Here is a 57,671-nt window from a genome sequence, read left to right as displayed (position 1 = left end):
GATCTCGTCTTCATCATCGCCCTCAAAGACCGGGATTTTAGCCTGCAGAATCACCGGGCCACCGTCGAGTTCGTCGGTGACGAAGTGGACGGAAGTGCCGTGCTCCTCATCGCCGTTTTCCAGCACCTGACGATGGGTATTCAGGCCGGGATATTTTGGCAGCAGGGAAGGGTGGATATTGATAAGGCGGCCCTGATAGTGGGCGACAAATTCCGGGCTGAGGATGCGCATATAGCCCGCCAGCACCACCAGATCGGGCGCGTAAGCGTCGATCTCGTTCATCAACTGACGGTCAAAGGCTTCACGGCTGGGGAACTGGCTGGCGGTCAGCGCATGGCCGGCAATACCGGCCTCGCTGGCGCGTTGCAGGCCGAACGCGTCGGCCTTATTACTGAACACTGCACGTATGGCGCCATTGATTTTCTTCTGTTTGCAGGCGTCGATAATCGCCTGCAAATTACTTCCGCTGCCGGAAATAAGCACCACAATGTTTTTCATTATTCAATAACCACACGCTGCTCGGAATCGGATGCTTTGATAATACCGATTTTCCACGCCTTTTCACCTTTGGCGTTCAATAGCGTAATGGCTTTATCCGCCTCAGCCGCTGGCAGGGCCACCAGCATACCGACGCCGCAGTTAAAAGTGCGGTACATTTCGTGACGGCTGACGTTACCGGCATTCTGCATCCAGCTGAAGACGGCTGGCCACTGCCATGAAGACTCGTCGATCACCGCCTGGGTGTTGTCCGGCAGGACGCGCGGGATATTTTCCCAGAAGCCGCCGCCGGTCAGGTGAGCAATCGCGTGCACCTCGACGTTTTCGATCAGCTCCAGCACGGATTTGACGTAGATGCGGGTCGGTTCCAGCAGGTGGTCCGCCAGCGGTTTGCCTTCCAGGTCGGTGGTCAGCGGATCGCTGCCGCTAACTTCGAGGATTTTGCGTACCAGCGAGTAGCCGTTAGAGTGCGGACCGCTGGACGCCAGCGCCACCAGCACGTCGCCGTCGGTTACTTTCGACCCGTCGATAATTTCTGATTTTTCCACTACGCCGACGCAGAAACCGGCCACGTCGTAATCGTCGCCGTGGTACATACCCGGCATTTCCGCCGTTTCGCCGCCGACCAGCGCACAGCCGGACTGCAGACAGCCTTCAGCGATACCGGTGATCACGCTGGCCGCGGTGTCGACGTCCAGTTTGCCGGTGGCGTAGTAGTCGAGGAAGAACAGCGGCTCAGCGCCCTGAACCACCAGGTCATTCACGCACATGGCCACCAGATCGATGCCGATGGTGTCGTGACGCTTAAGATCCATCGCCAGACGCAGCTTGGTGCCGACGCCGTCGGTGCCGGAGACCAGAACCGGCTCGCGGTATTTCTGCGGGAGCGCGCACAGTGCGCCAAAACCGCCGAGTCCACCCATCACTTCCGGGCGACGGGTTTTTTTCACTACCCCTTTGATACGGTCGACCAGATCGTTACCCGCGTCGATATCAACGCCGGCGTCTTTATAGCTGAGAGAGGTTTTATCGGTCACTGCAAAGTCCCCACGCTTATGCGATAGAAAGAAAAATCGGCGCAATTCTAACAGTCCAGGCAAACGTTTGCGAGTCCCTTATTCGCGATGTTTCGCCCGCCTCGCGATTTTCCTGATTTGTTGCAGGCGATAACGCAAAGTTGACCGCCTTCACGAAAATGGCAGACGAGGGCCGGATGTCCTTGCACCCGGAAGCCAAAACGAACATCCTTTTTATGAAACCGGTTTCGGTGAGCGCGAGATTAAGGTTATTTACTTTTAAATCAAATGCTAAGAGGGAATGACAGATGTCTGGATTTAAAGACGGTTTTTTGTGGGGCGGGGCGGTAGCGGCACATCAGCTGGAAGGCGGCTGGCAGGAAGGCGGTAAAGGCATCAGCGTCGCGGACGTGATGACCGCAGGCGCGCACGGCGTGGTGCGTGAAATTACCGACGGCGTTCTGCCGGGGAAAAACTACCCGAACCACGAGGCGATTGATTTCTATCATCGCTATAAAGACGACATCAAACTGTTTGCGGATATGGGCTTTAAATGTTTCCGCACTTCCATCGCCTGGACGCGTATTTTCCCGAAAGGCGATGAGTCAGAGCCGAACGAAGCCGGACTGGCGTTTTATGACGACCTGTTTGACGAATGCCTGAAGTACGGTATCGAGCCGGTCATTACCCTGTCTCACTTTGAGATGCCTTACCATCTGGTCACCGAATACGGCGGCTGGCGCAACCGTAAGCTGATCGACTTTTTCGTGCGCTTCTCCGAAGTGGTCTTCACCCGCTATCAGCATAAGGTGAAGTACTGGATGACCTTTAACGAGATCAACAACCAGGCGAACTACCACGAAGATTTTGCCCCGTTCACTAACTCCGGCCTCAAGTACAAACCGGAAGAGGATCGCGAGCCGGTGATGTATCAGGCCGCACACTATGAGCTGGTGGCGAGCGCTCTGGCGGTGGCCGCCGCACGGCGCATCAACCCGGATCTGCAGATTGGCTGCATGATTGCCATGTGCCCTATCTATCCGCTGACCTGTGCGCCGGACGATATGATGATGGCGATGAACGCCATGCACCGTCGCTACTGGTTTACCGACGTGCACGTGCGCGGTAAATATCCGCAGCATCTGCTGAACTACTTCGACCGTCGCGGCTTTAAGCTCGATATCACCGATGCCGACCGGGCGGCGCTGAAGCAGGGCTGCGTCGACTATATCGGCTTTAGCTACTATATGTCCTTTGCCACCAAAGCGACGGCGGACAACCCGCAGCTGGATTACGACGAAAGCAAACATCTGGTCTCCAACCCTTACGTGCAGAAATCCGACTGGGGCTGGCAGATTGACCCGGCGGGTCTGCGTTATTCCCTGAACTGGTTCTATGACCACTATCAGCTGCCGCTGTTTATCGTCGAAAACGGCTTTGGCGCGATTGACGTGCCGGAAAGCGACGGCATGGTCAACGACCAGTACCGCATCGAGTATCTCGCGGCGCATATCCGCGAAATGAAAAAAGCGGTGGTGGAAGATGGCGTGGATCTGATGGGCTACACCCCGTGGGGCTGTATCGATCTGGTCTCCGCCGGGACCGGCGAGATGAAAAAACGCTACGGCTTTATCTACGTTGATAAAGATAACGAAGGGAAAGGCTCCCTGGCGCGCAGCCATAAGAAATCATTCTCGTGGTACCAGAAAGTCATCAGCAGCAACGGTGAAAACATTTAATATTCAGATTGTTAACAATAAGACCCTGTCCATCCGGCAGGGTTTTTTTTAGCGTGTCGTATACTCTCTGGCGCGCCCTTTGCGACTTTGGTTGATCCTGGTCAATGATACAGGGTATGGCGCTAACGAAAAAAAACGGTATAATCCGGCGATTTTTTTGGCTGCCCCTCAGAGGAGAAAGAGTATGAAGATAGTGGAAGTTAAACACCCACTGGTCAAACACAAGCTGGGTTTGATGCGTGAGCATGATGTCAGCACCAAGCGCTTTCGCGAACTCGCCTCTGAAGTTGGCAGCTTACTGACCTATGAAGCGACCGCCGATCTGGAAACCGAGAAAGTCACCATTGAAGGCTGGAACGGTCCGGTTCAGGTTGAGCAGATCAAAGGTAAAAAGATTACCGTTGTGCCGATTCTGCGTGCCGGTCTGGGCATGATGGAAGGCGTACTGGAGCACGTGCCGAGCGCGCGTATCAGCGTTGTCGGTATCTACCGTAACGAAGAGACGCTTGAGCCGGTACCGTACTTCCAGAAACTGGTTTCTAATATCGACGAGCGTATGGCGCTGGTCGTTGACCCGATGCTGGCAACCGGTGGCTCAATGATCGCCACCATCGACCTGCTGAAAAACGCGGGCTGCCACAGCATTAAAGTGCTGGTTCTGGTAGCGGCACCGGAAGGTATCGCTGCGCTGGAAAAAGCGCACCCGGATGTTGAGCTCTACACCGCATCCGTTGACCAGGGTCTGAATGAACAGGGGTACATTATCCCTGGCCTCGGCGACGCCGGGGACAAGATTTTTGGTACGAAGTAACAAATAATAAAAAAGTAGCCGACTTTGATAGTCGGCTTTTTTTTGGTCCGTTCCACCATAATACCATGCTGAGGAAAAACACAATGACGCGCCGTACAATCGGGGTAAGTGAAAGACCACCGCTATTGCAAACGATTCCGCTTAGTTTGCAGCACCTGTTTGCGATGTTTGGCGCAACCGTTCTGGTGCCCATTCTGTTCCATATCAACCCGGCCACCGTACTGCTGTTTAACGGCGTGGGCACGCTGCTGTATCTCTTTATCTGTAAGGGAAAAATCCCTGCCTATCTGGGGTCGAGCTTTGCCTTTATCTCGCCGGTCCTGCTGCTTCTGCCGCTGGGCTACGAGGTCGCGCTGGGCGGCTTTATTATGTGCGGCGCGCTGTTCTGCGTGGTGTCGTTGATTGTGAAAAAAGCCGGGACCGGCTGGCTGGACGTGATGTTCCCGCCGGCGGCGATGGGTGCCATCGTTGCCGTTATCGGTCTTGAACTGGCCGGCGTGGCGGCCAGCATGGCGGGTCTGCTGCCGGCAGACGGTCAATCCGCAGATACCAAAACCATCACCATCTCGCTGGTCACCCTCGGCGTTACCGTTTTTGGCTCGGTGCTGTTCCGCGGCTTTATGGCCATTATCCCGATCCTGATTGGTGTCCTGGCGGGCTATGCGCTCTCCTTCGCGATGGGCGTGGTCGATACCACCCCGATTGCTCAGGCGCACTGGTTTGCACTGCCGACCTTCTATACCCCGCGCTTTGAATGGTTTGCCATCTTCACTATTCTTCCGGCGGCGCTGGTGGTGATTGCCGAGCACGTGGGTCACCTGGTGGTAACGGCGAATATCGTGAAAAAAGACCTGATCCGCGACCCTGGCCTGCACCGCTCCATGTTTGCGAACGGCCTGTCGACCATGTTCTCCGGTTTCTTCGGCTCAACCCCGAACACCACCTACGGTGAGAACATCGGCGTTATGGCGATTACCCGCGTCTACAGCACCTGGGTTATCGGCGGCGCGGCAATCTTCGCTATCCTGCTCTCCTGCGTCGGCAAACTGGCGGCGGCGATCCAGATTATCCCGGTTCCGGTGATGGGCGGCGTTTCGCTGCTGCTGTACGGGGTGATCGGCGCGTCCGGTATTCGCGTGCTGATCGAATCGAAAGTGGATTACAGCAAAGCGCAGAACCTGATCCTGACCTCGGTGATCCTGATCATCGGCGTGAGCGGCGCGAAGGTGCATATCGGCGCGGCAGAGCTGAAAGGCATGGCGCTGGCGACCATCGTCGGCGTGGGCCTGAGCCTGATCTTTAAACTGATCAGCATCCTGCGTCCGGAAGAAGAGATCCTGGAAGCGGAAGAGAACGAAAAACAACTGCGCTGATCGTTGACCGAACGTGCATTGACCGGGCGGGCATTCCGCCCGGTAGACTCCTGTGATAAACTCCTCGCGTTATTCTGTAAGAATATGTTGAGGTCCATCTGAACGCACCGGCACAGCTCTCTTTGCCACTCTATCTTCCCGACGACGAAACTTTTGCCAGTTTCTGGCCGGGTGATAACCCTTCTTTGCTGGCAGCGTTACAAAACGTGCTTCGCCAGGAACACAGCGGATATATCTACTTCTGGTCGCGTGAAGGCGCTGGCCGCAGCCATTTGCTGCACGCCGCCTGCGCCGAGCTTTCCCAGCGTGGTGAAGCCGTGGGCTATGTTCCGCTGGATAAACGCACCTGGTTTGTGCCGGAAGTGCTCGACGGGATGGAGCAGCTCTCGCTGGTCTGTATCGACAATATCGAGTGCGTGGCCGGGGATGAACTGTGGGAGATGGCGATCTTCAACCTCTACAACCGCATTCTGGAAGCCGGTAAAACCCGGCTGCTGATCACCGGGGATCGTCCGCCGCGCCAGCTGAATCTGGGTCTGGCGGATCTGGCCTCGCGTCTCGACTGGGGGCAGATCTACCGTCTGCAGCCGTTATCCGATGACGACAAACTGCAGGCGCTGCAGCTGCGGGCCAGGCTGCGCGGTTTTGAGCTGCAGGAAGACGTGGGGCGTTTTCTGCTGAAACGGCTGGATCGGGAAATGCGTACGCTGTTTATGACCCTCGACGAACTGGATCACGCCTCGATTGCCGCCCAGCGTAAGCTGACCATCCCCTTTGTGAAAGAGACCCTTAAGCTGTAGCTGATCCTCTCCGCTGCCGGAGAGGGGAGCGAACTAGCGCAGGATTTCCAGCACCTGCTCCGGCGGGCGGCCAATTCTTGCCTGACCCTGGTGGATAACAATCGGTCGCTCGATAAGCTTTGGATTGTCGATCAGCGCCTGCACCAGCGCCATTTCTGACAGCGTCGCGTCTGCAAGATTCAGCGCTTTATACAGCTCTTCTTTCTGGCGCATCAGCTCGCGAGCGCTACTCATACCCAGCATCTTCAGCACCTTGCCGAGGGTCGCCGCGTCCGGCGGCGACTCCAGATACAGGACCACTTCCGGCTCGATGCCGTTCTCTTTTAGCAGATTCAGAGTTTCACGGCTCTTTGAGCAGCGGGGGTTATGCCAGATCTGTACGGCGTCGGTCATTTTTACTCCTGATCACATCTTTTCGTAAGGGCGGAAGCGCTGCTGTAGCCCGCGCAGCTGGTCGATACGCGCATCATAACGCGCCTGTTGCTGGCTGCCGAGTTTGACCTGCGAGCTGGCGCTGCTCAGCAGCGAAATCGCCTGGTCGAGGCGGCCTGCCAGCGCCAGGCCTTCGGCGCGGGCGGCGAGCTCCTGGTCGCGATGGCCGAGGGCGCTCTCCACCTGAGCCAGCAGATCCCAGCCGTTGCTGTCCTCTTTATTACTGAACGTATAGCGATTGAGCACGCTGGAGGCTTCCGCCAGCTGGCCGCCTTTAAACAGGGCGTTGGCGAAGTTCAGCTGCAGGACCGGGTTAATACGCACGTCTTTGCTGTTGCGCAGACGGGCGATGGCCTCGGTGGCTTTGTTCTGGCCGAGATCGATATCGGTAGCAAGGTCCAGATACCAGGGGTTATTCGGCTCGGCGCTTAGCAGGGGCTGCAGCGCTTTCTGGGCTTCTGGATACTTACCCGCTTCCATCGCCTGCAAGGCACGGCCATACCGGGCGGCCTGCTGTTCGCGCACGTTGCCTTTTGCCCAGTTATCCAGCTGGTCGCTGGTCAACTGATTACGACCGGAGTTATACATCCCCAGCGTGCGGGCCTTTGCCAGATAGAACTCCGTCGACGACTGAACAACCACGGGGCGCATCTGATTGGCGCGGTTGCGCGCATCGGAGAGTCGGCTTTCCGGCAGCGGGTGCGTCAGCAGCATTTCCGGCGGGCGAGAGGAGTAGCGTGACTGATCCAGCAGTTTTTCGAGGAAGGTCGGCATCGCCTGTGGATCAAAGCCTGCGCGTTGCAGTACCTGAATACCGATACGGTCCGCTTCCTGCTCATTCTGCTGGGTAAAGCTGATCATCCCCTGCTGCGTTCCTGCCAGGGTACCGGTCAGGGCGGCCATCCCGGCCTGCGGGTTGGCCATTGCCAGCAGAATGGAGCCCAGCGCACCGGCCCAGGTCAGAGGAGCATTGCGTTTCTGGTCTTCCATGGCACGCGCCAGATGGCGCTGGGTGACGTGGGAGATCTCGTGCGCCATCACTGACGCCAGCTGGCTTTCGTTGTCGGAATAGCGGAACAGCGCCGAGTGCAGCACCACATTGCCGCCGAAGAAGGCAAAGGCGTTGATCTCGTCGTTGTTGATTAAATAGAAGTGGAAGGGCGTCTTCACCGAGTCGGCTGAGTTTACCAGGCGCGTACCCAGCCCGTTAATATACTGAACCAGCAGCGGATCGTTAATCAGCGGTGCGCTGCCGCGCAGCTGACGAACGAAGTAATCGCCCATCTGCATTTCCTGACCGATGGAGAGCGTGCTCCCGGCCGTGGTGCCCATATCCGGTAGCGTATCTGCAGAATGCGCAAACGCCGGGGCCATCGGGCCGAGTGTCAGCGTGGCTATCAGGGTTGCCACCAGCGTTTTTTTAAACTGCCTGAACATAACCACTGTCCTGTGTTGTGCGTTGTGTCTGTTGGACCCGCATCCGGGGATAACGTTTCATCCCGGTCAAGCTGCGAGTGTAGCCGCAGGCGACAGCGTTGAAAATCCTCTTCACCCAACTTTTCATGTTTGTCTGCTTGTTGATAAAAAGCGAAGTCTTTTTTGTGACAAGTAGATACAATTCGATCTCTTAGCACAGCCTGGCGTTTAAAGAAGGAATTTATGCTTGAGATGTTAATGCAGTGGTATCGCCGCCGATTCAGCGATCCGGAGGCGATTGCGTTGCTGGTTATTCTGGTTGCCGGCTTTGGTATTCTGTTTTTCTTTAGCGGTCTTCTGGCTCCGCTGCTGGTGGCGCTGGTGCTGGCCTATCTGCTGGAGTGGCCGACGGTGAGGCTGGAAAGGGCAGGCTGCTCCCGTCGCTGGGCGACCTCGCTGGTGCTGGTGGTCTTTGTCGGTATTCTGCTGCTGCTGGCCTTTGTGGTCGCGCCCGTTGCCTGGCAGCAGGGCATTAACCTGATCCGCGATATGCCGGGAATGCTCAATAAGCTCTCGGACTTCGCCGCCACGCTGCCGCGACGCTATCCGGCGCTGATGGACGCCGGCATCATTGATGCGATGGCCGAAAATATGCGCAGCCGAATGCTGGGGATGGGCGACTCGGTGGTTAAATACTCCCTGGCGTCGCTGGTGGGGCTGCTGACGCTGGCGGTCTACCTGGTGCTGGTGCCGCTGATGCTCTTCTTCCTGCTGAAAGATAAAGATCAGATGCTGAACGCGGTACGCCGCGTGCTGCCGCGTAATCGCGGCCTGGCCGGTCAGGTCTGGAAAGAGATGAACCAGCAGATCAGTAACTATATCCGCGGCAAAGTGCTGGAGATGGTGGTGGTTGGCGTGGCGACCTGGATTGGCTTTATCCTCTTCGGGCTAAACTACTCGCTGCTGCTGGCGGTGCTGGTCGGGTGCTCGGTCCTGATCCCCTATATCGGTGCCTTTGTGGTGACGATCCCGGTGGTGGGCGTGGCCCTGTTCCAGTTCGGCCTGAGCACCGAGTTCTGGAGCCTGTTCGCGGTCTATCTGATTATTCAGGCGCTGGATGGCAACTTGCTGGTGCCGGTCCTCTTCTCTGAGGCGGTCAACCTGCATCCGCTGGTGATCATTCTGTCGGTGATTATTTTCGGCGGGCTGTGGGGGTTCTGGGGCGTCTTCTTTGCGATCCCGCTGGCGACGCTGGTTAAGGCGGTGGTTCATGCCTGGCCGGATGCGGTGGCGGTGGAAGAGGAATAAAAAAAAGCCGACGAAGATGTCGGCTTTTCTCTTAGAGAATCAGGCGTTTTCTTTTAGCCAGTTAAGTACCACATCGTGGTGATTGCTGGTTTTAAAATCGTCGAACACATGTTCGACCTTGCCGTCGACGTCGATCAGGAAGCTGGTACGGTGAATACCATCGTAGGTTTTACCCATAAAGGTTTTTTCACCCCAGATACCGAACTGCTCGCAGACCTGATGATCTTCATCAGACAGCAGCGTGAAGTTCAGCAGCTCTTTATCGGCAAAGCGAGACAGCTTTTCTGATTTGTCGGTGCTGATACCCAGCACGTCGACACCCTCTTTTTTCAGCTCATCCATGCTATCGCGCAGGCCGCAGGCCTGAACGGTACAGCCCGGCGTCATGGCTTTCGGGTAGAAATAGACCAGAACACGCTGTCCCTGGAAGTCGGTCAAATTTACTTGTTCGCCATCCTGGTCGGGCAAGCTAAATTTCGGTGCGATATCACCGGCTTTCAGTGGATTCATTACACAACTCCGTTCGGTTCATCATTTTGTGAATAGTTGACGATGTTTATACTGCCTTGTGCATTCAATTCTGTACATAGGGCTTTGAACGCTTGCTCAATATTTGACGTGTCCTGGGAGGCTGGACTGTGAGCGGTTATCTGAATAAACAGCCGGGCTGCGGTGCCGCTACCCGGCTGGGTACGGGAAACCAGCTCGGCGATATTCATCTGCCAGCTATCGAACAGTGCGGTAAAGCGCTCGATAAGATGCGGTGAATCGTCAACCTCGACCTGTACCCATACTGTAGCAGGCATCGCCGGACGCGGCTGCGCGGTGGTGCGTTTCATCACGATCAGCAAATCCAGCTCGGCACCTTTCAACGGTAAGGTTGATTCGATCATCGTGATGGCATTCCAGGAGCCGGACAGCAGCATGATAAAGGTGAACTCATCTCCCAGCATCGCCAGGCGGCTGTCTTCGATATTACAGCCGCAGCTGCTGACATGGCGGGTGATGGTATTCACGATACCCGTGCGGTCGACGCCCAGCGCGGTGATGACCAGATAGTGTTGCGATGAAGGTGTCAAACCTGTGCTTCCTTTGAAAAGGTGAGGTAATCATAAGGAAAGCATAAAAAAAACCGGCATACAACAGTCCTGGAGCCCTTGGGTTACTTGCTTTTAATACAGCACCAAACGTAACATTAGGATTCATGTCTGCACAGAGGATGGCCCATGTTCACGGGAAGTATTGTAGCGCTTGTCACGCCGATGGATGAGAAAGGTAATGTCTGCCGGCCAAGCCTGAAAAAACTGATTGATTACCATGTCGCCAATGGAACCTCGGCGATTGTTTCGGTAGGGACCACCGGTGAATCCGCCACGCTAAGCCATGATGAGCACGGCGACGTGGTGTTGATGACCGTAGAACTGGCCGACGGACGTATTCCTGTAATTGCTGGCACCGGCGCGAATGCAACCGCTGAAGCCATCAGTCTGACGCAGCGTTTCAATAACAGTGGTATCGTCGGCTGTCTGACCGTCACCCCGTACTACAACCGCCCGACTCAGGAAGGTCTGTTCCAGCACTTCAAAGCCATCGCCGAACATACTGACCTGCCGCAAATCCTGTATAATGTCCCCTCGCGCACCGGATGCGATATGCTGCCGGAAACCGTAGGCCGTCTCTCGAAAGTCAAAAATATTATCGCAATTAAAGAGGCGACCGGGAACTTAAGTCGTGTTCACCAGATCAAAGAGCTGGTTTCCGACGATTTCATCCTGCTCAGCGGTGATGATGCGACGTCGCTGGACTTTATGCAGCTCGGCGGCCACGGCGTCATCTCCGTGACCACTAACGTTGCCGCGCGCGATATGGCCGAAATGTGTAAACTGGCCGCGGCCGGACAGTTCAGCGAAGCACGGGTGATTAACAATCGTCTGATGCCGCTGCACAATAAATTATTTGTCGAACCCAATCCTATCCCGGTGAAATGGGCATGTAAGGAGTTGGGTCTTGTGGCGACCGATACGCTGCGCCTGCCGATGACGCCGATTACCGCACAGGGTCGTGACATCGTTGCGGCGGCGCTTAAGCATGCCGGATTGCTGTAAAGTTTAGGGAGATTTGATGGCTTACTCAGTACAGAAGTCGCACCTGGTGAAGGTTGCGGGTGTTTCGCTTGTTATGCTGCTCGCCGCCTGTAGTTCCGACTCGCGTTACAAGCGCCAGGTCAGCGGGGATGAATCCTATCTGGAGGCAGCACCGCTCGCAGAACTTCATGCGCCAGCAGGCATGATCCTGCCGGTTGAAAACGGCGACTATACGATCCCGGTGACCAACGGCAGCGGCGCTGTCGGCAAGGGCCTGGATATTCGTCCTCCGGCACAGCCGCTGGCGCTGGTGAACGGTGCGCGCACCCAGTTTACCGGTGATACCGCGACGCTGCTGGTTGAAAGTGGCCGTAGCGGCAATCTGTGGCCGCAGGTGGCCAGCATTGTGACAGCACAAAACTACAGCATTGCGAAACGTGATGATGCCAGCCAGACCCTGACAACGGACTGGGTCCTGTGGAACCGTCTGGATGAAGACCAGCAGTACCGTGGTCGTTATCAAATCTCAGTGAAGTCGCAGGGCTATCAGCAGGCCGTGGTGGTCAAACTGATCAACCTGGAGCAGGCTGACAAACCGGTTGCCGATCCCGCATCGCTGCAGCGCTACAGCTCTGAAATGCTGAACGTGATTTCCGCCGGTCTGGATAAAACCGTCACCGACGCGCAGAACGCCGCCGATAGCCGCAGCGCCGCGACCCTGGATGTCCAGAGCGCAGCGGACGACACCGGTCTGCCAATGCTGGTTGTACGCGGTCCGTTTAACCTGGTCTGGCAGCGTCTGCCTGCCGCGCTGGAAAAAGCCGGTATGAAAGTGACCGACAATACCCGTTCCACGGGCAGCATGGTCGTCACCTACAAACCGCAGTCTGACAGCACCTGGCAGGAACTGGGCGCGCGCGACCCGGGACTGGCAGCGGGTGAATATAAGCTTCAGGTCGGCGATCTCGATAACCGCAGCAGCCTGCAGTTTATCGATCCGAAAGGTCACACCCTGACGCAGTCGCAGAATGACGCCCTGGTTGCTATCTTCCAGGCTGCATTCAGCAAGTAAATAAGAAGGCCGGTTTAACCGGCCTTTTTTTATGATCATTGACGCACACGTTTGCGTCGATAGAATAGCGGTGTTTTCTAGTTCATCTCACTCACCGGATCGCGTGAACGACGGCGAGTATCACACCTGGAGTAATAAAAGATGCAAAAGCAAGCTGAGTTGTATCGTGGCAAAGCGAAAACCGTATACAGCACCGAAAACCCGGATCTGTTGGTACTCGAGTTCCGCAATGATACGTCAGCAGGGGATGGCGCGCGTATTGAGCAATTTGACCGTAAGGGCATGGTGAACAACAAGTTCAACCATTTCATTATGCAAAAACTCGAAGAAGCCGGTATCCCGACCCAGATGGAAGCGCTTCTTTCCGATACTGAATGCCTGGTGAAAAAGCTGGATATGGTACCGGTAGAGTGCGTGATGCGTAACCGTGCGGCCGGTTCACTGGTCAAGCGTCTGGGGATTGAAGAGGGCATCGAGTTAAACCCGCCGCTGTTTGATATGTTCCTGAAAAACGACGAAATGCACGATCCTATGGTCAATGAGTCCTACTGCGAAACCTTTGGCTGGGTGGATAAAGAGAGCCTTGCCCGCATGAAGGAGCTGACCTACAAAGCCAACGACGTGCTGAAAAAGCTGTTTGACGATGCGGGCCTGATCCTGGTCGACTTCAAGCTGGAGTTTGGTCTGTTCAAAGGCCAGGTCGTACTGGGCGATGAGTTCTCCCCGGACGGCAGCCGCCTGTGGGACAAAGAGACGCTGGATAAAATGGACAAAGACCGTTTCCGTCAGAGCCTCGGCGGCCTGATTGAAGCCTACGAAAACGTTGCCCATCGTCTCGGCGTGAAGCTGGACTAAACCGCACGCGCTTCCTCGCATTTCCGGCGTGGAGAATGGCCTTATTCTCCGCGCCGCTGTCTCTTTTTTCCTGTGGTAATCCTCCCCCGAACCGCCTACGATCAATCTTATTAAAATAGCAAAACGAGTGGTGTGATTATGCGCTGGCAAGGGCGACGTGAAAGCGACAATGTAGAAGACCGGCGCAATGACGCCAGCCCAATGACAATGGGTCGGGGGCGCATTCGTTTACCCAGAGGTAAGGGCGGAATTATTATTCTGCTGCTGGTGATCGTCGGTGGCTATTATGGCGTGGATCTCTCCAGCCTGCTTACCGGGCAGCCTCTCTCTCAGCCGATGAGCCAGCAGCGCTCCATCAGCCCGCAGGAAGATGAAGCCGCGAAATTTACCTCGGTGATCCTGGCGACCACCGAAGACACCTGGGCCGAAATTTTTACCCGCCAGGGTCGCACTTACCAGCCACCGCGACTGGTGATGTACCGCGGCGTGACCGACACCGGCTGCGGTACGGGCCAGTCGGTGATGGGGCCGTTCTACTGCCCGACGGACAGCACTGTCTATATCGACCTCTCTTTCTACGATGATATGAAGCACAAGCTGGGCGCTGACGGCGACTTTGCCCAGGGCTATGTGATTGCCCACGAAGTCGGACACCATGTTCAGAAGCTGATGGGCGTGGAGCCGAAGGTTCGCCAGCTGCAGCAGAGTGCCACGCCGAAAGAGGTGAACCACCTGTCGGTCCTGATGGAGCTGCAGGCGGACTGCTTTGCGGGCGTCTGGGGCCACAGTATGCAGCAGCAGGGCGTACTGGAGGGCGGCGATCTGGAAGAGGCGCTGAATGCGGCCGAGGCGATTGGCGACGATCGCCTGCAGCAGAAAAGCCAGGGCCGTATTGTCCCGGACAGCTTTACTCACGGCACGTCTTCGCAGCGCTATAGCTGGTTTAAACGCGGTTTTGACAGCGGGGATCCGGCCCAGTGCAATACCTTCGGTAAAACGCTGTAACCCGGAATGGAGCACTTACTGGCGCTGACGGCGCAGATGGCGCGTGAAGGGATACGTCGCCTGCTGGTGCTGAGCGGCGAACCTGACGCGTGCGGGCATCACGCATTACGGCTGCGCGCGCTGCTCGGCGGCGATGGCCTGTGGGTTGGGCCAGAGCCGGTAGAGGGAAATTCTGCTTCTCCCCGGGCGCTGGCCACGCTGCTCGGACGGGAATTCCACCACGCCTTTTTCGATGCCCGTCACGGCTTTGACGCCGCCGCGTTTGCCGCGCTTGGCGGGACGCTGAAAGCCGGAAGCTGGCTGGTGCTGCTGGTGCCGCCGCTTGATGAATGGGCGCAGCGTCCTGATGCCGACTCCCTGCGCTGGAGCGATCTCCCGCAGCCCATTGCGGTTCCCCACTTTGTTCACCATTTTCGTACCGTTATTGAACGCGACGAGGATGTACTTATCTGGCAACTGCCTTCGCCGCTGCATTTACCTGACTTTTCGCCTCGTCCTCTGTGGACGCCCGCCGATGGCCAACCGCTGGCGACGCAGGCACACGTCCTGCAACGGCTTCTGGCGATGCCGCCCGGCGTGGCGGCGGTGACCGCCGGGCGCGGACGGGGTAAATCGGCGCTGGCGGGGATGTTACTGGCGCAGCTCGACGGTACGGCGGTGGTCACCGCCCCAGCCAAATCCGCCACCGACGTAATGGCGAGCTTTGCCGGGGAGCGTTTTCACTTTATGGCTCCCGATGCGCTGCTGGCCTCTTCCCATTGTGCCGACTGGCTGATTGTCGATGAGGCGGCTGCCATTCCGGCCCCGCTGCTGTTGCAGCTTACCGCCCGTTTTCCCCGCGTCCTGCTGACCACCACCGTTCAGGGCTATGAAGGCACCGGGCGCGGCTTTCTGCTTAAGCTGTGCGCCCGTTTTGCCTCGCTGACGCGCTACTCCCTGGATACGCCCGTTCGCTGGGCGAGCGGCTGCCCGCTGGAGCGCCTTATCGATAAGGCGCTGCTGTTTGATGATGAGTCGCGTGCCGTTGAACCCTCCGGCGAGCTGAAAATAACCCGGCTGGAGCAGCAGCGCTGGCTGACCTCACCCGCTGAGCCTGCCGCGCTGTATCAGCTGTTAGCAGGCGCTCACTACCGAACCTCTCCGCTCGATCTCCGGCGTATGATGGATGCGCCCGGCCAGCATTTTTACCAGGCCCGCGCCGGAGAACACACCCTGGCCGCGCTTTGGCTGGTAGAAGAAGGTGGGCTATCTGCCGGGCTGAGTCAGGCCGTGTGGGCCGGTTTCCGCCGCCCGCGTGGCAATCTGGTGGCCCAGTCTCTGGCCGCGCACGGCGGTAGCCCGCTGGCGGCTACCCTGAAAGGGCTGCGCGTATCGCGTATCGCCGTCCACCCGTCGCGGCAGCGGGAAGGGATCGGTCAGAGGCTGATCGCCGGGGCGGTAGCGATGGCGCAGGAATACGACTATCTCTCCGTCAGTTTTGGCTATACGCCGGCACTATGGCGGTTCTGGCAGCGCTGTGGCTTTACCCTGGTGCGGATCGGCAGCCAGCGGGAGGCAAGCAGCGGCTGCTATACGGCGATGGCGCTGTTGCCGGTGAGCGATGCAGGACAACGTCTGGCCAGGGAGGAGCATCAGCGGCTGCGTCGGGATCTGACTGCGCTCCGGCTGTGGGTCGATGACCCGCTACCGCTGGCCGCAGAAGAGGGCGTGGCAGCGTGCCAGGACCAGCTGGAGTTGGCCGGGTTCGCCTTTGGTCATCGTCCGCTGGTCGTGTCAGCAGGCGCTCTCCTGCGCCTGCTTGAACGCTGCGATCTGCCGCTGTTGGCCCTGCGCGGCGCGCTGCAGCAGCGTACCGGTGAGGCATCGCTGGTGGCTGAGCTGGGATTATCGGGGCGCAAGGCATTGCTGGCGCGCCAGCGGCAGGAAGCGGCAGACGCACTCTATGCCACGGTCGGCGAAGAGGCCGCTGCGCTGCGGGAGCGCATTGAGCAACTGCAATTTTTTTAACGGACTCTATCAGTCAAATGGCATGGTCATTATGGGGTGACGGCGTAGACTTAATGTTACTTAAGGAGAACGCCATGACACATGACCATTTTGTTGTACAAAGCCCTGACAAACCCGCCCAACAGCTGCTGCTGTTATTTCATGGCGTCGGTGATAACCCGGTCTCCATGGGGCAAATCGGCAGCTGGTTTGCACCGCTGTTTCCCGATGCGTTAATCGTCAGCGTCGGCGGCGCGGAGGCCAGCGGCACCGGTCGCCAGTGGTTTTCCGTTGACGGCATTAGCGAAGAGAATCGCCAGCAGCGCGTGGATGCCATTATGCCGACCTTTATTGAGACGGTGCGCCACTGGCAGCAGCAGAGCGGCGTACGGCCACAGGCCACCGCCCTGATCGGTTTCTCGCAGGGGGCGATTATGGCCCTGGAAAGCATTAAAGCGTTGCCGGGTCTGGCCTCACGGGTGATTGCCTTTAATGGCCGCTATGCCACGCTGCCGACGGTTGCCAGTACCGCGACCACCGTGCATTTGATCCACGGCGGTGAAGACAGGGTCATCGATCTTTCGTTGGCGGTCGCAGCCCAGGAAGCCCTGCTGGCCGTTGGCGGTGATGTGACGCTGGATATCGTTGAGGATCTGCCGCACGCGATCGATGACCGCAGTATGCAGCTTGCGCTCGACCACCTGCGCTATACCGTGCCGAAGCACTATTTTGACGAGGCGCTGAGCGGGTCGACGCCGAAAGATGACGATATTATCGAAATGATGTAATAAAAAACCGGCAGCCTGGGCTGCCGGTCTTATTAACGCGGGCTACTTTTTCTGCGGCCAGTCGTCTTCATCATCCCACTTATCGTTATTGTCACGATGCGGGGGAAGCTCCGGTTTATTGGCGAGAAATTTTTTGTGATCGACGCGGGAAAGGTCTTTCATCACGTTAATCAGCACGCCCACCAAAAACACCAGCACCAGTACCCACCAGTATTTAGCCAGCATATCCATGCATACCTCCAGCCTGTCAGGCGACGAGTTGTTCCATAATACGTTGATACATCCGCGCCAGCAGCTGGAGATCGGCGGCGTTCACGCATTCATTAATCTTGTGGATGGTGGCGTTAACCGGCCCCAGCTCTACCACCTGCGCGCCCATCCGTGCGATAAATCGCCCGTCCGAGGTGCCGCCCGTGGTCAGCAACTGCGGTTTCACTTCATTATAGTGTGCAATCGCCTTCACCACCGCATCGACCAGCCTGCCGCGCTCGGTCAGGAACGGCTGGCCGGAGAGCCACCAGTCCAGGGTATAGCGCAGCTGGTGTTTATCCAGCAGCGCGACGACCTGCGCCTTGATCATCTCATCGGTCAGCTCGGTGCTGAAGCGGAAGTTAAACTGTACGAACAGTTCGCCGGGGATCACGTTGTTACTGCCGGTCCCGGCCTGGATATTGGCGATCTGCATGCTGGTCGGCGGGAAGAATGCGTTTCCGCGATCCCACTCAATCCCCACCAGTTCATCCAGCATCGGCGTGGCGCGGTGAACCGGGTTATCGGCCAGATGCGGATAGGCCACATGCCCCTGCACGCCGTGGATCGTCAGGTTACAGGTTAGCGACCCGCGACGACCGTTCTTCACCACGTCACCGACGATTTCGGTGCTGGAGGGTTCGCCCACCAGGCACCAGTCCAGGCGTTCCTGGCGCGCCATCAGCGCTTCCACGACTTTCACCGTGCCGTTTTTGGCGCTGGCTTCTTCATCGGAGGTGATCAGAAAGGCCAGGCGTCCTTTATGGTTCGGGTGCTGAGCGACAAATCGCTCCGCCGCCACCACCATCGCCGCCAGGGAACCTTTCATATCCGCAGCGCCGCGGCCAAACAGCATGCCGTCGCGGATGGTGGGTTCAAATGGCGGATTGATCCAGCGGTCGGCATCGCCCGCCGGGACCACGTCCGTATGCCCGGCGAAGGCCAGGGTTTCGCCCTGACCGCGCCAGGCCCAGAAATTCTGCGTGTCGCCGAAGTCCATTGCCTCAACGGTAAAGCCAATCGCCCGCAGGCGTTCAATCATCAGCGCCTGGCAGCCCGCGTCGTCAGGGCTGAGGGAAGGGCGGCGAATAAGCTGCTGTGCCAGTTCAATGACCGGGCAAGACATAGTTAGACCTCGTTAAAAAACTGCTGATAGCTGGATTCACTGAAACCCAGCAGCATAGGCTTAGCGGGCGCGCAGAGCAATGGGCGTTTGATAATTGCCGGCATTTCCAGCATCAGTGCGGCGGCGGCATCGGCGGTAGTAATACTGTCGCGCAGCGCTTCATCCAGCTTGCGCCAGGTGGTGCCACGGGTATTGAGCAGCGGTTCCCAGCCCAGTTCTTTGATAAAGGTATCCAGCAGCGGTCTGTCCAGACCGTCAACGCGGTAGTCGTGAAAGCGGTAATCGATCCCCTGGGTTTCCAGCCAGCGGCGCGCTTTTTTAATGGTGTCGCAGTTTTTAATCCCGTACAGGACGATCATTGTTTAATCCTTTTGTCTTGATTTGAATTAGAGGCTCAATAATTTCGAATAAATAAAAGAGCAGGATACGCGAAATATGATTTCATGGGTAATTATCATGCTGCGAATATAGCCCCATAAGCCTATTTATCGTTAGCGTGCTCAGTAAAGAACGCGGCCTGCCGACCCGGCCCACAGGCCGCGTGTTCCGGCGATTAATTGTTTCTGAATATTGCCGGGTATCACATTAAAAGGCCTTCGCCAGGTCCATATTAATGATGCACCTTATAAAAAAACCACGCGCTCAGCAATCAGAGTGATTGGTTAAAATATCTTCACTGGTGGAACGTAATTGAGTAGAATAGCCACAATAATAAGAGAGAGGTTGTTATGATTGAACGTGAACTGGGGAACTGGAAAGATTTTATCGAAGGTATGCTTCGGAAATAAGATCCAGGCTGATTGCAGAGACACAGTGGTTTAGTAATGCAGTGTGTGGCAATGAAAAAAGGCGACCATCATGGTCGCCTTTTTTGTGGCCGTTACCGGGCCTTCTCTTTCAGCGGGAAGCGCTGGCGGATCAGCACAAAGAACAGCGGGACAAAGTAGATCGCCAGAATGGTCGCGGAGATCATGCCGCCGATCACCCCGGTGCCCACCGCGTGCTGGCTGCTGGAGCCTGCGCCGCTGCTGGTGGCCATCGGCAGTACGCCGAAGACAAAGGCCAGGGAGGTCATCAGAATAGGGCGCATGCGCTGACGGCAGGCTTCAAGCGTCGCGGAAAGCAGTTCTTCGCCTTTCTGGTTTAGCTCATTGGCAAATTCGACGATAAGAATGGCGTTCTTGGCCGCGAGGCCGATGACCGTTAATAACCCGACCTGGAAATAGACATCGTTTTCCAGCCCGCGCATCCAGGTCGCCACCAGCGCGCCGATGACCCCCAGCGGCACGACCAGCATGACCGAGAACGGCACCGACCAGCTTTCATACAGCGCGGCGAGGCACAGGAACACCACCAGCAGCGACAGGGCGTAAAGCGCAGGAGCCTGGGCGCCGGAAAGGCGTTCCTGATAGGACATGGCCGTCCACTCCATGCCGTAGCCGGCGGGCAGCTGGCGCACCAGCTCTTCCATCACATCCATTGCCGTACCGGAACTGACGCCCGGCGCCGCTTCACCGACGATCTCCAGCGCCGAATAGCCGTTGTAGCGTTCCAGACGCGGGGAGTCGGTTTTCCAGCGAGAGCTGGCAAAGGCGGAGAAGGGCACCATGCTGCCGCTGTTATTGCGCACGTACCACAGATTAATATCTTCCGGCAGCATCCGGTATTTTGCCGCAGCCTGGACATACACCTTCTTCACGCGGCCGCGATCCATAAAGTCATTGACGTAGCTGGAGCCCCAGGCGGTTTGCAGCGTGTTATTGATATCGTCGATGGAAACGCCCAGCGCCTGGGCCTTGCGCTGGTCGATATCAATCTGCAGCTGAGGACTGTCGTCCAGACCGTTATGACGAACGCGGGTCAGAGACGGGTTTTTATCTGCCATCTCCAGCAGCTGGTCGCGGACGGCCATCAGGGCGGTATGCCCCGCGCCCGCATGATCCTGCAGCTCCATATCAAAACCGGCAGAGCTGCCCAGACCGCTGATCGCCGCCGGACTGCTGGCGAAGACCCGCGCCTCATTAATTTTACTGAACGCCTTTGTCGCTCGCTCAATAATCGCGAAGGAGCTACCGGTGGTGGTATCGCGCGATTTCCAGTCCTTCAGGCGCACAAAGAGTCGCGCTACGTTCTGCCCGTTGCCGCCGGGGCCTGAGCCGACGGTGGCGAATACCGAGGCCACGTTGGCGCTCTCTTTCTCAAGGAAGTAGTCTTCGACCTTCTGGACGACTTTCAGGGTCTGCTGCTGGGTTGAACCGCTGGGCAACTGCACCGAGGTGGTAAACATTCCCCGGTCTTCCTGCGGCAGGAAAGAGGTGGGCAGGCGCAGGAACAGCAGCACCATACCGCCGAGCAGCAGGCCGTAAAGCAGGATCCAGCGCAGACTCTTGTGCAGGATTTTCGCCACGCCGGATTCATAGCGTTGGGCGCTGCGGTCGAAGACCCGATTAAACCAGCCGAAGAAGCCTTTACGCTGATGATGCGCGCCAGCTGTGACCGGTTTAAGCATGGTGGCGCAAAGGGCAGGTGTGAGGATCATTGCCACCAGTACCGACAGCACCATGGCGGCGACGATAGTGATGGAGAACTGACGATAAATTGCGCCGGTGGTGCCGCCGAAGAAGGCCATTGGCACAAAGACGGCGGAGAGCACCATCGCAATACCGACCAGCGCGCCCTGGATCTGCCCCATCGATTTTCGCGTGGCCTCGCGCGGGGACAGACCTTCCTCGCTCATAATACGCTCGACGTTCTCCACCACCACGATGGCGTCATCCACCAGCAGGCCGATCGCCAGCACCATCGCAAACATGGTCAGCGTGTTGATACTAAAGCCAAAGGCGTAGAGCACGGCAAAGGTACCGAGCAGCACCACGGGAACGGCAATGGTCGGGATCAGCGTGGCGCGGAAATTCTGTAAAAACAGATACATCACCAGGAAGACCAGGGCTATCGCTTCCAGCAGCGTTTTTACCACGTCGGTAATCGACGCTTTTACAAACGAGGTGGTTTCGTTGGCGACTTTGTATTCCAGACCGTGAGGGAAGAAGTGCGCCAGCTCGTCGAGGCGCGCCAGCACCAGCTCCGAGGTTTCCATTTCGTTAGCGCCCGATGCCAGCTTAACGCCCAGTCCGGAAGCCGCGTTGCGGTTGTAGCGGCTGAGAATATCGTACTTCTCCGCGCCCATCTCAACCATGGCGACGTTGCCCAGCGTCACTTCGGAACCGTCCGGATTCACCCGCAGGGTGATATTGCGGAACTGTTCGGGGGTTTGTAACAGGGACTGCGCATTGATCGTGGCGTTCAGGGCCTGATTATCCGTCGACGGCGTACCGCCAAGCTGGCCGACGGCAATCTGCGCATTCTGGGATTTAATGGCGTTAGTGACGTCATTGGTGGTGAGCTGATAGCTGTTTAGCTTTGCCGGATCCAGCCAGATACGCATCGAGTACTGGGAGCCGTAGGCATCGATATCGCCCACGCCGTTGACGCGGCTGAGGGGGTCCTGAATATTACTGGCAACATAGTCGGCGATATCCTGCTTATCCATGCTGCCGTCGGTCGACACAAAGGCGATGGTCAGAATATTGGTGTCACCGGTTTTACGTACCGTCACCCCCTGATTCTGCACCGCCTGCGGCAGTTTACGCATAGCGGACTGCAGCTGGTTCTGCACCTGCTGCACGGCTTCATCCGGGTCGGTCCCGGCTTTAAAGTTCAGAGTGATGCTGGCCTGCCCGGTACTGCTACTCTGGGAGGACATATACATCAGGTTATCGAGCCCGGTCATATTCTGCTCAATCACCTGGGTCACCGTGTTCTCCAGGGTTTGTGCAGATGCCCCAGGGTAGTTCGCCGTCACGCGGACGTTCGGCGGGGCGAGATCGGGATATTGCTCAACGGGGAGCGACAAAATGGCCATGGTGCCGGTCAGGCAGAGAATAATGGCCAGCACCCAGGCAAAGATAGGGCGATCGATAAAGAAATTCGCCATCAGAATATAAACCTCATCGTGTTCATTTTATTATCTCATTCCAATAGCGCCCACTGTAGCCGCAGGACCTTAAGCAATCGTGGAGAAAATAAGGAGAAAGTGTAATTTATCATGCACTTTCTATGCCTGATGCGACGCTTGCTGACACAGGTTCCGTATGCTTAACGGATAAGCAGACCAATGCGTACCCTTTTTACGCATTTTTACGCGCCTGTCGTCTCGAATAAAACATGATTTCACTTACGCTGAAATAAATTGATCTACCACAGGTTCATGACAAATAGTCTGCTCTCCTGGGCAGATGAACATTGCCTCCCTTCCGCCAGTCAGCTAATAAATACCTTCATAAGAATAAGGTCTTTCCCGCCGCCCACAAGAGGATGCCATGAACCATTTTATTATGGCGAATAGCCAGAACTGCATTGGATGCCGTGCCTGCGAAGTTGCCTGCTCGATGGCCCACAATGATGAGCAACATGTCCTGACGCCGCCGCTGTTTCAGCCGCGGATTACGGTAGTGAAAAACAGTCGCCAGAGCAGTGCGGTGACCTGTCACCACTGTGAAAATGCCCCCTGCGCCCGTAGCTGCCCCAACGGGGCGATAAGCCAGGTCAACGACGCTATCCAGGTGGCGCAGGAAAAGTGCATCGGCTGTAAAGCCTGCGTGGTGGCCTGCCCATTTGGCACCATGCAGGTGGTGGTGTTGCCTCAGGAAAACGGTCAGGTAAAAGCCAGCGCACAGAAATGCGACCTCTGCAGCGATCGCCAGCATGGCCCGGCCTGCGTGCAAAACTGCCCGGCAGATGCGCTGACGCTGATTGACCCGCGGGCGCTGAACGGACTGACAAAAGAACGCCGTTTACGCGCCGCCCGTCAGGAAGCTCAGCCCTGGCACAGCAAGGTCCGGCAACCGGCGGCGATAGTCCGCAGCAAGGTGGCACAGATGGCTGCGACGCCCGCACGGGGCGAGCCGGATAAGCTGGCCATTGAGGCGCGTAAAACCGGCTTCGGTGAAATCTATCTGCCGTTCAGCGCCGCCCAGGCCCAGCGGGAGTCTTCCCGCTGCCTGAAATGCGGTGAGCACAGCATTTGCGAGTGGTCATGCCCGCTGCACAACCATATTCCCCAGTGGATTGAACTGGTTAAGGCCGGTGATATCGCCAGCGCAGTGGCCCTGTCGCATCAGACCAACTGCCTGCCGGAGATTACCGGCCGCGTTTGTCCTCAGGACCGGCTCTGCGAAGGGGCCTGTACGGTCCGCGACGAACACGGATCGGTAACCATCGGTAATATCGAACGCTATATCTCCGACCAGGCCCTGGCTCAGGGCTGGCGTCCTGAAGTCCCGGCCATCGTGGGCGCCCACAAGCGGGTGGCGATTATCGGAGCCGGACCGGCCGGTCTGGCCTGTGCCGATGTGCTGGTGCGCAACGGTGTACAGCCGGTGGTCTATGACCGCCATCCGGAGATCGGCGGGCTGCTGACCTTCGGTATCCCCTCCTTTAAGCTGGATAAATCCCTGCTGGCGCGGCGTCGGGAGATCTTCACCGCCATGGGCGTGCGCTTTGAGCTGAACTGTGAAATAGGCCGCGATATTGCGCTGGGAACGCTGCTGGAAGAGTACGACGCGGTCTTTGTTGGCGTGGGCACCTACCGCTCGATGAAAGCGAACCTGCCCAATGAAGATGCGCCCGGCGTCTATGATGCGCTGCCTTTCCTGATTGCCAATACCAAAGCGCTGATGGGCCTGGGACATCCGCAGGATGAGCCCTATATCGACACCAAAGATCTGAACGTGGTGGTGCTCGGCGGAGGCGATACGGCGATGGACTGCGTGCGCACCGCGCTGCGTCATGGCGCGAGTCGGGTGACCTGCGCCTATCGCCGCGACGAGGCCAATATGCCCGGCTCGAAAAAAGAGGTCAAAAACGCCCGGGAAGAGGGCGCGGAATTTGAGTTTAACGTTCAGCCGGTCAACCTGGAACTGGATAAAAAAGGCCGGGTTTGCGGGATTCGCCTGCTGCGCACTGAGCTTGGCGAAGCGGATGCCCAGGGCCGTCGCCGCCCGGTGCCGATTGCCGGGAGCGAGTTTGTCATGGCGGCGGATGCGGTGATTATGGCGTTTGGCTTCAATCCGCACAGTATGCCGTGGCTGGAGAGCGCCGGGGTGCAGCTTGACGGCTGGGGCCGGATCGCCGCCGACGTCGAGAGCCGCTACCGTTACCAGACCAGCAATCCGAAAATTTTTGCCGGTGGGGATGCCGTGCGCGGGGCCGATCTGGTGGTAACCGCGATGGCCGAAGGGCGTCATGCGGCGGAGGGAATGATGTCCTGGCTGGGCGTTGAGGTGGCTAAAGCCCATTAAGTCCCCTCGCGACAAAACGGGCTCTACGGCGTAGTATGGTGACGTCCGTAACGCTGTGGAGCCTGTATGTCGCCAAAAATCGAAGTGATAAAAGATAAGATTCTGTCGGAAAACTACTTCATCCTGCGCAATATTACCTACGATTTGACGCGAAAAGACGGCGAAGTGGTGCGCCACAAGCGCGAAGTCTACGACCGGGGCAACGGGGCGACGATCCTGCTCTATAACCGTGAAAAGCAAAGCGTGGTGCTGATCCGTCAGTTCCGCGTGGCGACCTGGGTTAATGGCAATGAAGAAGGCGTCCTGATCGAAACCTGCGCCGGGCTGCTGGACGATGACGAGCCGGAAGTCTGTATCCGCAAAGAGGCTATCGAAGAGACCGGCTATCAGGTCGCCGACGTGCGCAAAGTGTTTGAGCTGTATATGTCCCCGGGCGGCGTGACGGAGCTGGTGCATTTCTTTATTGCCGAATATCACGACAGCCTGCGTGCGACGGCGGGCGGCGGCGTCGAAGATGAAGATATCGACGTGCTGGAAATCCCGTTCCGGCAAGCGCTGGAGATGATAAAAAGCGGCGAAATCCGCGACGGAAAATCGGTGATTCTGCTTCAGTACCTGCAAAATTCAGGCCTGATGGCGTAAATTTTGCGATGGCCGGACTACCAGATATGGGACAGACCAATCCGAAAATTCTGATTGAGTCGCCCTCTTGCGCGGCCGAAGATACGCCCCACCGGTTCGTTTGTTTATTTCTGGGGCTACACCTTCATGGGTTTCCGCACTCTTCTCCTGCTGCTCGCTATCCTGCCTGCGTCACTGACGTGGGCCGCACCGGCGCAGCAGCGTTTCACCGACTGGCAGGTCACCTGCAATAACCAGAATTTCTGCGTGGCGCGCAACGTCGGCGCGCACGATGGTCTGGTGATGACGCTCAGTCGCAGCGCCGGGGCGCGGACCGACGCCGTCCTGCGCATCGATTACGGAGGCCTCGACCGCTCCGTTACCCACGCGCCACCGCTTGCGCCCGCGCTGCTGCTCGATGAACAACCGCTTGTCCCCGATCCCAAAAGCTGGCGCATCACGCCGCTTCACCTGCTGACCGATAACAGCACCACCATTGATGCATTCCTGAATGAGATAAGAGAAGGGCAGTCGATCACGCTCCGCGACGCCCGTCCGGCGATCTCCTTGCAGGGGTTAAAGGCGGCGTTACTGTTTATTGATACCCAGCAAAAGCGCGTCGGCAGCGAAACGGCGTGGATCCGCAAAGGCAGCCAGCCGCCGCTAAGCGTCCCACCGGCCCCGGCGCTGAAAGAGGTGGTTCAGTCCGGCCCCGCACCTGCTCCGCTGACGCGTGAAGAGCGTAACGACCTGCTGGATTATGGCACCTGGCGCATCAATACCAACCAGTGTTCGCTGGATCCGCAGCGTCGGGAAGTCTCCGTCGGGGGACTGAGCGATGACAAGGCCCTGCTGATGGTCAGCTGCGAGGCCGGCGCTTACAACACGATCAATCTGGCATGGATAGTGTCGCGACAGAAGCCGTTTGCCGCCCGATCCGTTCAGCTGCACCTGCCTTTCCAGCCACAGGACGCGTCCCGCGATCTGGAGCTGATTAACGCCACCTTCGACGAACAAACGCGCGAACTGGTGACCCTGGCGAAAGGGCGCGGTCTCGGCGACTGCGGGGTGCAGACGCGCTGGCGTTTTGACGGCCAGCGCTTCCGCCTGGTCCGCTATGCCGGGCAGTCCGTCTGCGACGGCTGGCAGGGGGCGGACGCCTGGCCCACCCAGTGGATCACCCGTTAAAGGAGACTTTTCGCTTTGGCAACCACGTTCTCAACCGTAAAGCCGAAGTACGGGAACAGTTTGTCAGCCGGTGCCGATTCGCCAAACCCGGTCATCCCGACAATGGCTCCCTTCAGGCCGACATATTTGTACCAGTAGTCGGCGATACCGGCCTCGATGGCAACGCGGGCGGTAACGTCCGACGGCAGGACCGATTCGCGCCAGGCCTCGTCCTGCGCATCGAAGACATCGGTGGAGGGGAGGGAAACCACCCGCACGTTATGCCCTTCCGCCAGCAGTTTTTCCGCTGCCAGCACGGCAATTTCGACTTCGGAACCGGTGGCAATCAGGATCAGATCCGGCTTGCCACCCGCATCTTTCAGCACATATCCGCCCCGTGCGATGCCGCTGACCTGATCCGGCGTGCGCGGCATTTGTGCCAGATTCTGCCTTGAGAGGATCAGCGCCGTCGGGCCGGTATGGCGTTCAATCGCTGCCCGCCAGGCCACGGCGGTTTCTACCTGATCGCAGGGCCGCCAGGTACTGAAGTTTGGCGTCAGACGCAGGCTGGCCAGCTGCTCAACGGCCTGGTGCGTCGGCCCATCCTCGCCCAGACCGATTGAGTCATGGGTATACACCATAATCTGCCGCGCCTTCATCAGAGCCGCCATACGGGCGGCGTTACGCGCATACTCGACGAACATCAGGAAGGTGGCGGTGTAGGGCACGAACCCGCCGTGATGGGCGATACCGTTAGCGATGGCGGTCATCCCGAATTCACGCACGCCGTAGTGGATATAGTTCCCGTCGGGATGCTCTTTCAGGCTCTTAGAATCCGACCAGATGGTCAGGTTACTCGGGGCCAGGTCGGCGGAGCCGCCCAGCAGTTCCGGCAGCAGGGGACCCATCGCGTTAAGGGTATTCTGCGAGGCTTTACGGGTGGCAATTTTCGCCGGCTCCGACTGCATTTTATCAATCCAGGCCTGGGTACTTTGTTGCCAGTTTTTCGGCATCTCGCCGCTCATGCGACGGGTAAACTCTGCCGCTTTCTCCGGGCTGGCTTTCTGCCAGGCGGCCAGCTTATCGTCCCACGCCTGCTGATCCTTCGCCCCGCGCTCGCGGGCATCCCAGGCCTGATAAATCTCTTTTGGGATGGTGAAGAGGGGATGCGTCCAGCCCAGCTGCTTGCGGGCCAGCGCCACTTCCTCTTCCCCCAGCGGTGAGCCGTGGGCTGACTCTTTCCCCGCTTTATTCGGCGAGCCGAAGCCAATCTCGGTGCGGCAAATAATCAGGGAGGGCTTGTCGGTGACGCTTTTCGCTTCCTCAATCGCCCGCTTCACCGCCTGCGGATCGTGGCCGTCGATTTCGGCAATGACGTGCCAGTGATAGGCCTCAAAGCGTTTCGCCGTATCGTCCGTAAACCAGCCGTCGGTTTCACCGTCGATGGAGATACCGTTATGGTCATAAAAGCCAATCAGTTTCCCCAGCCCCAGGGTTCCCGCCAGAGAGCAAACCTCATGGGAGATCCCCTCCATCAGACAGCCGTCGCCCATAAACACCCAGGTGTAGTGGTCAACGATATCGTGGCCCGGCTCGTTAAACTGAGCCGCCAGGGTGCGCTCGGCAATCGCCAGCCCGACGGCGTTCGCCAGGCCCTGGCCCAGCGGACCGGTGGTGGTTTCCACGCCCGGCGTATAGCCAATTTCCGGGTGCCCCGGCGTTTTAGAGTGCAGCTGACGGAAGTTTTTCAGCTCGGACATCGGGAGATCATAACCGCTGAGGTGCAGCAGGCTGTAGAGCAGCATCGACGCATGGCCGTTGGAGAGAATAAAGCGATCGCGGTCGTACCAGGTCGGGTCGGCCGGGTTGTGCTTAAAGAAATCATTCCACAGCACTTCGGCGATATCGGCCATGCCCATCGGCGCGCCAGGGTGGCCGGAATTGGCTTTCTGTACCGCATCCATACTCAGGGCGCGAATGGCGTTGGCAAGCTCTTTACGGGACATAGGGTTCCTCCTGATAAAGGCGTTTTAGATAAAACCTAAGTAAAAAGCGTAGCAGATGAGGCCGATGGGCCTGGTAACAGGGATGTTATAAATTGATAACAAATACCTCTATCGGATAGTCAGAGTTTGGCAGCGTTCAAAGTTTATCCCCTCATCAGCAGCCATACTAAGCGGCACCCTTCGGGTGACCAACAGGGTAGTAATGCGCGTCACCCATTCTTGCTACGTGAAAGGAAAATAAAATGGATGAGCAACTGAAACAGAGTGCCCTCGACTTCCACGAATTTCCGGTTCCGGGAAAAATTCAGGTCTCCCCCACTAAGCCGCTGGCTACCCAGCGCGACCTGGCCCTGGCCTACTCGCCGGGCGTTGCCGCACCCTGCCTGGAAATTGAAAAAGATCCGCTGGCCGCCTGGAAATATACCGCCCGTGGCAACCTGGTGGCGGTCGTCTCCAACGGGACTGCCGTACTCGGTCTGGGCAATATCGGCGCGCTGGCCGGGAAGCCGGTGATGGAAGGCAAGGGCGTGCTGTTTAAGAAATTTGCCGGTATCGACGTTTTCGATATTGAGGTGGATGAGCTGGATCCGGACAAGCTGATTGATATCGTGGCGGCGCTGGAGCCCACCTTCGGCGGTATCAACCTCGAAGATATTAAAGCCCCGGAGTGTTTCTACATCGAACAAAAGCTGCGCGAGCGGATGAAAATCCCGGTCTTCCACGACGACCAGCACGGCACGGCGATTATCAGTACCGCCGCCATTCTTAACGGCCTGCGGGTGGTGGAAAAGACGCTCTCCGACGTGCGGATGGTGGTCTCCGGCGCGGGCGCGGCGGCGATTGCCTGTATGAACCTGCTGGTGGCGCTGGGGATGCAGAAACACAATATCGTGGTCTGCGACTCGAAAGGGGTGATCTACAAAGATCGCGAGCCGAATATGGCGGAAACCAAGGCCGCCTATGCGGTGGTGGACGACGGTAAGCGCACCCTGGATGACGTGATTGACGGGGCGGATATTTTCCTCGGCTGCTCCGGGCCGAAAGTGCTGACCCCGGAGATGGTGAAGAAAATGGCCCGTGCGCCGCTGATTCTGGCGCTGGCGAACCCTGAGCCGGAAATTCTGCCGCCTCTGGCAAAAGAGGTGCGCGGGGACGCGATTATCTGTACCGGACGGTCAGATTATCCTAACCAGGTGAACAACGTCCTCTGCTTCCCGTTTATCTTCCGCGGCGCGCTGGATGTCGGTGCGACCGCCATCAATGAAGAGATGAAGCTGGCGGCGGTCCATGCGATTGCCGAACTGGCCCATGCCGAGCAGAGCGAAGTGGTGGCGTCGGCCTATGGCGATCAGGATCTGCATTTTGGTCCGGACTATTTGATCCCGAAACCCTTCGATCCGCGACTGATCGTGAAAATCGCCCCGGCGGTGGCCAAAGCGGCAATGGATTCCGGCGTCGCGACGCGGCCTATTGCCGATTTTGACGCCTATATCGATAAGCTCAGCGAGTTTGTCTACAAAACCAATCTGTTTATGAAGCCCATCTTCTCCCTCGCACGTAAGGCCCCGAAACGGGTGGTGCTGGCGGAAGGGGAAGAGGCCCGCGTGCTGCATGCGACGCAGGAGCTGATCACGCTGGGACTGGCGAAGCCGATCCTGATTGGTCGTCCGAGCGTCATTGATATGCGTATTGAAAAGCTGGGGCTGCAGATCCGACCCGGCATCGATTTTGAGATCGTCAATAACGAGTCCGATCCGCGCTTTAAAGAGTACTGGAACGAGTACTACAACATCATGAAGCGTCGGGGGATCACCCAGGAGCAGGCCCAGCGGGCGGTGATCAGTAATACCACGGTGATCGGCGCCATTATGGTCCAGCGCGGCGAAGCCGACGCGATGATCTGCGGCACCATCGGCGATTATCACGAGCACTTTAGCGTGGTACAGCAACTGTTTGGCTATCGTGAAGGCGTTCATACGGCAGGGGCGATGAATGCGCTGCTGCTGCCGAGCGGCAACACCTTTATCGCCGATACCTATGTTAATGACGATCCTTCCCCGGAACAGCTGGCGGAGATCGCCATTATGGCGGCGGAAACGGTGCGGCGCTTCGGCATCGAACCGAGGGTAGCGCTGCTGTCGCACTCTAACTTCGGATCTTCCGACTGCGCGGGCGCGCAGAAAATGCGTCAGACGCTGGCGCTGGTGCGTGAGCGCGATCCGGATCTCATGATCGACGGGGAGATGCATGGTGACGCGGCGCTGGTGGAGAGCATTCGTCACGAGCGGATGCCGGATAGCCCGCTGAAAGGCGCGGCCAATATCCTGGTGATGCCAAACGTGGAGGCGGCGCGCATCAGCTATAACCTGCTGCGCGTCTCCAGTTCAGAAGGGGTCACGGTCGGACCGGTTCTGATGGGCGTGGCGAAACCGATCCACGTTCTGACGCCTATCGCCTCCGTTCGCCGTATCGTCAATATGGTGGCGCTGGCGGTGGTGGAGGCGCAGACCGAGCTGCTGTAAGCCGTTGGCAGGGAGGGGCTTATAGCCACTCCCTGACCTGAATAAACTCGCTCAGGGCAGCCTCAGGGCTGCCTTCTTCCGGCTGGTAGTTATACTCCCAGGCCACTTTCGGCGGCATCGACATCAGGATTGATTCCGTGCGTCCACCGGTCTGCAGACCAAACAGGGTTCCGCGATCCCAGACCAGATTAAACTCCACGTAGCGTCCACGACGGTAGAGCTGGAAGTCCCGCTCGCGCTGGCCGAATGCGGTGTCTTTACGGCGTTCGACAATCGGCAGATACGCGGCGGTATAGCCGTCGCCCACCGCCTGCATAAAGGCGAAGCAGCGGTCGAAATCCGGGGTGTTCAGATCGTCGAAGAAAAGTCCGCCGATACCGCGCTGCTCCTGGCGATGCTTCAGGTAAAAGTAGTCATCACACCATTTTTTATAGCGCGGATAGACATCTTCCCCGAAGGGCTGACACAGGTCGTGGGCAGTCTGATGCCAGTGAATAGCATCCTCTTCAACGCCGTAGAAAGGCGTCAGGTCGAAGCCGCCGCCAAACCACCACACCGGGTCGGCACCCGGTTTCTCGGCGATAAAGAAGCGCACGTTGGCGTGGCTGGTCGGGATATACGGATTATGCGGATGCACCACCAGCGAGACGCCCATGGCCTCAAAACTGCGGCCCGCCAGTTCAGGACGATGAGCGGTTGCCGACGCGGGCAGCGCGTCGCCATAGACGTGGGAGAAATTCACGCCGGCCTGTTCGAAGATCCCGCCGTTGCGCAGTACCCGGCTACGCCCGCCGCCACCGGCTTCGCGCTGCCAGTTATCTTCAATAAAGTTCTGGCCATCCACCGCCGCAAGTTGCTGGCAGATTCGGTCCTGCAGCTGCAGCAGGAAGGCTTTAACCTGTTGGGCGTCGGGTTTCATGCTTAACCTTTCTTCGTATGGGCTTTGTGGTTATCAAACCAGTTAAAGTAGCTGATCACCCCGGAGGCGATGGCATTGGCGATTTTCTGGCGAAACGCGGTGGTGCCCAGCAGCTTCTCTTCCGCCGGGTTGGTGATAAACGAGGTCTCGACCAGCACCGAGGGGATCGACGGGGATTTCAGTACCACAAAGGCCGCCTGTTCCGTGCCCCGGCTGTGCAGGCGATGCACCGGCTTTATCTTCTTCAGAATATGCGAGCCGAGGGTCAGGCTGTTCTTAATGGTGTCGGTCTGGACCAGGTCGAACAGCACTTGCTGCAGTAAATGGTCTTTATCCTGCGCTTTTTTCCCGGCTTTCTCATCGGCGGCGTTTTCACGCTCCGAGAGGTATTTTGCCATGGCGCTACTGGCGCCACGGTTGGAGAGGGCAAAAACGGAGGCTCCCGCCGCGCTCGGGTTGGTAAAGCCATCGGCATGGATGGACATAAACAGATCCGCGCCGTGCTTATGGGCAATTTCAACCCGGTCGTACAGGGGAATAAAGGTATCGTCGCCGCGCGTCAGGCGGGCGTCAATGCCGTTATTGCGCAGGATCGTGCGGACGCTTTTGGCGATCGCCAGCACCACGTGTTTCTCTTTCGAGCCGTTCGGGCCAATCGCGCCGGTATCGATGCCGCCGTGACCCGGATCGAGCACCACGATGCGCTTGCCTCCGGCTTTTTTGGCAGGCGTGCTGTGGCCGTTACCGGTTTTTAAGGCCGGTTCACGGGCGAGTGCGCTGGCGGCGCCCGACAGCGTCAGAGCGGCAAGCCCGGCTTTCAGAACCTGGCGGCGCGATGCGAGTGTTTTTAGGGGTTTGAATGTGCTCATACAGCCTGGTTGTAAAAATGAGGTCCCGATGTTATATCGTATCGCCTTTTCCGTTGCGATACGTGTTGCAGATAATTGTTTTACTTTTCATTTCAATACGTGACTGTGCATTATTATGCCATTTTTTAACGCGTTTTTCGCGGGATATTGGCTAAGCCGCTACTTCGCGCCATAATCACTGTTTTAAGAGCCGAAAAGGTGGGTAATACCATGGAGATACGCGTTTTTCGCCAGGAAGATTTCGAGGAAGTGATCACCCTGTGGGAGCGCTGCGATCTGTTGCGTCCATGGAACGATCCGGAAATGGACATTGAGCGCAAAGTGAACCACGACGTCAGCCTGTTTCTGGTGGCGGAGGTCAACGCAGAAGTGGTTGGCACGGTGATGGGGGGCTATGACGGCCATCGTGGCTCGGCGTACTACCTCGGGGTTCACCCGGAATATCGCGGGCGCGGGATTGCTAACGCCCTGCTAAATCGGCTGGAAAAGAAGCTGATCGCCCGTGGCTGTCCGAAAATCCAGATTATGGTGCGAGAGGACAACGAGGTGGTGCTGGGTATGTACGAACGCCTTGGCTATGAAACGTCCGATGTGCAGAGTCTGGGTAAGCGTCTGATCGAAGATGAAGAGTACTGAGTTTCTGCCGTCCGACTACGATGCTCACGGGCGTCTGCGTTTGCCGGTGCTGTTTTGGGGCGTCCTGTTGCTACAGGCGCGTACCTGGGTGCTGTTTGCCATTGCCAGCGCGTCCCGCGATAGCGGTAATGCACTGCTGACCCTTTTCTATCCCGACCACGATAACTTCTGGTTTGGCCTGCTGCCCGGCGTGCCTGCGGTGCTGGCTTTTCTGCTGAGCGGTCGCCGTCACGGCTATCCGCGTCTGTGGGCCGCATTTTATCCGCTGCTGCTGGTGGCGCAGCTGGCCCAGCTATTGTGGCTGCCGCTGATGTGGCTCAACGGAGAGCCGCTCTCGGGCATGGGGCTGACGCTGCTGGGGCTGGATCTTTTTGCGCTCTGGTGGCTTGGCAGCAACCCGCGTTTACGCGCCGCGTTTCGGGTCAGTGCAGATTAAGGGCACTTTTTCCCGGAACGGGACTCCAACAGGCGTTGAATAAATTAAAAGGAAGTCTGAATGAAATCGCTGCGTTTACTTGTCTGCGCGCTGCCGCTGGCCTTAGGCGGCTGCTCCACGCTCTCCGCCGTTAACTGGTCTGCGGCCAATCCCTGGAACTGGTTCGGTTCGTCGACGGAAGTTAGCGAGCAGGGCGTCGGGGCGCTGACGTCAACGACGGCGCTGGAAGAGAGCGCCCTCAACGATGCGCTGGACGGCGACTACCGTCTGCGCAGCGGGATGAAAACCGCCGACGGTAAAATCGTGCGCTATTTTGAAGCGCTGAAAGACGACAAGGTCGCGCTGGTGATTAACGGTGAGAGCGGAACCGTAAGCCGTATCGATGTACTGGAGGAGGGGATTGCCACCGCCAGCGACGTTAAAATCGGGACGCCGTTCAGCGATGTTTTTGGTAAGGCGTTTGGCCACTGCGTCAGCGCGACCGGGGACGATATCGGTTCGGTGCTCTGTAAAGCGCCCTATAGCCAGCATATCAGCTATCTGTTCAGCGGCGACTGGCGCGGACCGCAGGGCCTGATGCCGCCGGATGACACCCTGAAAAACTGGACCATCAGCAAAATTATCTGGCAGCGATAATTTGCTTTCAAACAAATCGCTTCGCTGAAAAAACGGGTAGAATAGCGCCCATCAATGCCACGGTTGCGTGGCATCTTTTTTTCAGGAGAAGTGAAGTCATGTCTCAGGTTCAGAGCGGCATTTTGCCCGAGCATTGCCGTGCGGCGATTTGGATTGAAGCAACCCTGACGGGCGATATCGACGCCCTGCGTGCAGGCTGCCGCGTATTTATCGACAGCCTCGGCGGGCTGCAGGCGCGGTTTCCCGACGCGCAGGCCGGTGCGGTGGTGGCCTTTGGCAATACGCTCTGGAAACAGCTGAGCGCGGGCGAAGGTGCCGACGAACTGAAGGACTTCCCGGCCTACGGCAAAGGCCTGGCGGCGGCGACCCAGCATGACGTGCTGATCCACATCCTCTCCCTGCGTCACGACGTGAATTTCTCAATCGCTCAAGCCGCGCTGGTGGCGTTTGGCGATGCCCTGACGGTCCAGGAAGAGACCCACGGTTTCCGCTGGGTGGAAGATCGCGATCTGAGCGGCTTTGTTGACGGCACCGAAAACCCGGCGGGCGACGAAAAACGCCGTGACGTGGCGGTCATTAAGGACGGCATCGATGCGGGCGGCAGCTATGTGCTGGTCCAGCGCTGGGAGCACAACCTGAAGCAGCTTAACCGCATGAAGGTCGAAGAGCAGGAAATGATGATCGGCCGTACCAAAGAGGCCAACGACGAGATTGACGGCGACGCCCGTCCGGTCACCTCGCATCTGACCCGTGTCGACCTGAAAGAAGAGGGTAAAGGCCTGAAGATTGTCCGCCAGAGCCTGCCTTACGGCACTGCCAGCGGAACAAACGGCCTCTACTTCTGCGCCTACTGCGCCCGTCTGTACAACATCGAGCAGCAGCTGCTGAGCATGTTCGGCGATACGGACGGTAAACGCGATGCGATGCTGCGCTTCACCCGTCCGGTAACCGGCGGCTATTACTTCGCGCCGTCCGTCGAGCGACTGCTGGCGCTGTAAGCCTCTTCTGCTTTTGCCCTCTTGTCCTGAGAGGGCATCTACCCCCATCGGCTTATTCTCTTTTTAACTTGCAAATCACCAAACGGTATATAAAACCGTTACTGCTTTCGCGTCCGTTATAAATATCATGCTCAGAGAGTCATCATATTAATTAAGGGTGCGCAATGGCCGTTAAATCACTGAAAAAAGGTTACCTGGTACTGGCAGCGTCTGTCCTGCTGGTCGCGCAGGCGCAGGCAACCGAGCTGCTGAACAGCTCTTACGACGTCTCCCGCGAGCTGTTTGCCGCCCTTAATACGCCTTTTGAGCAGCAGTGGGCGCAAGAGAACGGCGGCGATAAACTGACGATTAAACAGTCACATGCCGGTTCATCCAAGCAGGCGCTGGCGATTCTGCAGGGCTTAAAAGCCGACGTTGTAACTTATAACCAGATTACCGACGTGCAGATCCTGCACGATAAAGGCAAGCTTCTCCCGGCGGACTGGCAGAGCCGTTTGCCGAATAACAGCTCGCCGTTCTACTCCACCATGGGCTTCCTGGTGCGCAAAGGGAACCCGAAGAATATCCACGACTGGAACGATCTGGTGCGCTCCGACGTGAAGCTGATTTTCCCGAATCCAAAAACCTCCGGCAACGCCCGTTACACCTATCTGGCAGCCTGGGGTGCGGCTGACAAAGCGGACGGCGGCGATAAAGCCAAAACCGAAAAGTTTATGACCCAGTTCCTGAAGAACGTTGAAGTGTTCGATACCGGCGGCCGTGGGGCGACCACCACCTTCGCCGAGCGCGGCCTGGGCGATGTGCTGATAAGTTTCGAGTCGGAAGTGAATAACATCCGCAAGCAGTATGAAGCCCAGGGCTTTGAAGTGGTGATCCCGAAAACCAATATTCTGGCGGAATTCCCGGTTGCCTGGGTCGATAAAAATATTGCGGCGAACGGTACGGAAAAAGCGGCGAAGGCCTATCTTAACTACCTCTATAGCCCGCAGGCGCAGACCATCATTACCGATTACTACTACCGTGTGAATAACCCGGAAGTGATGAACAAGCTGCAGGATAAATTCCCGCAGACCGAACTGTTCCGCGTGGAAGACCGCTTCGGCAGCTGGCCGGAAGTGATGAAAACCCACTTTAACAGCGGCGGCGAGCTGGACAAGCTGCTGGCGGCGGGGCGTAAGTAATGTTTTCTGGATCGACTAAACGTGTGCTGCCCGGCTTTACCCTGAGCCTGGGCACCAGTTTACTGTTTGTTTGCCTGGTCCTGCTGCTGCCGCTGAGCGCGCTGGTGATGCAGCTCTCAGAGATGAGCTGGTCCCAGTACTGGGAGGTTGTCACCAACCCTCAGGTGGTGGCGGCCTATAAAGTGACGCTGCTCTCCGCGTTTGTGGCCTCTATTTTTAACGGCGTCTTCGGCCTGCTGATGGCGTGGATCCTTACCCGCTATCGTTTCCCGGGCCGGACGCTGCTTGATGCGCTGATGGACCTGCCGTTTGCCCTGCCGACCGCGGTCGCGGGCCTGACCCTGGCGTCCCTGTTTTCCGTCAACGGCTTTTACGGCCAGTGGCTGGCGCATTTCGACATTAAAGTGACCTATACCTGGCTGGGGATCGCGGTAGCGATGGCCTTTACCAGTATTCCGTTTGTGGTGCGTACCGTACAGCCGGTGCTGGAAGAGCTGGGACCGGAATATGAAGAAGCGGCGGAAACGCTTGGCGCGACGCGTATCCAGAGCTTTTGCAAAGTGGTGCTGCCTGAACTTTCTCCGGCGCTGATGGCCGGTGTGGCGCTCTCCTTTACCCGCAGCCTCGGCGAGTTCGGCGCGGTGATTTTTATCGCCGGGAATATCGCGTGGAAAACGGAGGTTACCTCTCTGATGATCTTTGTGCGCCTGCAGGAGTTTGATTATCCGGCGGCGAGCGCCATCGCCTCGGTGATCCTGGCGGCCTCGCTGCTGCTGCTGTTTTCCATTAACACGTTACAAAGTCGCTTTGGTCGGCGTGTGGTAGGTCACTAATGGCGGAAGTTACTCAATTGAAGCGTTATGACGCGCCCCGTATCAACTGGGGAAAATGGTTTCTGATTGGCACCGGGATGCTGGTATCGGCGTTTATCCTGGTTGCCCCTATGGTCTATATCTTCGTTCAGGCCTTCAGCAAAGGGCTGGCGCCGGTGCTGCAGAACCTCAGCGACCCGGATATGCTCCACGCCATCTGGCTGACGGTGCTGATTGCCCTGATCAGCGTCCCGATAAACCTGGTCTTCGGTACGCTGTTGGCCTGGCTGGTGACGCGCTTTAACTTCCCGGGCCGTCAGCTGCTGCTGACCCTGCTGGATATCCCGTTTGCCGTCTCACCGGTTGTCGCGGGTCTGGTTTACCTGCTGTTCTACGGCTCCAACGGCCCGCTGGGCGGCTGGCTGGACGAACACAATCTGCAGATCATGTTTGCCTGGCCCGGCATGGTGCTGGTCACCATCTTTGTGACCTGTCCGTTTGTGGTGCGCGAGCTGGTGCCGGTGATGCTAAGCCAGGGCAGCCATGAAGACGAGGCGGCGATTCTGCTCGGCGCATCCGGCTGGCAGATGTTCCGCCGCGTCACGCTGCCGAATATCCGCTGGGCGCTGCTGTATGGCGTGGTGCTGACCAACGCCCGAGCGATTGGTGAGTTTGGCGCGGTGTCGGTGGTGTCCGGCTCTATCCGCGGCGAAACCCTGTCGCTACCGCTGCAGATTGAACTGCTGGAGCAGGATTACAACACGGTCGGCTCCTTTACCGCCGCCGCGCTGTTAACGCTGATGGCAATTTTGACCCTGTTTTTAAAGAGTATGGTGCAGTGGCGTCTGGAAAATCAGGAAAAACGCGCGCATCAGGAGGGAAATCATGAGCATTGAGATTGCCAGCATTAAGAAGTCTTTTGGTCGCACCCAGGTGCTGAATGATATCTCGCTGGATATCCCTTCCGGGCAGATGGTCGCGCTGCTGGGGCCGTCCGGCTCCGGAAAAACCACGCTGCTGCGTATTATCGCCGGCCTGGAGAACCAGACCAGCGGCAATATCCGCTTCCACGGCACCGACGTCAGTCGTCTGCACGCCCGCGAGCGTAAAGTGGGCTTTGTGTTCCAGCACTATGCCCTGTTCCGCCATATGACCGTATTCGACAATATCGCCTTTGGCCTGACGGTGCTGCCGCGTCGTGAACGTCCCAATTCGGCGACGATCAAAGCGAAAGTAACCCAGCTGCTGGAGATGGTGCAGCTGGCCCATCTGGCCGATCGCTTCCCGGCGCAGCTTTCCGGGGGCCAGAAACAGCGCGTGGCGCTGGCGCGCGCCCTGGCGGTTGAGCCGCAGATCCTGCTGCTGGATGAGCCTTTCGGCGCGCTGGATGCGCAGGTGCGTAAAGAGCTGCGCCGCTGGCTGCGTCAGCTGCATGAAGAGCTGAAGTTTACCAGCGTCTTTGTGACCCATGACCAGGAAGAGGCGATGGAAGTGGCCGACCGGGTGGTGGTGATGAGCCAGGGCAATATCGAGCAGGTTGACGCTCCGGAACGCGTCTGGCGCGAACCGGCCACCCGCTTTGTGCTGGAGTTTATGGGCGAGGTCAATCGCCTGAAAGGTACCGTGCGCGGCGGGCAGTTCCACGTTGGCGCACACCGCTGGCCGCTGGGCTATACGCCGTCATATCAGGGACCGGTGGATCTGTTCCTGCGTCCGTGGGAAGTGGATATCAGCCGCCGCACCAGTCTTGATGCGCCGCTGCCGGTGCAGGTGCTGGAGGCCAGTCCGAAGGGGCACTATACCCATCTGGTGGTGCAGCCGCTTGGCTGGTATGAGGAGCCCATCAACGTGGTATTCCGCGATGATAACGTTCCCCAGCGCGGCGATCGGCTGTTTGTTGGCCTGCAGAATGCCCGGCTGTATAACGGCACCGTGCGGATTGAATCCCCTGAGGAGCTTGCCCTCGCCGAGTCGGCCTGATAGGTTTATCTGACGAGGTTTACGCCGGGTGGCCCTGAGCTGGCCCGGCCGACAAAATAATAAAGTCTGTAGGCCCGGTAAGCGACACGCGACCGGGCTTTTTTATTGGATTAAAACGTGCACACACTCGAACACACCATTGGTCATACCCCGCTGGTCAAACTTCAGCGTCTGTCGCCGGACAACGGCAGTGAAATCTGGGTCAAGCTGGAAGGCAATAACCCGGCCGGGTCGGTCAAAGACCGGGCCGCGCTGTCGATGATCCTGCAGGCGGAAAAACGCGGTGAAATTACACCGGGCGACACGCTGATCGAAGCCACCAGCGGCAATACCGGTATCGCGCTGGCGATGATTGCGGCGATGAAAGGTTACCGCATGAAGCTGCTGATGCCGGACAATATGAGCCAGGAGCGCCGGGCGGCCATGCGCGCCTACGGAGCCGAACTGGTGCTGGTCAGCAAAGAGCAGGGCGGTATGGAGGGCGCACGCGATCTGGCCCTCGCCATGGCCGCACGCGGTGAAGGCCGGGTGCTGGATCAGTTTAATAACCCCGACAACCCGCTGGCGCACTACACCACCACCGGGCCTGAAATCTGGCAGCAGACGCAGGGTAAAATCACCCATTTTGTCTCCAGCATGGGCACTACCGGCACCATTACCGGCGTCTCCCGCTTTCTGCGTGAGCAGAGCCGCCCGGTGACTATCGTCGGTCTGCAGCCGGAAGAGGGGAGCAATATTCCCGGTATTCGCCGCTGGTCGCCGGACTATCTGCCGGGCATCTTCGACGCGTCGCTGGTTGATAAGGTGCTGGATATCCATCAGCGCGAGGCGGAAAATACCATGCGCGATCTGGCGGTGCGGGAAGGCATTTTCTGCGGCGTCAGTTCCGGCGGCGCGGTGGCCGGTGCGCTACGCGTGGCGCGGGATAACCCCGGTGCGGTGGTGGTAGCGATTATTTGCGATCGCGGTGACCGCTACCTCTCAACCGGCGTGTTTGGTGAAGAGAGTTACAGTCAGGGAGCGGGGATTTAACCCGGTAAGGAGTGCACGATGGAGATGATCCTGTTCAGGGATAAAACCCGGGCGCAGCAGACCGATATTGTTGCCGTCCAGTCGCAGGTGGTTTACGGCAGCGTCGGCAACAGCATTGCCGTGCCGGCAATCCGCCAGCATCAGCTTAACGTCAGCGCCGTGCCGACGGTGCTGTTCAGCAATACGCCGCATTACGATACCTTCTACGGCGGCGTGATCCCGGATGAGTGGTTTAGCGGCTACCTGCGGGCGCTTTCGGAACGTGACGCGCTGCGCGAGCTAAAAGCGGTTACCGCGGGCTATATGGGCAGCGCCAGTCAGATTGCCCTGCTGGCGCAGTGGCTAACGTCTCTGCGGGAAAGCCACCCGGACCTGCTGATCCTGGTCGACCCGGTGATTGGCGATACGGATAGCGGTGTGTACGTGAAGCCGGAGATCCCGGAGGCTTACCGCCAGCATCTGTTGCCTTTAGCGCAGGGGATCACACCCAACGTCTTTGAGCTGGAAGTGATCAGCGGTCGACCCTGTCGCGATCTGCAAAGCGCAATTGACGCGGCCCGTGGGTTGCTGTCCGCGACCCTGAAATGGGTTGCCATTACCAGCGCGCCGGTCGCGGGCGATGATGACAGTATTCACGTGGTGCTGGTCACGACGGACGGCGTAGAGATTAGCGCGCATCCGCGCATTGAAACGGATTTAAAGGGCACGGGCGATCTGTTCTGCGCCGAGCTGGTCAGCGCCCTGGTGCAGTCCATTCCGCTGGATCAAGCGGTACGTCGTGCGGGAGACCGGGTGGCGGAAGTGATGCAGCATACGCTGGCGAAAGGCTACGATGAGCTGATTTTGCCGCCACGTTAATGTTTGATGGCCAGCATTCAGTGAGTTAAAAAGAGCCTGTAAATGAGGGAGGAGTGGCGCAAGGTCATTTACAGGCTCATAGGCTTAAAAATTCGTGCCCATGTCGTGAAATTCGTTATGAAGCGCTGCCAGCACCACCTGAAGAGCTGCCAAAACCAGCGCCACTCCAGCCGCCACTGCCATTCCAACTGGGTCCAATCATGACAGGAACCGGTACACTTACCGGACCGTGGTCAATTAACCCCTGCCCGATAGTTTGAACGACGCCGCCGACGGCACCTATTGCTGCACCCGGTCCGCCTCCGGTGATAGCACCAAGGCCTGCGCCCCATGCAGCATTATTGCCCATATCACTGATAAGCTGAGAATTTGCATCTCCAGCACCAAAGGCCAGTACTAAATCTTGTTGGCTAAGTTCTCTCATTTATTACTCCATATTAAAAAAATAACAATATTTATAGCCACTGCTCCCAAAAAAGCGATAAAACAGAATAAATAGAACCCATCAAAAAAGGTGTAACTGTGCGTTATGTACACTTTTGTCATGGGATAGGCAAAGCAGATAAACAACGATAAAGGTATCGATAACAGGAGCTTGATACCTTTCCTGTACTTAACATGGCTGCTGCGCAACAAAATTACAAAAGCGATAATTGTAAAGAATACAGGTCCAAAGCTAAATTCAAGTAGGCTCATAATATTACCAGTCCTTATTAAATGTGGATGATTCGTTCGACTGTTCTAAGGGTTGTTTCGCGATGTGCGATAATAACCCTGGTGATATTCATATTTTTTATGGCGACATTTACATATCGCTCACTCTCATTATCTAGGGAGCTGGTTGCTTCATCCATAAAAAGAATTCCTGGTTTTCGGTATAGTGCGCGGGCAATGAAAATACGCTGCTTTTGCCCACCAGAGAGTCCTTCCCCTAATTCTCCGATCAATGTTTCATACCCCATAGGCATTTTTACGATGGTATCGTGGATATAGCTGGCGGTGGCACACTCAATCATCCATTCTTCATCCGTCGTTTCTGCAAATCCGCAAATGTTTTCACGAATGGAACCTGAAAATAATCTGTCATCCTGCATAACGCAGGCGATCATTTTATGATAATTATTTACTCCCAGCTGTTGAATATCAGTACCATTCACTTTGACCTGACCACTGTCAGTCTCAAAAAGACCGCTTAATACTTTCAGAAGAGTCGTTTTCCCTGCACCTGATGCACCTGTGATTGCTACATTTTCACCGGGTTCAATGGAAAATGTCAGATTGCTAAACACTGGCGCTGACTGACTGTCATAGCTGTAGGCAAGGTTTTGCGCAACCAGCGCTACAGGAGGCACCGATTCTGCAACTAAAAGTTCCGGTTTTTTAACCTCACACTCATGCAACGCGATGTCCGAGATACGTTCGTTATGTAGGCTCATCATCCTGAGTTGCAGAAGGAAATTGACGAGTGAGGCGACACGCTCTGAAAACTGCCCACGGAAGGCGCTGAATGCAACAAACATCCCGATTGTCATCTGGTTGTCCATCACCAGGCTTGCGCCTAACCATAAAATTACGATCTGATCTGTGGTGGCTACAAAGGTGTTAAGCCCGCCAAATAGCAGGTCCATTTTTGTAATTCTGATGCCTGAATTGATGGCATCAATTTTCAGGTTGAGCCAATGCGTACTACGTCGCTCTGCCATTGCTTGCATTTTAACAGTGGCAATCCCGTAGAGCGTTTCCATAAAGTAGGAGCTTGCTCTGGCCCCTCTGACCAGCGTCTCTTCAGAAAGTTGTCGATAGTAACCGTAGGTAAAAAGGCGGATCAGGGCATATATCGCGGTAAAGCCGACAACAATCCAGGTCAGATATCCCCCGTAGAGTACTAACATCACCAGTACACCTACCACCATGATGCCATCCATGATCGCTCCTACCAGGCTGGTGGTGAATGTGGCACGTAATGTATCCAGAGAACCGAAGCGGGATTGAATATCGCCAAGTTTGCGTCGTTCAAAATACCCCAACGGCAATCTCAGCAAATGGTTAAACAAGCCAGCCTGCCACTGGACATTAATCAGCGTTCCCATCACTAACGATGACCAGGCTCGAAGCATACTGACCGCAGCGCGTAGCAATATAAAAAGCATCAGGCCAATGCAAATGAGGGTGAGCAGTCCCTGTTCACCTGACGGTATGGCATGGTCCATCACCAGTTGCGTACCTACCGGCATGATGAGAGTGATTGTTTCAATGACGATTGATAAACAAAAAATCTTCGCCAGCGTACTTTTGATGCCATAGACGCTGTTAATCAACGTTCTGAGGCTTATCCGGTTTTTGACAATTTCGGGGGCGAATTCACAGCCAGGCCATGTTTCCAGTGCTACGCCGGTGAAGTATTGTGAGAACTCGGCCAGTCCGACGGTTCTGCGCCCCCTTGCCGGGTCATGCAGGACAAATCGGTTGTGCTTGACGCTAACCAGCACGACAAAATGATTGAAATCCCAGTGAAGGATGCACGGCATTTTTAGCGCACTCACTTCGTTAATATCGAGTGAAAGGGCGCGGCTTTGCATACCAAGCTTGCTGGCAATGTCGTTGATCCCCGCAAGTGTGGATCCACGCGCAGATAAGTTGAACTGACGCCTCAGTGAAATAAGGTCAATGCTTTTACCGTAGAATCCGCAGATCATTGCCAGACATGCCAGCCCGCACTCTGAAGACTCAGTCTGATGAACAACGGGCACTCGTCGACGCAGGCGCAAATCAAGCTGATTGATAATGGATTTGAACCTTCCGCTATTCATGTACAGGTCCTGTAGCGCTGTGTTTCATGTCGTAGAACGGTGCAAGCATCCACTGGTAAATCTTCCTTGTTTCGAGAAACAATGTGGTTTGTGCCTTCATTCCGTTTTCGAGAGGCAATGTTTTCTCATCCCAGGCAATAACCTGTTTTTCAGGTCTGACGATTACCCGGTACCAGGGAACAGAACTAGTCTGGGTATTTTTGGGGGCTCCCGGATAAGTCAACATCTCCTGCGGCGAAGCTGGTGTTCTGGATATGCTAGATACGGTGGCTGCAAACTGACCGAATTTTTCTGCGGGAAAAGCTTCGTAACGCACGTTGACCCGATCGTTGACCGAAATATAAGGAACCGCGTCATTCGGGACCCAAATGACCAGAAAATAATTTTCAATGTTCTTGGGGATAATTTGCAAAAGACTATCACCAGCATTCACCATTTGTCCGGTGGTGACACTCATTGAATCTATTTTTCCGTCGGATAATGCCCGTATAATAACTTCGCCCTCGATATCTGCATTGGTTTTTTCTTTTTGCAAATCGTAGCGTTGCAGTTCCATTTGATAGATTCTGTTGTCAAACTCAGCGGCCTGCGTATGAATTTGATTTTCAATGTTTGTGATTTGCAGAGCATTCTGCTCATTTTGCCCGCTCAGATTGAGAAAGTTATTTTGTTGCTGGTAGTACAATGCGACCTGGTTTGTCAACTGATCTTTATTGATAAGTCCTTTAGTTTGATAGTTTTTATAATTCTCCATGTTATTTTTCATTATTTTTATGCCCTCCTCAGCACGACCTATGATCGCTGACGAGCGCACGAAGGCATTTTTATACTGCAGACGTTGCTTCTCCAGTGTGGACAACGTTGTCTTCTTGCTCTCTTCTAATTTGGTAATGATGCTATCAATACGGACCAGCTGGCTTTCTATATCCTGTCGATGGCTGTCGCTGACAACGCCACTGCTTGTACTTTTACTGACATCAATCAGATAGATAGCATCGCCTTTTTTTATCGCCTGACCTTCGACAACAAACTGTTTCACCACATAGCCCTGAACGTTTGAGTAAACGTTGACAGCGCGTGGCCACGTGGTGATTTCTCCGCTAACGTTGACGCGTCGCGTATAGGTTCCCCCAATGGTGAAAACGAGAAAGGCTATGATGAAAAATGAACACCCAAGAACCGTGACCCATAGAGGGACCCCTGGAAGCAGGATAGCGCGCCCCCGCCATTTCATTTTTTTATGTTCAATTGCATCCTGACGAAACACTTTCACTATCCTTTTCGTTAATCTTCGCACTCACGCAACATCATGATCTTCTTTCTTCGACTCACCCAACGAACGTCGCCCGGCCCCCAGGGGCGAAGCTCTTTGAGATACTCAACGGCTTTTTGGCAAAACCCTGGCTTACAACAGAAATCGAGGAGCCATATCCTTCCACCTTCATTCCATTCGGAGTGGTGCAGCCTAAACTCAGGGTCGTTAAGCAACCTCTTCTCAGTATCAGGTGCAAGGCAGGCCCAGGTTACATAGGCCAAAGGCTGTCCTTTTGTGTCGAAGAGAAACTTTATTTGTTGATGCTGGATTGCGAATTCAGTCCAGTACTGGATGCTAAGAACGGGATAGAGACTGTAATTACGATGAAGGAGCATACAACTCACGGCAAATCCTATTTGTTCATGCACTGTCCACTCATTTCGGCCCTGTATCGTTTCCCTTATATGCAACTGCATGATGTACGTCCCTTCACGTTGTATATCTGATGGGCCTCTGACGGCTCAGAGTCAGGGTTGCAAATTCCAGCGTTTTATCTTCCATCTCTGCAAAGGCTTCCCGCAGAGTCAGAGGCTCATCGCCATACGTCGCCAGCAGATCATCGATCTCTTTGAACATTGCGGCTTTATCTATTGGTCTTCTGGATTTCGTTCTTTGACGTGCAAGATTCTCTATGCTTTTGATTGCCAGAGTGAAATCACCACCTTGTTCCTGAACATGCTGTATATGACTGTAAATTGCCTCACGGAAAAGTGGGAGAAGCACCTGAAAATGCGCATCCTGTTCGAGATCGTCAAAGCCAGGAAGTATTTTCCCCTGGCTACGGTGGATCAGATAAACCACCAAACTCTCAAGCCGCGACGGGCCATGACATGGGGAGTACCACTCCGTGCTGCGGCTCTTGAGCAGCCGGACAAAGCTGCCAACCAGCAGTTTTAATCTTTCTGACAGCTTTCCCCCGGGATGGATATCTGAAGGGATCCCAAACATTTCCAGATAACAACGATAGAAGGCTTCTTCAAAGGTTTGAGTGAACGCTTCCTCCACCGCCTGGCGGGCGGGGGAAGTGAATTGAGGATCGAACAGGTACTTTCCCATGTACAAACAGAGATCGCTTAAGCCCTGCCTTAACATCGGTGGATCTTTCATCATTTCTGTGAATCTGATTTTGTATTCAAAATCGTAGCGATGATCCACGGGGAAAAGACTGCTCAGTCCGTTGAAATCGAGCAGTCGTCCATCCATGGCAACATTTGATGGGGATGAAGTGAGTCTCAAGAAGCGCGCATTGCAAAACCCGGACTGCCATGCCTGACGGTGCGCAAGTTCACATAATCCTTCAATGCAGTAAAGCTGAGGATCGCGAGATGCCTCTTTGCTGAATCCTGCAACGGGTACAGGCAAACTCGCAGGAAGCAGTTGAATCATCGATCTGACACGCTGGGCATCGTGTATCAGTCGTTCGGCATATTCAGGTATAGGACGGAAGTACGGCGCCCGTTCAAAGTGTGCAGGGCGCACCACTGGTTCACGGACCATCAAAGCGCGTCGTAATGGTGCTCGCGGGCGTTCTGTAGGATTCTTTAAATAGTGCCCGGTTAGCAAAACGGCCCGTGCCCTGACGGCACCGTAAGGCAATATCCGGGATAGGGTCTCACCCCAGATCGCTTCGTAAATTGCGACATTTGCACCGAGCGCACCATTAGAGTGGACACGGTCTGTCCCCACGCCCACGAGCAGGTTAGCGCCAATTCCCTTAACCTGATGCGTGCCGTCAAAACCGCAACGAGCTCCCCCACCATTGCGCTGAATACCATTTCCGCCATAGCGTTCGGCGTAAAATGTTTTTTCAGACGAAAGACTGCCTGGATCAATCAGGTAGCTGCACTCATTTTGTATAGCAGCACCGTTATAAACATCATGTGCACACCATATTAATGCGCTTTCAACGCGATGAGCGGGAAAAGAGACAAGATTATCTTTTAAGTCGAAAAGCGATGGGGAGGGCATCATTTTTTATTTTCCGCGTGTTTTTTTACACTTACGGGTAGAGAAGGGGAGGAAAAAATAGTAAACGGCGGAAATTAAGTCCATTTAAGCAACTCCAATATAATATAATTATCCATGCACCCGTGACGATATCCTCAGAGGTCGTCATGTTTCAACCACCTTTTTTGGTGGGTATCAAAATGCCGACAGTAAATACTCCTGTATAATAACCGGCATGATCAGCACCATGAGAGCCAGTGGATAGTCTGACTGTCGTTGTGAAGTATTATCGTTGCATTCGGATTGTGGCTGCACTTTCATTTTCTTTCAGCATCCTTCGCTATTTCTTTCCGGTAATGATTCTCATTATGGTTTGTAAAAATGCCTGATTATCCCTGCAGTGTCAAGTGTCTTTCAAATTTTACCTGCACTTTCATTATTAGTTTTTTTAAAAAAATAGATAAATATAAAGGCATTAAATTGCTAGTTCACCCACTTTAAAGATATAACAAATCTTTTCCTGATTTTATTTTATGGCGAAGTTGAGGTTTTTTGTTTTTTTTCTCGTATCATGCTGTTATTGCTGTGTTTTAGGTTAAATGTTTTTATTTATCCTGGCCGTTTTTGATGCTTGTGAGGTGAGCGGAAATGGTACTTATGACGTTTTTCAGCCTCTTATCCCTTAAGGCGGTAAATTTCTATGTTTCATATGACTGAGAGTAGAGGTGCTGCCTTTTTGCTGCGATGCGAGATAGGATATGGCGCAGATTTTAATTCGGATGGATCTAAGGTAAGTAATGGGCAGCTGCAGAACCAGTAATGTTGTAAATTCGCTGCAGGAAATGGGAATAATCTCATGCCATAGCAAGTGGCTGTGAAGGGGGATCAACAAAATTTTGGTGGATGTTATTTTATCATGGTGTAGTTGTGTGGAGATCAACCATGATGCGAATGCGTTGATGACAATGCATAGGTGTGCTTTACGCGCACAAATATACATAAATAGGTTGTGGGATTGAGAGTGTGAGCGTACGATGTCGAACCAATACATACTTATCCGCACCAAATTGAAATGGTACTTCAAGTTCTTATTCATTTCATAGGAGCTATTGTAAATGGAGTTCGGACCACATGGATAAATCAATTTCCGCTATATCGTTTACCCCTCCCGCCTTAAAGAAACGGGGTATTAGTATTTCCTTATTCGACAATAATGAATCATCGCTCGATATCATTACCAATTTGAAATCATTTCCTGATGGCATTGAAGATTATTCCAGCCAGCGCGGAACCGTTCTCCCTTGTGGCTGCGGAGATGAATATTGTTTAGGTTGCGGCCACGATTTTTAAAAACATCGACATCATTTACCAGCGAGAATAATGTTCTCATGCGCATTCTATTTATTGGCCCCCCTTTATATGGCCTGCTGTATCCCATTCTCTCTTTCGCCCAGGGTTTTCGTGCAAATGGAGATGAAGTACTGATCGCGAGCGGGGGGAAGTTCGCTCTGAAAGCGGCTGAAGCAGGCCTCGTGGCCTTCGATGCCGCTCCAGGGCTAAATTCTGAAGCCGAGTATTGCCGTCAGGAAGAGCGTCGCAAGAAGGGCATTATCTGTACGAATAGCGGTAATTTTTCATTTTTTAGCGATGAAATGACTGACCGTCTGGTTGAGCTTACTGCCGAATGGAAACCAGACTTGATTGTATATCCTCCGCTGGGTCTGGTCGGGCCGTTACTTGGGGCGAAGTTTGCTATCCCGGTAGTGATGCAGACTGTGGGATTCGCGCATACACCCTGGCATATTAAAGGAGTAACACGCTCTCTCGAAAACGCATATGCCCGTCATGGTGTTGTAGCACCGCCGCGTGATGCTGCGTGGATCGATATCACACCGCCGAGCATGAGTATTCTCGAGAATGAGGGAGAACCAATTATACCTATGCAATACGTTCCCTATAACGGCGGTGCAGTTTGGGAGACCTGGTGGGAAAGATCGCCGAAGCGAAAACGCTTACTGGTGAGCCTGGGGACGGTAAAACCGATGACAGACGGCCTTGATCTAATATCCTGGGTCATGGATTCCGCACAGGAGGTGGACGCCGAAATCATCTTACAACTTGCGCCGAATGTGCGTGCAGACTTAGGGCGTTTGCCCGAAAATGTTCGTCTGGTGGACTGGATCCCTATGGGGGTATTTCTCAATGGTGCAGATGGGTTTATTCATCATGGTGGAGCAGGCAACACTCTGACGTCTCTTCACTGCGGCATACCACAGATTGTTTTTGGGCTGGGAGCCGACCGCCCTGTGAATGCCAGAGTTGTTGCTGACCGAGGGTGTGGAATCATTCCTGGCGATGCTGGCTTAACGAGCGACCTTGTAAGCGCCTTTCTGAATAACAATGAGTTTCGACAGGCTTCGGCACAGGTTGCAGCTGAAATGGCGCAACAGCCTTCCCCCGCCGAGGTTGCACAGTATCTTAGCAATAAATTGAAACATGGAAGCGCCATCGTGTGATCATCTCTTCCGGCCGATCATGGAAAATTATATCTTTTACTTATTTCATATTTCGGGATATCGATGAGTCAGAAAATAATCCCCTCTCAGCAGAACATCAACACCGTCAGGCAGTCGCGGGCCATGCTGGTATCACCTACAGCGATTGATAGCATCGCCTTCTGGAATACCATTGACACACTCACTGTCCCCCTTGTTACAGTGAGCTCAGCGAAGGATCATCGTCGTGAAGTCACCTTTCTCTGGCGCTCGAAAAAACCATTGTTGGGAGTGTATGTTCGTCTAAACCGCCTGACCGATAAAAAAGATGTAGATAAAGGCATGATGACTAACGTGGCAGGGAGCGACATCTGGTGGTTAACGCTAGAAATAGATGCCTTCTACCGTGGTTCATATACGATAGTAGAAATCCCACTGGCGACCTTGCCCGAAGATGTCTCGCAGCTTGGAAGCCGTTTTACACCCATTATTGGCAAGTCAGACCCGTTCAACAAGACGCCAGATATTAACGTCAGAGGATACAGTGAATCGATCCTGGCGCTGGATTTAGCACCTGAGCAACCAGAGTGGGAAGCTATTGAGACGACGACTATGCGTGGCATTCTCGTTGCTTCTGAGCAGTGGGTAACAGGCCATCATCGTCGTGTCCGTCTGTATCTTCCCGATGCCTTTAAGTCCGAACCATTGGGATTGCTGGTTTTACCTGATGCAGAAACCTGGTTCGATCATATTGGCATCATTAGCGCCATTGAAGCCGCCATGCTTACCGGACGTATTGGCCCTATGGCAATTCTTGGAATTGATAACCTGGGCGAAGCTGACCGCAACGCTATTCTGGGGGGACACACTGCGCTTATCTTCGACATCGCAAGAAATCTGATCCCCAGGCTGCAAATGGAGCACCCTGACAGAAAATGGGCTGGTCGAGCGAAAACTGTACTGGTGGGACAAAGTCTTGGCGGCGTAACGGCGCTGATGGCCGCCTTACATGCTCCAGAGACCTTTGGTCATATCATTAGCCATTCGCCCTCACTGTGGTGGAAACCTGATAGCGGCAGCCGTCCGTCGCATTTTACCGAGCAGGACTCATCCTGGGTGAGTGATTACGTTGTTGCCTCCCCTCCAAAAGAGGTTGCAATACAACTTTGTGTCGGCTCTCTGGAGGGGGCAACAGTGCCTCATATCAAGGCACTTCATAAGCAGCTGATGGCGGAAGGTGTTAAAAGCGAACTTGCGATATATACCGGTGGCCATGACTATGCCTGGTGGCGTGGCGCTCTTATTGAGGGATTAACAAGGCTGCCAGGCTGACGGTAAAAAAGAGGCCGCAATATAATGCATTGCGGCCTCTTTCAAAATCTTAACTGACAGGCGTTACGCCCGAAAAGATTACTTCTTGATGCGGATAACCGGGGTTTCACCCACGGTAACGCTACCGGACAGTTTGATCAGCTCTTTGATCTCGTCCATGTTGGAGATAACAACCGGCGTCAGCGTGGATTTTGCTTTCTCTTCCAGCAGGGCCAGGTCAAATTCGATTACCGGGTCGCCCACTTTCACGCGCTGGCCTTCTTCAGCAATACGCTTGAAGCCTTCGCCTTTCAGTTCAACCGTGTCGATACCGAAGTGGACAAACAGCTCGATGCCGCTGTCGGATTCGATAGAAAACGCGTGGTTGGTTTCGAAGATTTTGCCAATAGTACCATCAACCGGCGCAACCATTTTGTTACCGGTCGGCTTGATGGCGATACCGTCACCAACGATTTTTTCCGCGAATACGACATCCGGCACGTCTTCGATATTGACGATCTCGCCAGAAAGCGGAGCAATAATCTCAATAGTTCCGGTGTCTTTCTTGTCATCAGAAACCAGAGATTTCAGTTTATCGAACAAACCCATGATCTTCTCCTAAGCAGTAATTTGGGCCGCATCTGGTGGATTAGCAGATTGTTTTTTCTTCAATGAACTTGTTAACCAGCGTCATTAACTCGTCCGTTGTCGGTTGAGCAAGAGCCTGCTCTGCTAAAACCTTCGCATCTTCGAAGTTCGTGTTACGGATAATCTTCTTAATGCGCGGAATAGAAATGGCGCTCATAGAGAACTCGTCCAGACCCATTCCCAGCAACAGAAGTGTAGCACGTTCATCGCCTGCAAGCTCACCACACATACCGGTCCATTTACCTTCGGCATGAGATGCATCAATAACTTGCTTGATCAGGTTCAGTACGGATGGCGACATCGGCTGGTAAAGATGGGAAATCATATCATTACCACGGTCAACCGCCAGGGTGTACTGTGTTAAATCATTGGTGCCGATACTAAAGAAATCAACTTCCTTCGCCAGATGACGTGCGATAACCGCAGCGGCCGGTGTTTCCACCATCACGCCGATCTCGATCGTTTCGTCAAAGGCTTTACCTTCGTCACGCAGTTCCTGTTTGTAATTCTCGATCTCGGCTTTCAGTGCACGCACTTCTTCAACGGAGATGATCATCGGGAACATAATGCGCAGTTTACCGAAAGCAGAGGCGCGCAGGATAGCGCGAACCTGGTCACGCAGGATCTCTTTACGATCCATTGCGATACGGATGGCACGCCAGCCGAGGAACGGGTTCTCTTCTTTCGGGAAATTCATGTACGGCAGCTCTTTGTCGCCGCCGATGTCCATGGTACGTACAATCACCGCCTGAGAGCCACAGGCCTCAGCAACGGCTTTGTAGGCGGCAAACTGCTCTTCTTCAGTCGGCAGAGAGTCGCGGTCCATAAACAGGAATTCGGTACGGTACAGGCCAACGCCTTCGGCACCGTTACGCTCGGCACCCGCGACATCGCGCACGGTACCAATGTTGGCGCAAACTTCAACCTGGTGGCCATCAAGGGTGATTGCCGGCAGGTCTTTCAGCTTAGCCAGTTCGGTTTTCTCTTCCGCAACCTGAGCCTGCACGCTGCGCAGGGTTTCGATCTCTTCGTTGGTCGGGTTGACGTAAACCAGGTTGTTGACCGCATCGAGGATCAGATAGTCGCCGCTTTTCACCTGAGAGGTGATGCTACCGGTGCCCACGATGGCCGGCAGTTCCAGGGAACGCGCCATGATGGAGGTATGCGAAGTACGGCCACCGATATCGGTAATAAAGCCCAGAACCTTTTTCAGATTCAGCTGCGCGGTTTCTGACGGCGTCAGGTCGGCTGCAACCAGAATAACTTCGTCCTGAATGGAGCTAAGGTCGATAATGGCCAGGCCGAGGATGTTGCGTAACAGACGCTTACCGATGTCGCGTACGTCAGCCGCACGCTCTTTCAGGTATTCATCGTCAAGCTCTTCCAGCGCGGTCGCCTGACCTTCGATAACTTCATGCGCTGCCGCGTCGGCAGTCATGCTCTTATCTTTAATCAGGGCTATGATTTCCTGCTCCAGCTCCTCATCTTCGAGCAGCATGATGTGCCCTTCGAAGATGGCTTCTTTTTCTTCACCGAACGTTTCGCCAGCTTTCGTTTTGATCGCTTCCAGCTGCTCAGACGCCTTGGCGCGGCCGCTCAGAAAACGCTCAATTTCCTGCTCAACTTTATCGGCAGAAATTTTCTTCCGGTCGATGACAATCTCATCTTCTTTCAGCAGCAGTGCTTTGCCGAAAGCGATTCCCGGGGATGCTAAAATGCCTGAAATCATAACCCTACCTTACTTGTGACTGATATTTAAACGAACCCGGAAAGTCTTACTCGAGCTCAGCCATCAGTTTAACCAGATGCTCAACTGCTTTTTGCTCATCTTCGCCTTCGGCGGAGAGGGTCACAACGGTGCCCTGAGTCAGACCCAGAGTCTGCAGTTTGAACAGGCTTTTCGCGCTGGCGCTTTTGCCGTTGGAGGTCACAGTGATCTCAGAAGTGAAGCCTTTAGCTTCTTTAACAAACTGAGCGGCAGGGCGGGTGTGCAGACCGTTCGGAGCGGTAATAGTAACTTCTTGCTGGAACATTGTATTTCCCCAACTTATAGGTTTAGTGTTGTGGAACTAAAGTCTAGCCTGGTGGCTTCACTTTAGCCTGTATTGTCAGTACTGGCGTTAATCGATGCGGGAGAGTCTCACCGCTGACGTTTTGCGCGTCGTTTAGCATTATGCCGCGAAAGCGATATCTGAACCACATTCTAAAATCGATTCAGCCTCAGAGATCCCACTTTTCCGATTAATTTCGCGCATCGAAATAAATATAGCTGGTTAAATACCAGAGCAGAGAGGGCTAAGCAATGCCAGGGGAGGTAAAAATTTGAAGTGCGCCACAAAAAAGCACCCTCTCAGGTGCTTTTTTACGCGATATTTACATTAAGACACTACTGTTGCAGTTCTTTCTCAGTGAAGAGATCGGCAAACAGTGCGGTGCTTAAATAACGCTCGCCCGAGGACGGTAGGATAACGACAATATTCTTGTTGGTAAAGGCTTCATCTTCCTGAAGCTTCAGGGCTGCCGCCACTGCCGCACCAGAGGAGATCCCCGCCAGAATACCTTCTTCTTCCATCAGACGACGGGCGGTAGAGATCGCCTCTTCGTTGGTGATGGCGACGACTTTATCCACCAGTTTCAGATCGAGGTTGCCCGGAATAAAGCCGGCGCCAATACCCTGAATTTTATGCGGGCCTGGCTTGAGCTCTTCACCGGCCAGCGCCTGGGCGATAACCGGAGAGTCGGTAGGTTCAACCGCGACGGTGATCAGGTCGGTTTTGCCTTTTGTGCCTTTAATAAAGCGGGAGACGCCGGTCAGCGTACCGCCGGTGCCGACGCCGGAGATAAAGACGTCAACCTGACCATCGGTGTCTTCCCAGATTTCCGGGCCGGTGGTTTTTTCGTGTATTTCCGGGTTGGCCGGGTTGCTGAACTGCTGCAGCAGCAGGAACTTAGACGGGTCGCTGGCGACAATCTCTTCCGCTTTCTGAATCGCGCCTTTCATGCCTTTCGCGCCTTCGGTCAGCACCAGGTTCGCGCCCAGCGCTTTCAGCAGCTTACGGCGTTCCACGCTCATCGTTTCCGGCATGGTCAGCGTCAGCTTGTAGCCACGCGCAGCCGCGACGTAGGCCAGAGCAATACCGGTGTTACCGCTGGTCGGTTCAACCAGTTCAATGCCGGCTTTCAGCACGCCGCGTTTTTCGGCATCCCAAATCATATTGGCACCGATACGGCATTTGACGCTGAAGCTGGGGTTACGCGACTCGACCTTCGCCAGGATGCGTCCATTACCGATTCGGTTCAGTCGAACCAGCGGCGTATGACCTATTGTCAGAGAGTTATCTTCAAAAATCTTACTCATAGCCCGTCCTTAACTGTATGAAATTTGGGAACGAACACAGCATACCCGCTTACGAAATATGCGGAAGTAAGGAATTCGCATATCTATATGCTGTGGGGAAATAATGGTTACCAGTATGGAATAAGCGGTGGAATAAACCACCGCTATTAGCCTAATGGACCAGCCTTCGTCAGTGGTTTACTTCCAGAGCGCATGCCGTGGGCGATAGCAGTCGACCCACATTGCCGTTGCGCCGCACACCGCCACCGGCATTATCACCAGATTCAGCAGGGGAACCAGGGTGAAGAGGCTGATCAATGCGCCAAACTGCAGGGTGGTGCCTTTTTGCGTTGCCAGCGCTTCGCGCATCGCTTTAAACGGCACTTTATGGTTATCAAACGGGTAGTCACAGTACTGAATGGAGAGCATCCAGGCGCTGAACAGGAACCACAGTACTGGCGCAGCGGTCTGGCCGATCCCGGGAATAAAATAGAGCATCAGCAGGAGCAGGGCGCGGGGCAGATACCACGCCAGCTTTTGCCATTCGCGCTTCATGATCCGCGGCAGGTCTTTCATGACGTCGGCAATCCCGGTATCCGGCGGCGTTGCGCCGGTCAGCCTGGCCTCAAGCTGTTCGGCCAGCAGCCCGTTGAACGGGGCGGCTATCCAGTTGGCAAGCGTCGAGAAGAGGTAGCCGAACACCAGCAGGATCGACAGGACCGCAATCGGCCAGAGCAGGTAGCTTAGCCACTGTAGCCAGTCGGGCACGTGGCTCATCAGGGCGGGGATCCAGCTACCCAGTTGGGTAAAGAGCCACCAGAAAGCGCCGCCGATCAGCACAATGTTGATCAGCAGGGGCAGAATCACAAAGCGACGGATACCCGGCAGGGCGATCAATTTAAAGCCCTGAGAGAGATACCAGAGGCCGCTTCGGGATGAGCTTACGGAAGGGGAAACCATGGTCGGGTGATGCTCCTTTATATACAACCGCAAAAAATGCCTGCCTATAATATCCGTCTGGCGGAGGATGACCAGCTCGGAAATGTTCGAAAAAAGAGCTAAAAACGCATTTTCTTTCATCTTTATAGGTGGAATCTCGTGCCTGCACTTGCACTTGACGTAATCGGCAAATACTCTTAGTGAGTAAATGTTTGCCGTGGTGGCAAGGTGTTAGAACAACAGAGAATATAATGATGCAGGATTTGCGTCTGATATTAATCATTGTTGGCGCGATCGCCATAATCGCTTTACTGGTTCACGGTTTCTGGACCAGCCGAAAAGAGCGCTCTTCACTGTTTCGCGATCGTCCCATCAAACGCATGAAGTCACGACGTGACGACGATGAGCCGGATATAGATGGCTTAGACGACGACGCCGTTGAAGGCGTGGGTGAAGTCCGTGTTCACCGGGTTAATCATGCGCCGGAAACGGCTACGAGCGTGCAGGATGCGCCGCGTCAGCCTGCGCACCAGTACCAGCCGCCATACGAGTCGCCGCAGCCGCGCCAGGCGCCGCCCGTGCATCAGCCCGAGCCGCAGCAGTATCAGCCACAGCCGGTGGCAGAGCCGGAACAGCCTCCTGCACCGCAGCAGCCTGTTCACGTACAGCCCGTCGCCGCTCCACAGCCTGTCGAGTCACCTCAGCCGGTAGTGGAACCTGCGCCGCAGCCTCATCCGGAACCGGTTGTCGAGCCCGAGCCTGTTGTGGAAGAGAAGCCGCAGCTTAAAGAAACGGTGATTGTCATGAACGTCGCCGCCCATCATGGTACAGAACTGAACGGCGAGATCCTGCTGAACAGCATTCTGCAGGCGGGCTTTAAGTTCGGCGATATGAATATTTTCCACCGTCATCTCAGCCCGGACGGCAGCGGCTCCGTGCTGTTCAGCCTCGCTAACATGGTGAAACCGGGAACGTTCGATCCGGAAGCGATGGTCGGCTTGACGACGCCGGGTATTACTATCTTTATGCAGGTCCCGTCCTACGGCGACGAGCTGCAAAACTTTAAGCTGATGCTTCAGTCCGCCCAGTATATCGCCGATGAAGTCGGTGGGGTGGTGCTTGACGATCAGCGTCGGATGATGACGCCGCAGAAACTGCGCGAGTATCAGGACCGCATCCGCGAAGTGAAAGAAGCCAACGCCTGATTGTTTGTGCTTCGCTAACCTTCCCTGAACCCCCGCCTGTCGGGGGTTTTTTATCATTGATGGTGTGATATGGA

Annotated in this window: 54 protein-coding genes (2 of these 54 running past the window's edge); 31 read left to right on the top strand and 23 right to left on the bottom strand. The window is 55.6% G+C overall.

Features of this window, described 5'->3' with window-relative positions:
• A protein-coding gene (gene purN, locus EDF81_RS07885; protein ID WP_123347516.1) for a phosphoribosylglycinamide formyltransferase crosses the window boundary here: on the bottom strand, positions 1-498 show its 5' portion. 144 nt of this gene lie to the left of the window's left edge; 498 of the gene's 642 nt are visible here — the first part of the coding sequence; the start codon lies at positions 496-498; its stop codon lies beyond the left edge, outside the window.
• Positions 498-1,535: a phosphoribosylformylglycinamidine cyclo-ligase gene (gene purM, locus EDF81_RS07880; RefSeq protein ID WP_123347515.1), complete on the bottom strand. Its 1,038-nt coding sequence runs from the start codon at positions 1,533-1,535 to the stop codon at positions 498-500. Before purM ends, purN begins: the two co-directional genes overlap by 1 nt.
• 287 nt (positions 1,536-1,822) lie before the next feature.
• On the opposite strand from purM, the gene EDF81_RS07875 reads away from it, so the two are divergent.
• The 4 genes from EDF81_RS07875 to EDF81_RS07860 all read left to right on the top strand — a co-directional run bounded on the left by EDF81_RS07875 (position 1,823) and on the right by EDF81_RS07860 (position 6,237).
• Positions 1,823-3,253, top strand: coding sequence for a 6-phospho-beta-glucosidase (locus EDF81_RS07875; protein ID WP_123347514.1), 1,431 nt, complete (start codon positions 1,823-1,825; stop codon positions 3,251-3,253).
• A 184-nt stretch (positions 3,254-3,437) separates the two neighbouring features.
• Positions 3,438-4,064, top strand: a complete 627-nt coding sequence (gene upp / locus EDF81_RS07870) for a uracil phosphoribosyltransferase (RefSeq protein ID WP_123347513.1) — start codon at positions 3,438-3,440, stop codon at positions 4,062-4,064.
• An 83-nt stretch (positions 4,065-4,147) separates the two neighbouring features.
• The gene (gene uraA, locus EDF81_RS07865) at positions 4,148-5,437 is read left to right on the top strand and encodes a uracil permease (RefSeq protein WP_123347512.1); all 1,290 of its coding nucleotides are present in this window, start codon (positions 4,148-4,150) and stop codon (positions 5,435-5,437) included.
• Between the two features lie 98 nt (positions 5,438-5,535).
• The gene (locus EDF81_RS07860; RefSeq protein ID WP_123347511.1) at positions 5,536-6,237 is read left to right on the top strand and encodes a DnaA inactivator Hda; all 702 of its coding nucleotides are present in this window, start codon (positions 5,536-5,538) and stop codon (positions 6,235-6,237) included.
• Between the two features lie 33 nt (positions 6,238-6,270).
• Here EDF81_RS07860 and arsC read toward each other — a convergent pair whose 3' ends face one another.
• On the bottom strand, positions 6,271-6,630 hold the full coding sequence (arsC, locus tag EDF81_RS07855) for an arsenate reductase (glutaredoxin) (RefSeq protein ID WP_123347510.1): 360 nt from the start codon (positions 6,628-6,630) through the stop codon (positions 6,271-6,273).
• A gap of 12 nt (positions 6,631-6,642) precedes the next feature.
• Positions 6,643-8,106: a beta-barrel assembly-enhancing protease gene (bepA, locus tag EDF81_RS07850; RefSeq protein ID WP_123347509.1), complete on the bottom strand. Its 1,464-nt coding sequence runs from the start codon at positions 8,104-8,106 to the stop codon at positions 6,643-6,645.
• A gap of 222 nt (positions 8,107-8,328) precedes the next feature.
• On the opposite strand from bepA, the gene EDF81_RS07845 reads away from it, so the two are divergent.
• A complete protein-coding gene (locus tag EDF81_RS07845) occupies positions 8,329-9,393 on the top strand; it encodes an AI-2E family transporter (RefSeq protein ID WP_123347508.1) in 1,065 nt (354 codons plus the stop codon).
• A 39-nt stretch (positions 9,394-9,432) separates the two neighbouring features.
• Here the strand turns inward: EDF81_RS07845 and bcp are convergent, their stop codons facing one another.
• Together bcp and EDF81_RS07835 are read right to left on the bottom strand one after the other, a co-directional pair.
• Positions 9,433-9,903: a thioredoxin-dependent thiol peroxidase gene (gene bcp / locus EDF81_RS07840; RefSeq protein WP_123347507.1), complete on the bottom strand. Its 471-nt coding sequence runs from the start codon at positions 9,901-9,903 to the stop codon at positions 9,433-9,435.
• Positions 9,903-10,472 (bottom strand): glycine cleavage system transcriptional repressor, encoded by a 570-nt coding sequence (locus tag EDF81_RS07835; protein WP_123347506.1) that lies wholly within the window; start codon positions 10,470-10,472, stop codon positions 9,903-9,905. The genes bcp and EDF81_RS07835 overlap by 1 nt, the downstream gene beginning before the upstream one ends.
• Positions 10,473-10,619: 147 nt before the next feature.
• On the opposite strand from EDF81_RS07835, the gene dapA reads away from it, so the two are divergent.
• From dapA to ypfH, 6 genes are all read left to right on the top strand, one after another.
• Positions 10,620-11,498: a 4-hydroxy-tetrahydrodipicolinate synthase gene (gene dapA / locus EDF81_RS07830; RefSeq protein ID WP_123347505.1), complete on the top strand. Its 879-nt coding sequence runs from the start codon at positions 10,620-10,622 to the stop codon at positions 11,496-11,498.
• 16 nt (positions 11,499-11,514) lie between these two features.
• Entirely contained in the window at positions 11,515-12,549 is a 1,035-nt protein-coding gene (gene bamC / locus EDF81_RS07825; protein WP_123347504.1) for an outer membrane protein assembly factor BamC, read from the top strand.
• 141 nt (positions 12,550-12,690) lie between these two features.
• Positions 12,691-13,404, top strand: coding sequence for a phosphoribosylaminoimidazolesuccinocarboxamide synthase (gene purC / locus EDF81_RS07820; RefSeq protein ID WP_123347503.1), 714 nt, complete (start codon positions 12,691-12,693; stop codon positions 13,402-13,404).
• A 138-nt stretch (positions 13,405-13,542) separates the two neighbouring features.
• Complete coding sequence (locus EDF81_RS07815; protein ID WP_123347502.1) at positions 13,543-14,409, top strand: neutral zinc metallopeptidase; 867 nt, start codon at positions 13,543-13,545, stop codon at positions 14,407-14,409.
• 6 nt (positions 14,410-14,415) lie between these two features.
• The gene (locus EDF81_RS07810) at positions 14,416-16,416 is read left to right on the top strand and encodes a tRNA(Met) cytidine acetyltransferase TmcA (protein WP_260232675.1); all 2,001 of its coding nucleotides are present in this window, start codon (positions 14,416-14,418) and stop codon (positions 16,414-16,416) included.
• A gap of 74 nt (positions 16,417-16,490) precedes the next feature.
• Positions 16,491-17,183 carry an esterase gene (gene ypfH / locus EDF81_RS07805; RefSeq protein WP_123347501.1) on the top strand — a complete coding sequence of 231 codons (693 nt, stop codon included), beginning with the start codon at positions 16,491-16,493 and terminating at the stop codon, positions 17,181-17,183.
• A gap of 42 nt (positions 17,184-17,225) precedes the next feature.
• Here ypfH and EDF81_RS07800 read toward each other — a convergent pair whose 3' ends face one another.
• The 3 genes from EDF81_RS07800 to EDF81_RS07790 are packed head-to-tail and all read right to left on the bottom strand — an operon-like array spanning position 17,226 to position 18,917.
• Positions 17,226-17,414, bottom strand: coding sequence for a YpfN family protein (locus tag EDF81_RS07800; protein WP_123347500.1), 189 nt, complete (start codon positions 17,412-17,414; stop codon positions 17,226-17,228).
• Between the two features lie 16 nt (positions 17,415-17,430).
• Entirely contained in the window at positions 17,431-18,558 is a 1,128-nt protein-coding gene (dapE, locus tag EDF81_RS07795) for a succinyl-diaminopimelate desuccinylase (RefSeq protein ID WP_123347499.1), read from the bottom strand.
• Positions 18,559-18,560: 2 nt separating this feature from the next.
• Positions 18,561-18,917, bottom strand: a complete 357-nt coding sequence (locus EDF81_RS07790; protein ID WP_123347498.1) for an ArsC family reductase — start codon at positions 18,915-18,917, stop codon at positions 18,561-18,563.
• Between the two features lie 369 nt (positions 18,918-19,286).
• Here EDF81_RS07790 and ypfM point away from each other — a divergent pair, with 369 nt between their 5' ends.
• Positions 19,287-19,346 carry a protein YpfM gene (gene ypfM, locus EDF81_RS07785; protein WP_015572204.1) on the top strand — a complete coding sequence of 20 codons (60 nt, stop codon included), beginning with the start codon at positions 19,287-19,289 and terminating at the stop codon, positions 19,344-19,346.
• A gap of 92 nt (positions 19,347-19,438) precedes the next feature.
• Here the strand turns inward: ypfM and acrD are convergent, their stop codons facing one another.
• Positions 19,439-22,552, bottom strand: a complete 3,114-nt coding sequence (gene acrD / locus EDF81_RS07780) for a multidrug efflux RND transporter permease AcrD (protein WP_123347497.1) — start codon at positions 22,550-22,552, stop codon at positions 19,439-19,441.
• Between the two features lie 385 nt (positions 22,553-22,937).
• Here acrD and aegA point away from each other — a divergent pair, with 385 nt between their 5' ends.
• The 3 genes from aegA (at position 22,938) to EDF81_RS07765 (ending at position 26,726) form a co-directional block, all read left to right on the top strand.
• Positions 22,938-24,917, top strand: a complete 1,980-nt coding sequence (gene aegA, locus EDF81_RS07775) for a formate-dependent uric acid utilization protein AegA (protein WP_123347496.1) — start codon at positions 22,938-22,940, stop codon at positions 24,915-24,917.
• Between the two features lie 66 nt (positions 24,918-24,983).
• A complete protein-coding gene (gene nudK / locus EDF81_RS07770; protein ID WP_123347495.1) occupies positions 24,984-25,559 on the top strand; it encodes a GDP-mannose pyrophosphatase NudK in 576 nt (191 codons plus the stop codon).
• Positions 25,560-25,685: 126 nt separating this feature from the next.
• On the top strand, positions 25,686-26,726 hold the full coding sequence (locus EDF81_RS07765) for a DUF1176 domain-containing protein (protein WP_123347494.1): 1,041 nt from the start codon (positions 25,686-25,688) through the stop codon (positions 26,724-26,726).
• Here the strand turns inward: EDF81_RS07765 and tkt are convergent.
• On the bottom strand, positions 26,723-28,711 hold the full coding sequence (gene tkt / locus EDF81_RS07760; protein ID WP_123347493.1) for a transketolase: 1,989 nt from the start codon (positions 28,709-28,711) through the stop codon (positions 26,723-26,725). The genes EDF81_RS07765 and tkt overlap by 4 nt on opposite strands.
• Before the next feature lie 242 nt (positions 28,712-28,953).
• Here tkt and maeB point away from each other — a divergent pair, with 242 nt between their 5' ends.
• The gene (gene maeB, locus EDF81_RS07755) at positions 28,954-31,233 is read left to right on the top strand and encodes an NADP-dependent oxaloacetate-decarboxylating malate dehydrogenase (RefSeq protein ID WP_123347492.1); all 2,280 of its coding nucleotides are present in this window, start codon (positions 28,954-28,956) and stop codon (positions 31,231-31,233) included.
• Positions 31,234-31,252: 19 nt separating this feature from the next.
• Here the strand turns inward: maeB and hemF are convergent, their stop codons facing one another.
• Together hemF and amiA are read right to left on the bottom strand one after the other, a co-directional pair.
• Positions 31,253-32,152: an oxygen-dependent coproporphyrinogen oxidase gene (gene hemF, locus EDF81_RS07750; RefSeq protein ID WP_123347491.1), complete on the bottom strand. Its 900-nt coding sequence runs from the start codon at positions 32,150-32,152 to the stop codon at positions 31,253-31,255.
• Between the two features lie 2 nt (positions 32,153-32,154).
• Positions 32,155-33,021: an N-acetylmuramoyl-L-alanine amidase AmiA gene (amiA, locus tag EDF81_RS07745; RefSeq protein WP_123347490.1), complete on the bottom strand. Its 867-nt coding sequence runs from the start codon at positions 33,019-33,021 to the stop codon at positions 32,155-32,157.
• 210 nt (positions 33,022-33,231) lie between these two features.
• Here amiA and EDF81_RS07740 point away from each other — a divergent pair, with 210 nt between their 5' ends.
• The 10 genes from EDF81_RS07740 (at position 33,232) to pdxK (ending at position 41,590) form a co-directional block, all read left to right on the top strand.
• Positions 33,232-33,657, top strand: coding sequence for a GNAT family acetyltransferase (locus EDF81_RS07740; protein WP_123347489.1), 426 nt, complete (start codon positions 33,232-33,234; stop codon positions 33,655-33,657).
• Positions 33,644-34,093 carry a DUF2919 domain-containing protein gene (locus EDF81_RS07735; RefSeq protein ID WP_123347488.1) on the top strand — a complete coding sequence of 150 codons (450 nt, stop codon included), beginning with the start codon at positions 33,644-33,646 and terminating at the stop codon, positions 34,091-34,093. Before EDF81_RS07740 ends, EDF81_RS07735 begins: the two co-directional genes overlap by 14 nt.
• Before the next feature lie 60 nt (positions 34,094-34,153).
• Positions 34,154-34,729 (top strand): RpoE-regulated lipoprotein, encoded by a 576-nt coding sequence (locus EDF81_RS07730; protein ID WP_123347487.1) that lies wholly within the window; start codon positions 34,154-34,156, stop codon positions 34,727-34,729.
• A gap of 98 nt (positions 34,730-34,827) precedes the next feature.
• Positions 34,828-35,727 (top strand): Dyp-type peroxidase, encoded by a 900-nt coding sequence (locus tag EDF81_RS07725; RefSeq protein WP_123347486.1) that lies wholly within the window; start codon positions 34,828-34,830, stop codon positions 35,725-35,727.
• 164 nt (positions 35,728-35,891) lie between these two features.
• Positions 35,892-36,908 carry a sulfate ABC transporter substrate-binding protein gene (locus tag EDF81_RS07720; protein WP_123347485.1) on the top strand — a complete coding sequence of 339 codons (1,017 nt, stop codon included), beginning with the start codon at positions 35,892-35,894 and terminating at the stop codon, positions 36,906-36,908.
• Entirely contained in the window at positions 36,908-37,741 is an 834-nt protein-coding gene (gene cysT / locus EDF81_RS07715) for a sulfate/thiosulfate ABC transporter permease CysT (RefSeq protein ID WP_123347484.1), read from the top strand. Before EDF81_RS07720 ends, cysT begins: the two co-directional genes overlap by 1 nt.
• On the top strand, positions 37,741-38,616 hold the full coding sequence (gene cysW, locus EDF81_RS07710) for a sulfate/thiosulfate ABC transporter permease CysW (RefSeq protein WP_123347483.1): 876 nt from the start codon (positions 37,741-37,743) through the stop codon (positions 38,614-38,616). Before cysT ends, cysW begins: the two co-directional genes overlap by 1 nt.
• Entirely contained in the window at positions 38,606-39,700 is a 1,095-nt protein-coding gene (cysA, locus tag EDF81_RS07705) for a sulfate/thiosulfate ABC transporter ATP-binding protein CysA (RefSeq protein WP_123347482.1), read from the top strand. Before cysW ends, cysA begins: the two co-directional genes overlap by 11 nt.
• Before the next feature lie 117 nt (positions 39,701-39,817).
• On the top strand, positions 39,818-40,732 hold the full coding sequence (gene cysM / locus EDF81_RS07700; RefSeq protein WP_123347481.1) for a cysteine synthase CysM: 915 nt from the start codon (positions 39,818-39,820) through the stop codon (positions 40,730-40,732).
• A gap of 18 nt (positions 40,733-40,750) precedes the next feature.
• Positions 40,751-41,590: a pyridoxine/pyridoxal/pyridoxamine kinase gene (gene pdxK / locus EDF81_RS07695; protein WP_123347480.1), complete on the top strand. Its 840-nt coding sequence runs from the start codon at positions 40,751-40,753 to the stop codon at positions 41,588-41,590.
• Positions 41,591-41,705: 115 nt separating this feature from the next.
• On the opposite strand, the gene EDF81_RS07690 is transcribed toward pdxK, so the two are convergent.
• The 5 genes from EDF81_RS07690 to EDF81_RS07665 all read right to left on the bottom strand — a co-directional run bounded on the left by EDF81_RS07690 (position 41,706) and on the right by EDF81_RS07665 (position 47,686).
• Positions 41,706-42,014: a microcin gene (locus EDF81_RS07690; RefSeq protein WP_123347479.1), complete on the bottom strand. Its 309-nt coding sequence runs from the start codon at positions 42,012-42,014 to the stop codon at positions 41,706-41,708.
• Positions 42,015-42,303: 289 nt separating this feature from the next.
• Complete coding sequence (locus EDF81_RS07680) at positions 42,304-44,400, bottom strand: peptidase domain-containing ABC transporter (RefSeq protein WP_123347477.1); 2,097 nt, start codon at positions 44,398-44,400, stop codon at positions 42,304-42,306.
• On the bottom strand, positions 44,393-45,667 hold the full coding sequence (locus tag EDF81_RS07675) for an HlyD family secretion protein (RefSeq protein ID WP_123347476.1): 1,275 nt from the start codon (positions 45,665-45,667) through the stop codon (positions 44,393-44,395). The genes EDF81_RS07680 and EDF81_RS07675 overlap by 8 nt, the downstream gene beginning before the upstream one ends.
• 17 nt (positions 45,668-45,684) lie before the next feature.
• A complete protein-coding gene (locus tag EDF81_RS07670) occupies positions 45,685-46,131 on the bottom strand; it encodes a toxin-activating lysine-acyltransferase (protein ID WP_123347475.1) in 447 nt (148 codons plus the stop codon).
• Between the two features lie 13 nt (positions 46,132-46,144).
• On the bottom strand, positions 46,145-47,686 hold the full coding sequence (locus EDF81_RS07665; protein WP_123347474.1) for an MchC protein: 1,542 nt from the start codon (positions 47,684-47,686) through the stop codon (positions 46,145-46,147).
• Positions 47,687-48,793: 1,107 nt separating this feature from the next.
• On the opposite strand from EDF81_RS07665, the gene EDF81_RS23920 reads away from it, so the two are divergent.
• From EDF81_RS23920 to EDF81_RS07655, 3 genes are all read left to right on the top strand, one after another.
• Entirely contained in the window at positions 48,794-49,012 is a 219-nt protein-coding gene (locus tag EDF81_RS23920; RefSeq protein WP_148049917.1) for a hypothetical protein, read from the top strand.
• Positions 49,013-49,050: 38 nt separating this feature from the next.
• Entirely contained in the window at positions 49,051-50,178 is a 1,128-nt protein-coding gene (locus EDF81_RS07660; RefSeq protein ID WP_123347473.1) for a glycosyltransferase, read from the top strand.
• Between the two features lie 63 nt (positions 50,179-50,241).
• Positions 50,242-51,489 carry an alpha/beta hydrolase-fold protein gene (locus tag EDF81_RS07655; protein WP_260232674.1) on the top strand — a complete coding sequence of 416 codons (1,248 nt, stop codon included), beginning with the start codon at positions 50,242-50,244 and terminating at the stop codon, positions 51,487-51,489.
• A 78-nt stretch (positions 51,490-51,567) separates the two neighbouring features.
• On the opposite strand, the gene crr is transcribed toward EDF81_RS07655, so the two are convergent.
• The 5 genes from crr to cysZ all read right to left on the bottom strand — a co-directional run bounded on the left by crr (position 51,568) and on the right by cysZ (position 56,413).
• A complete protein-coding gene (gene crr / locus EDF81_RS07650) occupies positions 51,568-52,077 on the bottom strand; it encodes a PTS glucose transporter subunit IIA (protein WP_049841435.1) in 510 nt (169 codons plus the stop codon).
• A gap of 40 nt (positions 52,078-52,117) precedes the next feature.
• Positions 52,118-53,845 carry a phosphoenolpyruvate-protein phosphotransferase PtsI gene (gene ptsI, locus EDF81_RS07645; protein ID WP_123347472.1) on the bottom strand — a complete coding sequence of 576 codons (1,728 nt, stop codon included), beginning with the start codon at positions 53,843-53,845 and terminating at the stop codon, positions 52,118-52,120.
• Between the two features lie 46 nt (positions 53,846-53,891).
• A complete protein-coding gene (ptsH, locus tag EDF81_RS07640; protein ID WP_002913505.1) occupies positions 53,892-54,149 on the bottom strand; it encodes a phosphocarrier protein Hpr in 258 nt (85 codons plus the stop codon).
• 353 nt (positions 54,150-54,502) lie between these two features.
• Entirely contained in the window at positions 54,503-55,474 is a 972-nt protein-coding gene (cysK, locus tag EDF81_RS07630) for a cysteine synthase A (RefSeq protein ID WP_123347471.1), read from the bottom strand.
• Between the two features lie 177 nt (positions 55,475-55,651).
• Positions 55,652-56,413 carry a sulfate transporter CysZ gene (cysZ, locus tag EDF81_RS07625; RefSeq protein WP_123347470.1) on the bottom strand — a complete coding sequence of 254 codons (762 nt, stop codon included), beginning with the start codon at positions 56,411-56,413 and terminating at the stop codon, positions 55,652-55,654.
• Between the two features lie 230 nt (positions 56,414-56,643).
• On the opposite strand from cysZ, the gene zipA reads away from it, so the two are divergent.
• On the top strand, positions 56,644-57,597 hold the full coding sequence (gene zipA / locus EDF81_RS07620) for a cell division protein ZipA (RefSeq protein ID WP_221180810.1): 954 nt from the start codon (positions 56,644-56,646) through the stop codon (positions 57,595-57,597).
• Between the two features lie 69 nt (positions 57,598-57,666).
• Positions 57,667-57,671: the start of an NAD-dependent DNA ligase LigA gene (ligA, locus tag EDF81_RS07615; protein ID WP_123347468.1), read on the top strand. 2,014 nt of this gene lie beyond the right edge of the window; 5 of the gene's 2,019 nt are visible here — the first part of the coding sequence; the start codon lies at positions 57,667-57,669; its stop codon lies beyond the right edge, outside the window.

The organism is Enterobacter sp. BIGb0383, from assembly GCF_003751845.1.
GTDB lineage: Bacteria > Pseudomonadota > Gammaproteobacteria > Enterobacterales > Enterobacteriaceae > BIGb0383.
Note: the sequence above shows the minus strand (reverse complement) of the source record. Positions and strands in the feature narration are given on the sequence as shown.

Coding starts and splice junctions, on each gene's coding strand:
- cysZ (WP_123347470.1), bottom strand. CDS start 56,413: ATGGTTTCCCCTTCCGTAAGCTCATCCCGAAGCGGCCTCTGGTATCTC.
- maeB (WP_123347492.1), top strand. CDS start 28,954: ATGGATGAGCAACTGAAACAGAGTGCCCTCGACTTCCACGAATTTCCG.
- EDF81_RS07815 (WP_123347502.1), top strand. CDS start 13,543: ATGCGCTGGCAAGGGCGACGTGAAAGCGACAATGTAGAAGACCGGCGC.
- EDF81_RS07810 (WP_260232675.1), top strand. CDS start 14,416: ATGGAGCACTTACTGGCGCTGACGGCGCAGATGGCGCGTGAAGGGATA.
- EDF81_RS23920 (WP_148049917.1), top strand. CDS start 48,794: ATGGATAAATCAATTTCCGCTATATCGTTTACCCCTCCCGCCTTAAAG.
- purC (WP_123347503.1), top strand. CDS start 12,691: ATGCAAAAGCAAGCTGAGTTGTATCGTGGCAAAGCGAAAACCGTATAC.
- EDF81_RS07680 (WP_123347477.1), bottom strand. CDS start 44,400: ATGAATAGCGGAAGGTTCAAATCCATTATCAATCAGCTTGATTTGCGC.
- pdxK (WP_123347480.1), top strand. CDS start 40,751: ATGGAGATGATCCTGTTCAGGGATAAAACCCGGGCGCAGCAGACCGAT.
- EDF81_RS07845 (WP_123347508.1), top strand. CDS start 8,329: ATGCTTGAGATGTTAATGCAGTGGTATCGCCGCCGATTCAGCGATCCG.
- EDF81_RS07765 (WP_123347494.1), top strand. CDS start 25,686: ATGGGTTTCCGCACTCTTCTCCTGCTGCTCGCTATCCTGCCTGCGTCA.
- EDF81_RS07670 (WP_123347475.1), bottom strand. CDS start 46,131: ATGCAGTTGCATATAAGGGAAACGATACAGGGCCGAAATGAGTGGACA.
- cysT (WP_123347484.1), top strand. CDS start 36,908: ATGTTTTCTGGATCGACTAAACGTGTGCTGCCCGGCTTTACCCTGAGC.
- EDF81_RS07725 (WP_123347486.1), top strand. CDS start 34,828: ATGTCTCAGGTTCAGAGCGGCATTTTGCCCGAGCATTGCCGTGCGGCG.
- arsC (WP_123347510.1), bottom strand. CDS start 6,630: ATGACCGACGCCGTACAGATCTGGCATAACCCCCGCTGCTCAAAGAGC.
- cysW (WP_123347483.1), top strand. CDS start 37,741: ATGGCGGAAGTTACTCAATTGAAGCGTTATGACGCGCCCCGTATCAAC.
- ptsI (WP_123347472.1), bottom strand. CDS start 53,845: ATGATTTCAGGCATTTTAGCATCCCCGGGAATCGCTTTCGGCAAAGCA.
- EDF81_RS07690 (WP_123347479.1), bottom strand. CDS start 42,014: ATGAGAGAACTTAGCCAACAAGATTTAGTACTGGCCTTTGGTGCTGGA.
- dapA (WP_123347505.1), top strand. CDS start 10,620: ATGTTCACGGGAAGTATTGTAGCGCTTGTCACGCCGATGGATGAGAAA.
- zipA (WP_221180810.1), top strand. CDS start 56,644: ATGATGCAGGATTTGCGTCTGATATTAATCATTGTTGGCGCGATCGCC.
- EDF81_RS07735 (WP_123347488.1), top strand. CDS start 33,644: ATGAAGAGTACTGAGTTTCTGCCGTCCGACTACGATGCTCACGGGCGT.
- EDF81_RS07790 (WP_123347498.1), bottom strand. CDS start 18,917: ATGATCGTCCTGTACGGGATTAAAAACTGCGACACCATTAAAAAAGCG.
- bcp (WP_123347507.1), bottom strand. CDS start 9,903: ATGAATCCACTGAAAGCCGGTGATATCGCACCGAAATTTAGCTTGCCC.
- dapE (WP_123347499.1), bottom strand. CDS start 18,558: ATGTCTTGCCCGGTCATTGAACTGGCACAGCAGCTTATTCGCCGCCCT.
- tkt (WP_123347493.1), bottom strand. CDS start 28,711: ATGTCCCGTAAAGAGCTTGCCAACGCCATTCGCGCCCTGAGTATGGAT.
- EDF81_RS07655 (WP_260232674.1), top strand. CDS start 50,242: ATGAGTCAGAAAATAATCCCCTCTCAGCAGAACATCAACACCGTCAGG.
- aegA (WP_123347496.1), top strand. CDS start 22,938: ATGAACCATTTTATTATGGCGAATAGCCAGAACTGCATTGGATGCCGT.
- bepA (WP_123347509.1), bottom strand. CDS start 8,106: ATGTTCAGGCAGTTTAAAAAAACGCTGGTGGCAACCCTGATAGCCACG.
- uraA (WP_123347512.1), top strand. CDS start 4,148: ATGACGCGCCGTACAATCGGGGTAAGTGAAAGACCACCGCTATTGCAA.
- upp (WP_123347513.1), top strand. CDS start 3,438: ATGAAGATAGTGGAAGTTAAACACCCACTGGTCAAACACAAGCTGGGT.
- EDF81_RS07875 (WP_123347514.1), top strand. CDS start 1,823: ATGTCTGGATTTAAAGACGGTTTTTTGTGGGGCGGGGCGGTAGCGGCA.
- amiA (WP_123347490.1), bottom strand. CDS start 33,021: ATGAGCACATTCAAACCCCTAAAAACACTCGCATCGCGCCGCCAGGTT.
- EDF81_RS07740 (WP_123347489.1), top strand. CDS start 33,232: ATGGAGATACGCGTTTTTCGCCAGGAAGATTTCGAGGAAGTGATCACC.
- ptsH (WP_002913505.1), bottom strand. CDS start 54,149: ATGTTCCAGCAAGAAGTTACTATTACCGCTCCGAACGGTCTGCACACC.
- bamC (WP_123347504.1), top strand. CDS start 11,515: ATGGCTTACTCAGTACAGAAGTCGCACCTGGTGAAGGTTGCGGGTGTT.
- EDF81_RS07720 (WP_123347485.1), top strand. CDS start 35,892: ATGGCCGTTAAATCACTGAAAAAAGGTTACCTGGTACTGGCAGCGTCT.
- cysA (WP_123347482.1), top strand. CDS start 38,606: ATGAGCATTGAGATTGCCAGCATTAAGAAGTCTTTTGGTCGCACCCAG.
- crr (WP_049841435.1), bottom strand. CDS start 52,077: ATGGGTTTGTTCGATAAACTGAAATCTCTGGTTTCTGATGACAAGAAA.
- EDF81_RS07730 (WP_123347487.1), top strand. CDS start 34,154: ATGAAATCGCTGCGTTTACTTGTCTGCGCGCTGCCGCTGGCCTTAGGC.
- hemF (WP_123347491.1), bottom strand. CDS start 32,152: ATGAAACCCGACGCCCAACAGGTTAAAGCCTTCCTGCTGCAGCTGCAG.
- nudK (WP_123347495.1), top strand. CDS start 24,984: ATGTCGCCAAAAATCGAAGTGATAAAAGATAAGATTCTGTCGGAAAAC.
- cysK (WP_123347471.1), bottom strand. CDS start 55,474: ATGAGTAAGATTTTTGAAGATAACTCTCTGACAATAGGTCATACGCCG.
- acrD (WP_123347497.1), bottom strand. CDS start 22,552: ATGGCGAATTTCTTTATCGATCGCCCTATCTTTGCCTGGGTGCTGGCC.
- EDF81_RS07665 (WP_123347474.1), bottom strand. CDS start 47,686: ATGATGCCCTCCCCATCGCTTTTCGACTTAAAAGATAATCTTGTCTCT.
- EDF81_RS07660 (WP_123347473.1), top strand. CDS start 49,051: ATGCGCATTCTATTTATTGGCCCCCCTTTATATGGCCTGCTGTATCCC.
- ypfH (WP_123347501.1), top strand. CDS start 16,491: ATGACACATGACCATTTTGTTGTACAAAGCCCTGACAAACCCGCCCAA.
- EDF81_RS07800 (WP_123347500.1), bottom strand. CDS start 17,414: ATGGATATGCTGGCTAAATACTGGTGGGTACTGGTGCTGGTGTTTTTG.